We start from the raw sequence: 57671 nt of genomic DNA on the forward strand, positions 1-57671 counted from the left end.
TGACATAATTCGGATGTTTGATCCACTTGTATGGACCTTTTCGAACCGCTTCTGCATTAGGCAACACAATAATTTTTGTATTCCAATAGCGCCCTAATGAAAAAAGCGCCCATATCCTTCCTGCCTGCAAAAGAATAAACATCGGCAATAAGATTTTCCAGAGAGATGAAACCGAGTTTTCCAAAAACACCGTTTCTCCAAGCAAGCTAATAAAAAAAGCGGTGTGCAGGAGAACAATGAACGGATAATGAGCTTGTCCAAATTCCAAAGCTCCTCTTTCTTTCATCCACTTTTCATTGTGTTTTGCAACGAAAAGCTCGCATAATCTTTGGAGCACAATTAAGCTAAAGACGATATAAAACACGTTCATTATGATCAACTCCATTCCAGCAACAGCAATTCGGAGCTAAAGCCTGGTCCCAATGCAGCTGCAAGCCCTATATCTCCTTTTTTTCCGCTATGCATGAACCTTCTCAGCACATAGAGAATTGTACTGGAGGACATATTTCCGTATTCTTTTAACACCTGAAGGGATGTTTGAGTCATCTCTGGATTGAAATCAAGTGCTTCCTGATAGGCTTCTATTACCTTTCGGCCGCCAGGGTGTGCAATAAAATGAGTAATTTGTTCCAGCTTTATATGATTATTCTCCAGGAATCCAAGAGCATTTGGTTTCAGCCATTTTTCAACAATCGAAGGGATATCTCTTGAGAAAATGACATATAATCCTTCATTTTTAACATCCCAGCCCATCACATCTGTTGAATGTTTCATGGTAGTAGATTGTGTTGCAATCACTCTGGGTGCTGATTTCTTCATTAAATTAGAAGGTTTTCCTTCATCCCCAGTCACAAGCACACAAGCAACACCATCGGCAAAAAGAGAAGTCCCTACCAGATTGCTTTTTGAAAAGTCATTCCGCTGAAATGTAAGACTGCATAACTCAATCGTCAGCACAAGCACCTTTGCTTTTGGGTATGCAAGACAATATTCATAAGCTCTCGCTAATCCCGATGCACCTCCTGCACAGCCAAGACCCCAAATTGGGATTCGTTTCGTATGTTCGGAAAAGGGCAGGATGTTCATGATTCTTGCTTCAATGCTTGGTGTAGCAATGCCTGTACTTGAAATGGTAAAAATCGCATCTATTTCTTCAAAAGGAATATCCTCAACCAAAAATTCCTTGCTGGTGAGGCAGGCTTTCATCGCTTCTGCCCCCAATTCAACTGCACATTCTATATAAGCATCATTTTTTTCCTGAAATGTATGGTCTTTTTTAAACCAATTCAAGTCTTTTGCAAAATGCCTTTTTTCAATCTGGCCATTTTGAAACACTTTTAATAATCTTTCAATATCTTTATAGGATTCAGAGAACAAATCTCTCGCAAAATTCATCACTTCATTCTGATGGACGACCTGCTTTGGACTTGCCTCAGCAACTGAAATAATTGATGGCATATAACCGCTCCTTTTCCTCCAATGCGGTTAATTTTTCCAAACCACTTAAAATTATTCATTTGCGATAATAAGTTAAGTTAAGCAGGTATTTCGTGTATAAAAAAACTCCGCCCAATATGGACGGAGCGAATGTTTTGAAGGAGTTGTTGTGCTCTTTTATTATAAATCCTTCTTACTTTCTATTCATTGTATAATCTTTTCCAGTTATCTGATGATTGATTCTGTACATCAATTTTGATTTTTTTACTGACAGGTGTGCTGCATTTCTCACACAAGATTGGTTCATTGTACAATTGCCTGCAATAATCACAATAATATTTTTCCATAGGATCCCCACATTCTAGAAGATTGTGAGATATTATATTCGTATATTGACGAAATGATGCTTACTATGGATAAAATTTTTAAATTGTGATAGAAAAAAAGTTTTCGGATATAACGAAATAAGTAGGTTAAGATAATCGCGTTTCATTTTGCTGCATTCCATCCTATTTGATGCGTTTATGAAGCCTGCTGCACTTCGATTTCTGTCTCTTTAACTTTTGACTTTTTCACGCCAAATTCGTTAAAGATCAGATTTAATAGAATAGCTGTTAAGCTGCCTGCTACGATTCCGTTTTCTGTTAGAACGCTGATGGCAGCTGGCATTTCAGCAAATACTTCAGGCACAACCGTTACACCAAGACCCATCCCGATTGAGCAAGCAATGATGAAAAGATTTTCTTGAGAAGCAAAATTCACTTGGCTCAGCATTTTAATTCCGTAAGCAATAACCATTCCAAACATCGCTACCATTGCACCGCCGAGAACGGATGACGGAATGACCGTTGTCAGAGCACCAATTTTCGGTACAAGCCCAAGCAATACAAGCAATCCGCCAGCGACGTAAATGACATTGCGAGTTTTGACGCCAGACAATTGCATAAGACCGACGTTTTGCGAATAAGTTGTATATGGAAATGAATTGAACAATCCGCCAAGCACGATCGCCAAACCTTCAGCACGATATCCTCTTGCCAAATCCTTTTCATCCAGTTTTTCTTCACAAATATCGCCAAGTGCGAAGTAAACCCCAGTTGATTCAACCAAGCTGACCATTGCGACTAAAATCATGGTTAAGATAGCAGATAGTTCAAATGTTGGCATTCCAAAATAAAATGGTGCCGGAATATGAAGCAAGGAAGCTTCTCCTACCTCCGTAAAATCAACCATACCCATGAAAAATGCAGCCAGAGTACCTGCTCCAAGTCCTAATAAAATAGAAATTGAACGGATAAAGCCTTTTGAAAATTTATATAAAATAATGATAAAGAGCAATGTCCCAAAAGCTAAACCAATATTTTCAAGTGATCCAAAATCAGCGCTGCCTTCACCGCCAGCAATGTTATTCATAGCTACTGGAATTAAAGTAATACCAATAATGGTTACGACAGAACCAGTTACAACGGGCGGAAAGAATCGTACGAGCTTTCCGAAAACAGTAGAAATAAGTAAAACAAATAATCCAGAAACAATAATGGCTCCATAAATAGCGGAAATTCCATATTCGCCGCCAATGGTAATCATTGGGGCAACTGCTGTAAACGTACAGCCTAATACAACAGGCAGACCTACACCAAAAAATTTATTCTTCCATACTTGTAAAATCGTTGCGACTCCGCACATTAAGATATCAATTGATACAAGGTAGGTTAGCTGCTCCCCTGTTAAACCAAGCGCACCGCCCACTATTAGCGGTACTACGACTGCACCAGCATACATGGCAAGAACGTGCTGAATTCCTAATGATGCGATCTTAAATGAATTCTGTTTCATCGTGTCACTTCCTCCAATTCTTTATTTCTAAATGTGACTTCCCCATTTTCAAGAGATTCAATGATTGCGAGAGATTCGATTCTAATTCCTGCTTCACGCAATAATTTTCCTCCATCCTGGAAACCTTTTTCAATGACAATTCCCAGGCCGGCAACAGCTGCATTTGCCTTTTTAACAATCTCAACAAGTCCCTCTGCAGCCTGACCATTGGCAAGAAAATCATCGATTATTAGCACTGTATCGTTATTTTGCAAAAACTTCTTTGAAACTGAAATTTCGTTTGTTTCCTGTTTTGTAAAAGAGTAAACGGACGAAGTAATCAAATCCTCAGTTAATGTCAGTGACTTCTTTTTTCTTGCAAAGACGACCGGCACATTTAAATGCAATCCTGTCATAACAGATGGAGCAATACCAGAAGATTCAATCGTTAAAATTTTTGTTATGCCTGCATCCTTAAAACGGGATGCAAACTCTTTTCCAATATCCATCATCAAATGCGGATCTACTTGATGATTTAAAAAGCTGTCAACTTTCAGTACCGAACTTGATAATACCTTTCCTTCTGCTTCGATTTTCGCTTTAAGTCTCTCCATCGTTCTCCCCCTGTTGTCTATGTATTTAAAATGAAATCTGCCTAATAAAAAAAACCTAAAAGCAATTGCATTCACGTGTTGAGTGAAGCAATGCCTTTAGGTTTTCATCGGAAAAGACAATAAAATAAGAGAGTTATCTCTTATTTTCTGCTCACTCATAGTCGAATCCTTTACGGTGATTCGGTAGAAACTCGCAGGCCATATCCCTGCTATTATATGAATGATTCATTTTTTAATTGTATTAACATTATAACACCGCAAATGAAGATTTCAATAGTAAATCGATTATTTTACGAACTTTATAGTTTAAAATAATCCGAATATTCGTGTTTGTCATTTTTTCAACTGTGATAATTATCATTGCGCTCTAATTATCCGCGCTGCGTGCTTCCTTTTTATCATATCTCGTTTCTGTTTTTCTTCTTCACATTTTATTCACAATTTAACGATCTGTATTGTGACATATATCACTGATATATCAATTTTACAACATAAACATAGTGAAAATATTACCAATGAACAGTTTGTGAACTAGTGAAATCTATCTAGATTCTAACATTTAGTCTTGTATGATGGAGTTGTAATCATTCATTTTTCAAAGCTTTGAAAGGAGTGGACGAAGGTGGCGAAAACGGAACTCAGGAAGAATGTAAAAACAGAAGTGGAAGATAGCTCTTCTCTTAAAGGGACGTTAGCTTCCGTATTCTTATTAGGTTTCTTTCTAATTGTTTCATGGGTAGGTGTGTTCTTTTTATTTTTAGATCGTTTTTAAGAAGTTGAAAGGGGAAAATAGCCATGCATATGCATAAGTTTGAAAAAGTTTGGCTAATCTTTGGGGTCGGGACATTGCTTGTTTTTCTAACAGTTTTAGGTGTAAGCGCATTCTACCTTGGAAACCAGCCTCCAAGCTGTTTAGCGACAATTGATCCAGAAAAGGTTGAAACACAAGCACCATTTAATGAACCGGGCTTAAAAAAAGTTGAAGGAAAAGCATGGGATTATGAGCTTGTCTTTGTTGCACAGGCATTTAACTATAATCCAGGTGATGTAGAAATTCCATTTGGAGCAACAGTAAAAATTATTGCAACCACTAAGGATGTCATACACGGTTTTGAAGTTGCAGGCACAAACATCAATATGATGCTCGAGCCAGGCTATATCAGTGAACATATCACAACATTTGATAAGACCGGTGAATACTTAATACTTTGTAATGAATATTGTGGTGCGGGACACCATTTAATGACTTCCAAAATCGAGGTGGTTGAATCATGATCAACTCAGCAGACAAACTGAAAGTTGACCGCCGTGACGGCAAATTGGTTATGGCACAGATCTATGTTGCCTTTATTGCTTTATTAATAGGAGGACTTGCAGGATTATTGCAGGTGCTTGTACGCTCAGGCAGGTTCGAATTGCCGGCAGGGATTGGCTATTATCAAATTTTAACTGTTCACGGTGTTGTTTTGGGTCTTGTCTTAACCACATTCTTCATCATTGGCTTTATGCAGGCATGTGTAAGTAAAACAGCCGGAACATTTACAACTAAACAGCGAACCATCGCGTGGATTGGTTTCTGGTTAATGACAATTGGAACAGTGATGGCTGCAGTTATGATTCTTCTAAATGAAGCTAGCGTGCTTTACACCTTCTACGCTCCGCTTCAGGCTCACTTCCTGTTTTATCTTGGATTAACATTAGTCGTTGTCGGCAGCTGGCTGGGAAGTGCTGCTATTATTATGAAATATGCCGAGTGGCGCCGTGCTAATCCAGGTACACCTAGTCCGCTGCTCACATTTATGGCTCTTGTGAATGTGTTAATGTGGATTGTTGCGACTCTTGGTGTAGCTGCAACCGTTTTGATTCAGCTTCTTCCATGGTCTCTTGGATTAGTTGAAACCGTTAATGTCGGTGTCAGCCGTACATTATTCTGGTATTTTGGACATCCGCTTGTTTATTTCTGGTTATTGCCGGCTTATATGGCCTGGTATGTTATCATTCCAAAAATCATTGGCGGCAAGATTTTCTCAGATTCTTTAGCACGTATGTCCTTTATCTTGTTTTTGCTTTTCTCCATACCTGTCGGGTTTCATCATCAGTTATTAGAACCGGGAATTGACGCCGCATGGAAATTTCTACAAGTTGTTTTAACATTCCTAGTCGTTATTCCGTCATTGATGACAGCCTTTTCACTCTTTGCAACCTTTGAGACATTTGGGCGCTCAAAAGGAGCAAAAGGCTTATTCGGCTGGTTTAAAATGCTGCCATGGGGAGATGCACGCTTCGCTGTTCCATTTATCGGAATGCTTTCCTTTATCCCTGCTGGTGCAGGAGGATTAATTAATGCTTCCAACCAGATGAACCAGGTTGTTCACAACACGATCTGGGTAACAGGACATTTTCATTTAACACTAGCAACCGCAGTTGTATTAACGTTCTTTGGAATCACTTTCTGGCTAGTACCGCATTTAACTGGACGTGTATTAACAAAAGCGATCAATAAATTAGCTCTTATACAAGGTGTGCTCTGGGCAATTGGAATGACGTTTATGTCCGGCGCCATGCATGCTGCCGGGTTGTTAGGTGCACCGCGCCGCTCTGCTTTTTCTGAATACGGTGGTGCCCCGCAAGCCGCTGAATGGATTCCTTATCAAGTCGCACAAGCAGTCGGCGGTTCCATTCTATTTTTAGCGATTATTCTAATGCTCTATATCTTTGTGAATCTTGCATTCTTTGCTCCAAAAGGAGAAGAGGAATTCCCTATTGGTGAAATGTCCACTCATGCTGAACCGGCTCCTATGGTTTTTGAAAACTGGAAAATTTGGATGGGCATTACCGTTTTATTAATTTTATTTGCTTATACCATACCATTTATTGACCTTATTCAAAATGCGCCGCCTGGTTCAAAAGGATATAACAATCTCTGGTAAAGCAAAAATAGACATTTTAAAAGCGTCTGCATATCAGCAGACGCTTTTTTTCTCACTAAGAGTGAACTCCTCTATCTTTTGGAACTCTCAACTTTTTGCTGTTTATATTGACGGCAATCACTGACCCAAGAATACAGACAGCACCTAATACTTGGGCATTACCGAAGAATTCACCAAAAACAGCTACTCCAATGACACAGGCAACAACTGGTTCGATGGTTGCTATAATCGCAGCCTTACTACCTTCTGTCTGCTCCAAACCTTTCGTATATAAGATATAGGCAACAACAGTTGGTATTAATCCTAGACCAAGACTTAGAAGCAATACTTCAAATGTCATAAATAACTGTATTTTCTCCCATAGTCTTGTAAAAGGAACTAACGCTACAGAAGCTACTAGAAAGGTATAAAAAGTAACAGTGTAGGATGAGTACTTTCTTAAGGCAAATTTCCCAAAGATTGTGTACAATGCATAACCCAAGCCAGATCCTAACCCGATCAGAAAACTGATGGCTGTTAAATTTGAATTCCCTCCACTTAAGCCGGTGATCAGAGCACATCCTAAAATTGTTGCGAATACTGCTATTAATTTCTTCCTATCTATCTTTTCTTTTAAAAAGAAGAAAGATAGAACAGTGACAAAGGCAGGAGCGGTGTATAACAGGATGACCGCAACTGAAACACCTGCCTGATTCATCGTAGTAAAGTAACAAAAGTTAAAAAATACAATACTAAGTATCCCAGTACCGATAAAATAGCGGATATCATGCCATTGTGATAGCTGCATCTCTTTACGATAGGAAAAGACTCCTAAGAAAAAAAGAAAAAATGCAGCCGATATTACCCTGATAGCAACTATTTCCATCGCAGAAAACCCTAGATTTCCTAGCTCTCTTACAAATAAAGCTATACTTCCCCATAATGCAGCACCTGAGGCAATGAAAAGCGCAGGTTTGTATTTATTCATCATTCACATCCCTTTTTGATTGAGATGAGCCCATTAACCTGTCCGAGCAAGGGACCTTTTCTTAGTTTAATTGATATACTTTATTATATTTTTCATATAAATACTCTACTAAATGCTGTGCGTTTAACCCTTCCCCTGTTGCGTCCTGAAGGATTTCCAGCGGTTTTTTCATTTTGCCGAATTGATGTACATGCTTTGTAAACCACTCTTTAATTGGTGTAAGATTGCCTTCTTCTAACAGCTGATCAAAGTGAGGCAAGTCCTTCAGCATTGCATTTTTCAACTGGGCCGCATACATGTATCCAAGTGCATAGGAAGGGAAATAGCCAAAGCTGCCGCCAGACCAATGAACATCCTGGAGCACACCTTTTGCATTATTGTCAGGCACTACACCCAAGTATTCCTTATATTTTGCATTCCACACTTCAGGCAGATCCTTTACTTCAATTTCATCATTGAAAAGGCCCTTTTCAATTTCATAACGAATAATAATGTGGAGCGGATATGTTAGCTCGTCTGCTTCGATGCGAATCAAGGATGGCTTTGCTTCATTGATTGCTGTATAAAAATCTTCTACAGCTACATCATCAAACTGACCGCTGCTATATTGCTTTAATAGATCATAGTTCTTTTTCCAGAATGATAGATCTCTTCCAATAAAGTTTTCATAGAATAATGATTGTGATTCATGAATGCCCATTGATGTACCATCACAAAGCGGAGTTCCAATTAAATCTTTGCTTATATTTTGCTCATATAAGGCATGCCCGCCTTCATGGATTGTTCCAAACACTGCCGTCCGAAAATCATTTTCATCGTATTTTGTCGTGACCCTCACATCTCCAGGGCTCAGACCAATCGCAAACGGATGAACCGTCTCATCCAGCCTTCCCGCCTTAAAGTTATAACCCATTTGTTCAAGAATCTCTAAGCTGAAGTCTCGCTGAGCTTCTTTTGGAAACTGTTCATATAAACATTCCGTCTTAGGCTTTACTTTTGCCTCTGCAATTTGCTTGACGAGCGGTACAATCTTCTCGCGCAAGTTCCCAAACACCTCATCCAGTGTTTCAACAGTGATGCCTGGTTCGTACATATCCAGTAATGTATTATATTTATTTCCTTCGTAACCCCAATACTCAACAAAACGTTTATTCATTGAGACTAGCTTTTCAAGATAAGGTCTAAACATTTCAAAGTCGTCTTTCTCTTTTGCCTCTTCCCAAGTACTTTCCGCCTGTGATTGTAAAATAACATATTCCTTATACTCTTCAGCAGGAATTTTTTTATTGCGGTCATATTCTTTTTGGCATAGTTCAACTGTCTTCACTGTTCGTTCAGACAGTCCTTTTTTCACTTCATCCTGGGAAAGGGCTTGAAGAAACCCAGCCATTTCATCAGAAGTTGAAAGGTGAAATACCTCCGAAGAAAGCACACCAATCGTTTCAGATCGCTGCTCTACTCCTTGTTTTGGTGCTCCCGTGCGCAAATCCCAGAAAATAAGGGAAAGGGCTTCATTATATGCTTCCATTTTCTTTACATAATCAAGAAATTTTTGTTCTGTTTGTTGAATCGTCATCAGGCAGTCCTCCTATGTATTCATCTTCACTTTTACATCTTATCATATTTTTCTGAAATTTTTTCTCAAAATCGTTGAATTCCACATATGTCAAAGCCATTTTAGTACGTTATAATTAGGAAGTGCCTTAACTCTATGAATACATTAAAATATAGGATGAGGAAGTTTAATTCATGAGATTTTTCATTTTATTGATAGTGTTTATTTCCTTTTTTGACATGTTTTCGCAATTGCCCATCATGAGTACATATGCAAAAGGTTTAGGGGCAGGATCTGCCATTATCGGCATAATTGTCGGCATGTATTCTTTTTCTAATATGATCGGCAATATGCTTGCCGGCTATTATATCGACCGCAGCAGAGGAAAAACCATTCTGATGATTGGACTTGGTCTGTGCGGAGCAATTCTCTTTCTTTACCCCTTTGCCGTTACTCCTGCTCAATTATTAGGAATTCGCTTCCTTCATGGTTTTATCAGCGGATTTATTGTTCCTGCTGCCTTTACCATGATTGCGAACAGAAGCGAATCAGGTACTCAAGGCAAATCGATGGCCATTACTGGTGCAGCAGTAGGAATTGCCGCTATCGCCGGACCTGCTTTTGGCGGAATTGCCGGCTCTGGGAATGTTCAGACTGTCTTTATTGTAAACGGAATTTTAATGCTTCTAACAGCTGCCGCAGTCCCTTTTTTCATTCCAAAACAGGGAGTCAGCGGAGCCTCTTCTGAAAAGAAGGCTGCCAATCAGTCTGGCAGGTCCATCAGTTCATTAATGATATTCAGCTTTATCGGTGCCTTTAGCCTGATGTTTGCTCAAGGAGTATTAGCTTATATGCTGCCTCTTCAAGTGGAAATGCTGCAGTTTAGCTCATCAGCAAGCGGCACACTGTTAAGTACATTTGGCATTACGGCAATATGTATCTTTATACTGCCAACAAATAAGCTTTATGACAAGTATAAACCTTTTCGTTTAATGACTCTGGGAATGTCGGTCATTGGCTTTGCTTTATTGCTTCTAAGCAATAGCACAAGCCTGCTTATGCTATATGTTTCGATGGTTATTTACGGCCTTGGCTTTGCATGGCTGTTCCCATCTATTTCTGCCCTATTGATTCAGCAGACAGCACCAGAAGCAAGAGGAAGAGCATTTGGTTATTTTTATGCCTTTTTCTCACTCGGGTCTGTTGCTGGATCAGCCATTACCGGTGCTCTGACAGTTAGTTTTAAGAGCGGATTTCTGATTGCAGCCTGTCTGTTATTTGGTAATGTATTATGGATGTCCTTATATAACATATGGAAAAATCTCCCTAATAAGGTTTAGGGGGATTTTTTATGTTGAGTTTATTGCGGCTGAACGGGAACTACCTTTTCTATTGCTGAAAGAGCATCCTTGTTTTCATTTTCCTGTAATAAAATGTGAACTGTTCCTTGATCCTCGTGAGTTCGAATCAGTCTGCCAATCCCTTGGCGAAGTCTTAAAATCATGTAGGGCATGTCCACTTGTTTGAATGGATCCTCTGCTCCTTCTCTTTTAGCAGTAAACACTGGATCATTCGGCGGATACGGCAGAGAAAAGATGATAACATTTTCGAGTGAACGGCCTGGAATATCCAATCCTTCCCAAAGTGTCGTTGAACATAATACTGATTGTTCTTCGTTTTGGAATTTAGATACCAATGTACTAATTTCACTTTCACCCTCAAAGTAGACTGGCCATTGCAGCTTCCCTGCAGCTTGCGCTTTAAAGGCAGCCAATTCAGCCTGATTATTGAAAAGAACGAGTGCCCGTCCTTCTGATTCCTCTATTTGTGCCATTGTATACTCTATTTTTGCATGTAAATCGTCTGTTTTAAACACTGGCATTTTTATGGTCATACTCTCATCATAATCAAATGGAGATTCTACCGAAAAAGATAGATAGTCTGTCATTCCTAAGCTGTTTGCCATATATTCAAACGATTTGTTTTCCGATAATGTTGCAGAAGAAAACACAAACGGCTGTTTTTGGGAAAAGACTTCTTCTTTCATAATTTCCTCAACCATTTTTGGCATGATGACCAGCGTATGTTCTAAGTTATGGTCTTCAAACCATGTTATACCCTTTAACTCTTTTAAGAATAAGGAAAGGGAATAAGAGATTTGCTCCAAATATTCCTCGACAATTTTCAAATCATATTCATTAATGACATACATTTCACTTTCGAATACCAGCTCTTCTTCTAACGTGCTGATTAAATGAAGCAGTTTCTTTCCTTCTGCCAGAACAGCTGGTGTTTTTTGAATCGTACGCTTTTCAGATCCAAGTTCCTCAGTAGAAGCATTAACCAATTCTGAAAAGAACACTTCGTTCTGATAAATCGTATCTTCGATTGTATTTAATGTTGTTTCCCGTACATCATTTGCCATTAAACGTGTAAGAAGAGATTCTAAAATCTGCTCTGTGAAACGATATGTCAGTGCTTTTTGAGATGCATACTCTAATAAATGGCCTTCATCAAAAACAACACACGAGCTCTCTGGCAAGAGCGGAAGCTGCCCTTCTCGTTTGCGTGATTCTTTTGTCCAAATATGCTCCATATAAAAGTCATGTGAACAAATGATAAGATCACTTGCTTTGCGATAGTGCTCGCGATGCAAAGTCTGTCCGCAGCGGTGACGCTTCTCACATGTGAAGCAGTCTTGCAATGAATCCCAAGCCACATTTCCCCAATGCTCATCTGTTAGGTGCGGATAATCCTTGCGATCACCATACTTGTTAAACTTTTGCATAGAAGATCCACTATGAATAAAATCAGGCAGCATATCAAACACTTCATTGTATACTTCATTATCGTTTGCTGCTACAAGCTGATCAAGCTTGTTTAAACATAAATACTGATCTCGGGACTTTGCCAAACGGACATCAACATTTAAATTCAATGCCTTTTCAAGCTTTGCAATATCCCCTTCTTTTTTTACAAGCTGTTCAATTAAGTTTTCATCTGCACATGCAATAATCGCAGGTTTGTTTTTGTATCTGGCATAGGCAATCGCATATAAAAGATAGACAATCGTTTTACCCGTTCCTACGCCTGCCTCAGCAAAGATTATTTTGTTTTCTTTGAAAGCTTTCTCAAGCTGGAAGGCCATAAAGATCTGCTCATCCCGCATTTCAAAGCCAGCTTCAGGAAGAATATCGTAAAAGACATCTCCAATCCACTCACTGAGTTTTTCGTAAAAAGATTCTGTTTTTGCAATTGCAAATGGCATTCGGCTTTGCATGCTACCCCTCCGTATAATCTGCTCTAAATTTATTTAGATCTATCATTTCATTAAACAAATAAAAAACCTTGCACTGGGCATGGTTTTTCTTTATCGTCTTTTTTTGTTGATGGAGTTCATATCGTATGCGACAACGTTTTTATACTATCAGAAAGGGATAAATGAGCCTCTCAGAAGAAGGCTCGACATCGTGGCTCATTTTAGGACTTGCCAGCAGGCTATTTAACTGCTTTTTTTTGAAAACGAGAATGTCATGGCCTGCTGCAGTTCTAATTGTGCATGTTTGAGTTTATCAAGACCAGCATACGACTGTCCATTCTCCTCAATCATTTTCCCCATAGAGGCATTTAATGCATGAGCAATTTTATTAAAATCTATTCTGCTGTCTTTCATCGTCTTTCCTCCTGCCGAATATAATATAACTATTATATTCAGCAGAGGATCAGTCTATTCTTTCTGTTTCAGTGAGTTCCTTAAATAACTATTGCTGCTGACGCGGCGGCCTTTTTCCCCAGAATTGATAATAATCTGTCTTAATAAATCCATTAAACAGCTTTCTCTTTTTCGTTGCCTTTTTTCCAAATACAGTTTCAAACTCTTCGTCGGAAGTCAGCATATAAATAGACCATGTATCATATGGTGAAAGTGCTTGTCCCATTTCCCGGTACATTTTCTGAACATCAGGCTTGTCCCCAAGACGTTCACCATATGGGGGATTGCCAATGATGACTCCATACTCTTTTGTGGTTGTAAAATCTCTCACTTGCATTTGTTTGAATTGAACCAAATCACCCAAACCTGCTTCAAAAGCATTTTCTTCTGCCATTTTCACTAAGCGGTGATCAATATCAGAACCTGTAATATCAAGGGGCTGATCATATTTAGCCAGATCCTCTGACTCTTCTCGCACTTTGTCCCAAATATCCTGTGGTATCCAATCCCATTGCTCTGAAATAAACTCCCGGTTAAAGCCTGGAGCAATATTCTGTCCAATTAATGCCGCTTCAATAGGAATTGTGCCTGAACCGCAAAATGGATCAACAAATGGCTTATCTGCTGTCCAATTTGTAAGCATCACCAAAGCAGCTGCTAATGTTTCTTTAAGAGGGGCTTCACCTTGGTCAATTCTGTAGCCGCGTTTATGCAGTCCGCTTCCTGAGGCATCGATCGTCAAAAGAGCCACATCTTTGTGAAGAGCTACTTCAATTTTGAACATCGGCCCGTTTTCTTCCAGCCAGCCTGGAATTTTATAATGAGTTTTTAGGCGGTCCACAATTGCCTTCTTCACGATTGCCTGACAGTCAGATACACTAAAAAGCTTAGATTTAACAGACTTTCCTGAAACCGGGAAATTTGCGTTTGCCGGCAAATACCTTTCCCAAGGAATGCTTTTTGTTTTCTCAAACAGCTCATCAAAGCTTGTTGCTCTAAATTCTCCGATCTTGATTTTAATTCGGTCAGCTGTTCGAAGCCACATATTGCTTCTCGCAATTGCAGTTTCGTCACCTTTATAAGTTATTCTCCCATTCTCAACCTCGCACTCATAGCCAAGATCTCGCACTTCTTTTGCTACAATGGCTTCTAGACCCATTGCAGATGTAGCAATTAAATCATATTTCGTCATATTCTCACCCTAACATCATTTTCTCTGCAATTACATTCTATGTAAAATTCTTGAGATCGAATTTTATCTGCCAATTTTTAGTTACATACTGCAAGAAAGGCTCTCCTGTGTGGAGAGCCTTTATAATTATTCCCAAAAAAAATCGCAATAATAACGTTCTGTAAGCCATGTTTTGTACCATTGTACTGCAAACGACTTCAGTCTCGTACATAGGTGGTAATCATCTATCTACAAACATATATATGTTTGTCCTTCTCTTCGTTCATTTTCTCAGAGAAAGTGCCCCTACCATAATTTGGGTTTCTCACTCGTGGGGTTTACCTCGTTCCACCCTTTTCATTTCTGAAAAGGCTACGTCACTGTGGCACTTTCAAGGTATTCACACCATATCAACGATTGACTTAGGTGTTTTCCCTGCCGTCAGCTTTGACACTGCCCTAGCTTATGACTTCGCTAGGCACGAACACTACCGGCATCTCAGCCAGTGCGAGCATGGACTTTCCTCTACAATAAAAATTGCAGCGATTACCCGAACGTTATTAATGACACAAATAGTATTATATGAAATATGTTATGCAATAGCAATGGTTTTTACAAGAAATCTAGAGAAATCCTGTCAATCGTACAGTTTGTTGCCAAAAACATGCTTTTCAAGATTCGAGAGACGTTTTAAAATATCAAAATTTGTTGTACCTGCAGTCTGCGGTGCAGCAGCACGTCTTGGTGTTTCCTCTGCCTGCTTTTTCAATCTCATATTTTCCTGCTGCAGTTCATCAATCATGGAGAAAAATGTTTCGTAATCCTTAATTATGACATCAAGGAATTTATCAACATCTTCTGGTTTATAACCTCTCATTGATGTTTTAAATTCTTTTTCCAATATATCCTTAGCACTTAAATTTAACTTTTGCTCCAACATCATCTTCACCTCAGTATATCGCCAATCATTCTTTATATTTTTTCAAATCTATAGTCTTTTGTCAATTTTAATCATAGCTGTCATGTGAATTCAGTTGTTCTTCTTCAACAAGCACTTGCAGATCATAGAAAGTGATTTGCCTGATCTCATAGTTCTCTGCATCGTCCTTTTGTTTTGCAGCCTCATATAAGAACTTCGGACTGCCTTCTTTTTCTGGATCATAAAATAAAACTAATGTATCGCTTTTTTCAACAACAAATTGATTTTTTAGCCTGAGCTGCTGCGGACCCTCATATGGTTTGTGAGATACCGATTCAATAAAATCAGCACCGGCAAGCACCGATTCATACCATTCTTTATTTTTATCACTCCAGTTTTGTTCTTGCTCGTAAAATGGCGTGATGACTGCGAGCTGCAGTTCATGATATCCTTCAAGCTGCAATTCAAAAACGACTTCAGCCGCCCATAGCTCTGTGCCAAGCTGTCCGCTGATTAAAACCCACTCTAAACCCTCATCTGCTAATTGCAATATATGCTTTTTAAGTGCCAACTTAATAAATTTAACGGAAGGGTGATCCATTTGAAAAATGCCAAGTTCAAACGGCTTGTACCCTGATACCATTGCAACCTTAGCCAAATAAAAAAGCTCCCTATTTAATCACCTGCCTGCAGCAGGGATTATGTATTGACTTTATTTTACCATAACATCACTTCTTTTTGATAAGAAAATTAATCGAAGTGTTTATCAGTCATGTACTTGTCTTTTAATTTTAAAACTTTATTTACTAACAGCAAGAGGAAGACCTGTTTTCATGAAATACAAAAAAGCTCTGGAATGATCTCCATCATTCCAAAGCTTTCAGCATAAACCTTATTTACGGAAACCGAAACCAGGAGCGCCGAAACCTGGTCCTGGAGTGCCAAAACCTGGTCCTGGACCGCCAAATCCTGGTCCTGGAGTACCGAAGCCTGGCCCTGGACCGCCAAATCCTGGAGCAGCTCCGAATCCTGGAACTGGACCTGGTCCTGCTACAAATTGCTGGTTCGTTACCTCGTTTACAGTAGATTGAGTTTGCGGGAAGTAATGAACGTGATCATAGTTAATATGGTTGACTGTAGTTGTATGAGTTGGATGAATATGTGGCACCACGTTGTTTTGGAATGTGTTGTTCACACAGCACTTCGTCGGATGCACAACTGCAGGTAAAACATTCGTTTTCTTTGGTCCGCAATGCATAAGTGAAGATCCCCTTTCATCATTTATATTTTATTTACATTAATAATCTATGATGAAGCCGGGTATCTTGTACTAATGAAAGAACCTAATTTAAACCCATTTTGCTATTATAACAAGCTATAAAAACTATCCTTCATGCCTGATAAAAGCAGAGCAGTAAAAATGATCACAGCAAAAAACAAGAATAAAATCGCTTTATACATACTGGCAGTTCACTCACTTTTCCAAGTTTACTCATTATACATATCATTTTACAGCCATTAAGATGTACAGACAACTAGGAAAATGTGGATAATAGAAGAAGTTTGTCATTTTTTGTCCATAGAAATCAAAATCAATTGCTCTTTCGATAATTTTGCTTCCAGCCGGTCTAGGCGCTTCTGGATATTTTCATTATTAGGAATAGGGAATTGCTGCTTTGCACTAAGGAGCCTATTGGCTTTATATGCATATTTGCTTGCTTCAGTATAGTCTTTCTCTTTATGTTCGTAGAACTTAGCGATTTCTATACAGGCTGCAAACATTTGCTTTGGCTCACCGTATTCAGCAACCTCTTTCCAAAGGGACAGAGCTTTGTTCACATTCCCATTCTTTTTATACTGCTTTGCTAATTCATATTTCGCTTTAAACTTTTCTGGCTCATTGCCCTTCAGCAGCTTTTTAAATGCTAATTCTGCGGCAGCTGTTTCCCCAAGTGCCGCATACCACCTTCCAGTCTCATATGCAGCCTTCGCTGTTTGCTCCCTTTCAAATTGAAGCAGCTGAAACGATATGTGGGTATACAAACTGATTAGAGATAAGATATCGATTTCATTATGGCGAATAATTCCCAGCATGCCTTCAGGATTTTTACTTTCCAGAAAATCATAATAAATCATTGGAGCCAAGTATCCAGGGATATCATCTTGCCGCTGTACTCCAAGTATTTCTTTTTCTACAATAGATAGCTTCATGCGTTCAAGCTGATGCTTCCATATTCTTCTTGCACCATGATACAAATCAAAATGACCAAAAGGAGGCAGCTTAGGCACCTGGTCACGAATTAAAGTGTGCCGTGTTTTCACTTGAGGCCAGTCAAATGCCTTTCCGTTATATGTCACCATGGTTGTATAATCAACACTTGTTAAAAAGCTTTGGTATAGAGCGACCTCTGCACCCGGATGCGGGAGAACATGCTGTTTTACGATTACTTCATCTCCAGCTATGCTTGCATGCCCCAGCAAAAAGATTGTGTTGCCCGCTCCCCCTCCTAATCCTGTTGTCTCTGTATCAAAGAAAAAAAGATCACTTGGTTTATGACCAGCTGAGGAAAGAGGATGGTTTATATCTGTTTGATTCCAAGCTTCCACAGCATCAATAAACTCATTTAAGGCATACGTGCCATGCTTAGCATGAAGAGGATAACGCTTCTCTCTTACCAAACAATACGTTTGATCAAAATAAAAAGGATAGAAACCTGCTTTTTCCCATTCCGATTGAAATGGAATCTCAGTTTCATTATGCAGACTTGACGACTTTATCGTTTCTTTTTTAGGCTGCTCTGTTCCAAGAAAAGGCTTAAGCCTATTAAGTTTATTTTTAAGACTCATATTTCTCACCGGTATGAATGGAATTGATCAAAGTAAACACATCTTTTTTAGCAGAGGAAGATGTAATATCCATCCCGATACAGGAAGGACACCCGCTTTCACACTGGCATCTTGTGATTAGCCCTTTTGTCTCGTTCATGATTTGTTCAATGTTATCAAAGATTTTTTCACTCAATCCGACACCTCCAGGATAACGATCATAAAAGAAGATGACAGGAAGCTGATTATGTGTTGCCTTTACCTGCGGCACTACATGAACATCCTGCGGGTCACACATCACAAATAGCGGAACAATATGCTTAATGGCATGTGAGAGTCCGATTAAGCTCTGTTCAAGGCGATTTTGATCACTTTGAAATAAGTTCTCCTGCAGTGAAATCCAAGTTGCATTTGTGTGAAGCTCTTCCTCTGGAAGCGTGATTGGACCTGAGCCTATGTTTTCATGTGTTTCGAACTTAATCTTTTTAAATATAGTAGCCATCGCTCTGACACTTACATCGCCATAACCGATTTCGCCATATCCTCCACTTCTGGATTTGTCCTGTTCTAGCACCTTTAGCTCTACCGCTAGATTGGCATCCGTAAAATAATCAGCGTTTACTTCTCTGACAAACGCCTTTTTTTCCTCCCAATCGAGAAGCTCTACTTGGAATTGTCTGCCTTGATGCAAGTATATGGCCTCATCATGAAGCAAGGTCATCGCTGAAAAACGGTCCATCTCACCAATAACCCTGACATTGGCAATATCGCTTTGATCAATAATCACGACATTTTCCTGTGATGCAGAACGGAGACTGACATTATGAGCAGGAAAAGCATCATTCATCCAATAATATTTGTCGCCATTTTGATGCAGCACTCGTTCTTCCGCTAAATAATCAAGCACTTCATCTGCTTCAAAGCTGCCAAAAGTATCTCCAAGCTTAAATGGAAGTTCAAATGCAGCACATTTCATGTGATCAATCAGAATCACGAGGTTGTTAGCATGAATACGAGCTGTTTCAGGACTTTTACTAAAAAAATAATCTGGATTACTGATTACAAACTGATCAAGCGGGCTAGAGCTTGCCACCATGATGACTAGCGACTCCTCATGTCTTCTGCCTGCTCGTCCAGCCTGCTGCCATGAGCTCGCAATCGATCCGGGATATCCTGTCATAATGCAAACCTGCAGCTGACCAATATCAACACCTAGTTCAAGGGCATTCGTACTGACAACACCGTAAATATCTCCAGAACGCAAACCTTTTTCTATTTCTCTTCTTTCAGTTGGCAAATAACCGCCGCGATATCCTCTAATCGCTTTAGGTCCAAGCTTATGCTTTACAAGTTCCTGCAGATACGTTAACAAAATTTCAACTCTTACCCTGCTTCTCGCAAAAACGATGGTTTGAATTTTATTTTTCAGCAGTGTCCCAGCCAGCTTCCGAACCTCCAGAGTTGCACTGCGTCTAATATTAAGCGGTATATTCACAACAGGCGGATTGTAAAAAACAAAGTGCTTCTTGCCGCTTGGCGCTCCATTATTATCTATAAGTTTTACTTTATTTTCAGTCAGCTCTTCGGCAAGCTCCTGCGGATTAGCAATAGTTGCAGATGTACATATAAAAATAGGGTCGCTTCCATAAAAACGGCAAATCCTTTTCAGCCGTCTAATCACATTAGCTACATGACTTCCAAAAACACCGCGATAAATATGCAGTTCGTCAATAACAACATATTTAAGGTTTTCAAATAGAGATACCCATTTTGTATGGTGAGGCAAAATGGCACTATGGAGCATATCGGGATTGGTAATAACCACATGACCTGCTTTTCGCACTTTTTGCCGTATCCCCGGAGACGTATCTCCGTCATATGTATAGCTGTTTATATTTAAGCCAGTTCCGGCAATCAATTCATTTATTTCTGTTTTCTGATCTTGTGCAAGTGCCTTCGTCGGAAACATATACAACGCTCTTGCATTTGTGTCATTTATAATGGTCTGAAGCACAGGCAGGTTATAGCATAGTGTTTTACCAGATGCTGTCGGGGTAACTTCAACAATGCTTCTTCCTTGCATCACTGCATCATATGCTGATTTTTGATGTGTATATAAATTAGAAATGCCTCTTTCCTGCAATGCCTTTTGAAGTGATGGATGCAAATCATCTGGAAGGTGGGTGGTCTTTGCTTCCTTCTCCTCAATTGTTTTCCAATGAACAATATTTTCATTGAATTGGCTCGAAGAATTTAAATCTTTTAGTATATCCTGCAAACTTTTTTTAAGTTTCATAGCACTCACCCCTCTCTCATCTATTTTAGCGAATAAACGTTCGTTGCAAAAGAGCTTAACCTAAAAAAATTATTTCCAGCAGGAAAAAAGGAAATTGCTTTCTTAAATAGTGAGACCATTAAGACGTATTGAAGAATTTGAAATGGTAATGGACGGGAAAGCGGCAGCTGGTTTTTTCCTTTTTGCTCACCATTTATTGATCATAAATTCTATTGAAAAGTTCATTTAATAGACAAAAGAGCTGTCTTCTCACCTCTGACATTTTTGTTATGCTAATTATAGGGAAAACCAACAAAATCAAAAAGGTTTCTCTATAAGGAAGTGAAAAGAGATGGGAGAGTTCCTTACTCAATTTTCGGTTTTTAAACAGCTTAACGCGACGGAATTGAAAAAAATTAAAGAGATTTCGATCATAAGGGAAATGAATAAAGGCAGCCATGTTTTTATGCAAGGCGAACAACTGGAGAATGTTTATTTTATAAAAAGAGGACGCATTAAAATATATAAATGTGATAGCAGCGGGAAGGAACAAATTGTTAATATGCTGAAAGCAGGAGATATGTTTCCGCATGTTGGCTTTTTTAGAGGGGGACAGTATCCAGCCTTTGCAGAAGTCATAGAACAAGCTCAGCTTGTTGTCGTACCCAATACAAAATTTGAAAAAATTCTCATGACAAACCCTGAGCTTGCGGTCAAAATGTTAAAAGTGCTGGGTGAAAAAATAGTTGATCTACAGGAGAGACTGGAAGCGCAAGTTTTGGACAATTCTAATATGCAGCTTGTAAAACTGCTGATTATGCTCGCTAAAAAAGAAGGAAAATTGATCGATAAAGAGACTTACCTGCTTAAATTAAAAATGACAAATAAGGAAATCGCCCAAATGATTGGCACATCAAGAGAAACCATCAGCAGGACGTTAACCAAAATGAAAAAAGAAAAGATCATCTTAGAGCATAGTACCGGAGGCATCATTATTGAACCAGATCGGCTCCTTGCAGCCATGGATAAATTTTAATGATTTGTGTAATGAGGGGAAGTTTTGTGGATAAAAGAGGGAGCTCTGCTGGATCGACCAATTTCGGCGGAGATAACCCTCTCTTTTTAACTACTCATCTCGGCTAGATTCTCTGACTTCGGTGTTTAACCCACGCCCCCTGCCCTTTTATGAAAACCTATCAAACTACCGTTTCCAATGCTCTGGCATTTCAAGTCTTTTCGGAAGCAGGGTTTGTTTATTTCCTATAGCAGCATTCACCTGAGCCTGTGTCAGAAAGAAGCTATCTGTAAGATTTGCTCCACTTAGATCTGCATCACGCAAATCAGCACCTATCATATCTGTCACACGGAGATCAGCATTTCTTAGGTCAGCAGCGATTAGCAGGGCTCCGCGGAAACTCTGGCCTCTAAATTTTTTGCCCGACAGCTTGGCTCCTATAAATTCCATCCCTCTGACCTTCTGCTCTTGTCCATCTTTCGGAAGAAATTTAGAGCGTACCATCTTGCTTGTTTTCAGCAGCAGTTCGTTTACTGCAGCACGATGTTCATCTATATTTATCTTCACCAATTCATCTGGACCTAAAAAAGTGATTCTTTCAGTTTCAGACTGGACTTCTTTCAATGAGGAATGCAATGAACGGTTTTCTACAAATGATAAGGCCTCTGTCACATACATTAGCATCTCATGCAGCTGCTGCATGATTGGAAACACATGAAACATTTCTTCTGCTAGGTCGCTATTTTCCCTCCAGTCTCTTCCTTTAAAGGTCACTTGTGAAACTTTTTGACCTGCTCCAAAACATTCGTATACAGCACAGCCCCGGAAATTGCTTCCCCGCAGATTTTCGTGAATGCTGCACAAAAAGTTACTCTGTAAATTGCGGCAGGGTGTGCCTGCATTTTTGTTGTATGCAAAGTCAGCAGATTTCGCGTAAGGCAATGCTACACAGCAAAGCCCAAAACAATTCAGACAATCTGCTTTAAAATTAATTTCAGCTGCATTATTTAATACTGCTCTATCAGTCAATCCTGCCACTTCCCTTTTATCATTCCAAACAGCTTTTCTATCATCATATTAACATATTTTCACAGCTGTTAAAGACTGAATCCCTTATCATACAAAATCTAAAATAAAAGAGGGTGAGACAAAACTAAAATAACCACCTTAAAACACGAACAATCAGATTTCCTTAAAAAAGTTAAAACAAGACCGTTCCATTGCGCTGCGGACCCTCGCTTTCCGCGGGAGCAAGCTGAGCCTCCTCGTCACTCCGTCCTGCGGGGTCTCACCCTTTGCTCTTCAGCCCGCAGGAGTCGAGGGTCCTCCGCTCCATTTCACTCAAGCAAATAAAATATATTTTATAATTATAAAAAAACCGAATGATTAGAAAGATCTCCTTCCTAACCATTCGGTTCAATAAGAGTGTTAAATACTTATTTCCCAGCCTTCTTTCTTTTTATGATAAATTCAGCATTTCTTCCATATCCTCTTGGGCGGTTCCAATTAACTTTAAGCCAAATGTTTCCTGTAGAACATTCATTACTCCGTCAGAGATAAATTCCGGCGGTTTAGGACCTATGCGGATATCTTGAATGCCTAAGCTGAAAAGTCCTAAAAGAATTGCAACTGCTTTTTGTTCAAACCAGGACAGCACAATGCTTACCGGCAGCTCATTCACTTCACATTCAAAAGCGTCTGCTAAAGCAAGGGCAATCTTCACTGTAGAACCAGAATTATTGCATTGCCCTAAATCAATGTATCTAGGAATATCTGTACCAGGCACAGTTCCATAATCGACATCATTAAATCGGAATTTCCCGCAGGAAGTTGTCAGAATAACTGTCTCAGGCGGAAGTGATGTTGCTAACTCACGATAATATTCTCCGCCCTTTCCTGGAGCATCACAGCCAGCTATGACAAAAAATCTTTTTATTTTGCCATCCTTCACTGCTGCAATGACTTCTGGTGCCAAACCTAAAACCGTTTCATGGTGGAAACCGGTTAAGAGTGTTTCATCAGAATCAATAGCCGCTTCTGGCAGCTCCAACGCTCTTTTGATCAGTGCGCTGAAGTCATCACCTTCTATTTTTTGAACATTTTCAAGACCCGTCACCTCATATGTGAACATCCGATCAGCATATGAGCCTTTAATCGGCATGACGCAGTTCGTAGTTGCTAATATAGCACCAGGGAATTTCTCAAATAGTCTTCGCTGATCATACCACGCCTTGCCAATATTCCCTTTAAGATGTGCAAACTTCTTTAAGGCAGGATAGCCATGAGCGGGAAGCATTTCAGAATGCGTATAAATATTAATGCCTAACCCTTCTGTTTGTTTAAGCAGTTCTTCTAATGCATACAAGTTATGCCCTGTGACTACGATGCATTTTCCTTCTATTTTATTTTGTGATACTCTAATAGGCTCTGGTATTCCCAGTTTTTTTGTATGTGCGACATCAAGCATTTCCATTACACGTACAGCTGATTGACCTACCTTCATCGCCATATCTATATGCTCTTGCACATTAAAATTTGAATTCGTTAAAGTCATATAGAGTGCCTCGTGTGTGACTGTGTCTACATAAGGATCTGTACAGCCAAGCTGATTTGCGTGTGTTCGGTAAGCTGCAATCCCTTTTAGAGCAAATATAATGGTATCCTGCAAACTTGCAATATTTTCATCTTTTCCGCAAACCCCAACAATTTTGCAGCCTCCTGCTGGTGTTTGTTCACATTGATGACAGAACATAATCCTTCATCCCCCTTTAATGTAAAAATACCTTTACCGCGTTCACACCTATTCTTTGAGAAAAATAGGCATTGACGCTTCTGTCTTATTACCTTAGCTTAACGGGAATTTCATCTGTATATAGTGACGTAAATCACTTGATAGGCAATTGTCAAAAACTATTCATTTTTAAACTAAGCTTACTGAACCATTCCCAAGCTTTAGGCATACGATACAATAAGCAGAATTAAGTGCAAGGGAGGATGTCCGACTATGAGCGATCACAAGAAGAAAGTTCGCAATGAGCCTTTTGGTGACATAATGAAATCTATGAATCAATTTTTTCATGAGAAGCCGGTTAGAGGATTTATGCAAACGATGGATGACTTCTTTAAAAATCCATTCCCAGCTGCCCATTTTCATGTTGAGGTATCAGAAACGGATGATGCCCATATTATTTCAGCAGAACTGCCAGGCATAAATAAAGAACAAATTCAGCTTGATGTTCTCGATAATTATATTACTATTACAATCAACCAATTAAAGAGCCTCACCGAAGAAGATGAAAACCGGCAAATCACTAGAAGACATCAATCTTTCCAGCGTTCCAGCAGAACGATTCCGCTGCCGCAGCCTATTAACGAGAAAAAAGTAAAAGCAAACTATAAAAATGGGCTGCTGCAAATCAAAGTTCCTAAGCAAAAAGGGAAAACCATATTTTTAGAGGATTAAATGTAAAAAAAGCAAACAGCGTTTTAGCTGCTTGCTTTCGTTGTCTCCGGGCAATGATTAAAGTATATGATGAAGTTTTGAAGGTGTTCATACCATTCTATAAATAAATTACTAGCTGACCCATTCATCCCCCACTAGATTTTTTTCACCAATATGCACAGTATATGATAGCTCTTCCTTTTCAAACCTTTCAGCCATTGCCTCGCCGTTTAATTGTTTTCCTTGTTCAACTCCAGAATCTGCATCCTTTTTCATATATACATACGCACCGGCAGCTGCAAACAGCAGGATTAATATGCCAAATACAATTTTATTTAACGTAACATTCTTCCAGCTCTGTGAACCATACCGCTTTCTTGTCGGCATAATCCGCGGGTCATGTCCAGTTTTTATCCAAGGTGTTCGCTGATAATCTGACTGAAATTTATTTTTCAAGCCGTTTGCTAGCAGACTAAAAGAAATGGTTGTCAAAAGCAGAACGGCGAGAGGGACATATAAAATATGTACATTGCCATAAATATTGCCTTGTGCCTGTCCTACAAGTCCCGCCAGTTCTTTTGTAACCGATAAATATATCGTAGGATCAAAACGCATAATGGTTCCTCCGACAAAAATATTCATCAATGCAAGCTGCCCCATAATCGTAATTACATAGACGACCTCTAAGATGAACATCACGAGCAAAGATTCCTTCAGCTGCGGAAAAATATGCTTCCAGATTAATCTGTTTCTCTTTGCACCAAGTGTTTTGGCGGCTTCAATATAGATCGATTTATTTACTTCTATTGTCTTCAATCTGACAGAAGAAGCAACACTCGGAATACTGATGATCGATGCAATGATTATAAAATATGCTACAAGTGTATCAGACCCTAACACGCTATTCACGCTGATAGGCATTAGAAAAAAATAAAGAATTAAGAATAATGGTATATAACTCCACGCTTTCTCGAAGGCAGTGATCATTGACGGCGTTTTTTTCATTGTTCCGGCATACAAGCCGATTAATGTGCCTCCCGCCATTTTAATTACAGTAACAGCCAGTGCAATAAAGACCGTGTAGCGAATTCCAAATAAGATCATAGAAAGAAGATCATATCCCCAGCGATCGGTTCCTAACAGGTAATCTTTATTCTCAAATGGTTCAAGCGGCGGTGCCAGAACCTTTCCATCCTGATACTGTGTTTCCAAGGTGACATATAAAGAATGCGGTGCCATTATTGGACCGAAAATACATAAAAACAGGATGAATGTTACCAAAAAGATCCCTAAATAATAAGAGTAATTGATGCTCTTTAACTTATTCATATATAAAACCTCTTTTAAACAAAAAGAATACGAGTTTTACAGACAAAAACACGAGTAAAGAAATAATCAGCATGCATATTAATCCAACGGCAATTGGCTGGATTTCTGCGCTTTGAAAAATAAACTTCGTGATGCCCGGTACATTTAATATGTATTCAATAATAAATAAATTGCCGATCCCGAGTGAAATCACTTTTATAAGCTCAGCAGCAATGAATGGTTCAATATTTTTAAACACATGCTGAAAATTGATGTAATTTAACTTCATCCCTTTCGCAACTGCTGTACGAATGTAATCTTCTCCGCCGGTCTGATAATATTTCACTGCTATTAATTTAAATAAATAAACGGTTGGAGCAAAGCCTGCCAATATGATTGGAAACCATAGATTAAGTGCCCCTGCTTCAGGTCTCATCGAAATAATCCGAATTCCTGTCATTTTATAAAAATTTACAGCCAAGATCATTGACAACAATATGATGATAAAGTCAGGTATGGTCGCTAATATATTTAAAATGACACCAAAAACTCTAGTAATTTTAAACCTGCTGATAAAAATACCAAACACAATACTAGTGACAATGGCAGCATTGATTCCTATCAGCATTATGGAAAGGCTGGTAAAAAAATTATCACTGATATCCTGAGCTATTGATCTTTCCTGATAACCTAGCTGGTATGTACCTAAGCTGCCTTCCATTAAATTCGTAAAAAACTGCCCATAAACCTCTGGCAGCTGCTGAACATCCAGCTTGATCGATTGACTGTCTGGATCTACCATGATCATCATTGGCAAAGAAGCCAAAAAGATAATGAGCAGCAGGATGATGATGATCTGCTGGACAACTCGCCACATACGATTTCCTCCCTATCACTTCCTTTATGTATTTTTTCACTATTCTAAAATAATTGTCAATAAAAATTTTTCCATATCCTTTTTCCTGATGAGGAAAATTACAATTAACAGGCTCTGTTAATTGTAATTTTAGCTAAGCTGAAATCATCTTTAGTATGGTTGGGGGTCTAATTAGGCAAACTCCCTTTGGAACTTTCTCGTTCAGTAAATCTTTTCACGATATACTAATTTAACAACAAAAAAGTCCCAAAACGGGACTTTTTTCTTCATTATTTACACTTTAAACATTCCGCCCACACCTTTAACCATAGTGGATACCTGGTTTACAGCATTCATCATTTGCCCTGCTGTATCCATCATTTTATTAAAATCAAGCGAACCGTCTTGTCCTTTAAAGGAATTCATAATCGATTGAACACCCGAAGGTTTCTTTTGAATAAAAGACTGTTTTGGATAAGGATTTTGATAGGGATTTTGCTGCATATTGTAATTCTGGTTCTGATAGCTGTTTTCTTGCGGGAGATCGAGCGGATTTTGAAACACATTTGCATTTTGATTCATAAACCCTTGATGATTTTGATAATACCCTTGCCCACCTGGCGGAAAGCCCATCCCGCCATTCGATTGCATGTCATATCCATTATATTGAAATGAAGGCGGCGGCTGAAATGACGTTAAGTATGGATTCATTCCTCCATAGTATGCTTGCTGAGGATAGGACTGATGATTTGATTGTCTGCTTTGAGACATATCAAAAGCTGATGATGCATAAGGATTAACATAATTCAATCTTGTACGATTATGGGGGTATTGGACTATTTGCCTTTTTCGTCCAAACATAAGCAGACTTCCTCCTTTTTTAGATCTATACTACAAAATATGATGAACCCGCCTAGCTGGTGATAAACTGTTGAAAATCTTTGCTAATGAAAGGGACAGCACATGTCAAAAGATGAAGGTTTTTGTCGGAAGTTTAAATTTTGGAAAAACGAAGATATTTTTTATTCCGTGTTACCATATAGAAAACCTGCACCGTTATAAAACGGACAGATGCAGGAGTGTATCATATGCATGTAGACTTTTGAGGAGGGCACCAAATGATGATGAATATTCACGAGCTAAAACAGAAATTTCAGCAGCTTCGCGATTGTGATCCAGAGCATGTCAATGAATTATTAGATTTCTCAAAAAGAGCGTATATTCAAAATGAAATTTCCATTGAGGTGTATCGTGACCTCGTGCGAGAGCTAGAAGCCCTAGGAGCACAACTTCCTGATCATTTAGAGGACAACTCCCTCATTGGTTCTAATTAAATGACACTCATAAAGCTTACGTATTGTTTTTACAAAGCAAAGAGAGATCCATTTTGCCTGGATCTCTCTTTGCTTTTGCTGAATACTCTTCATCCAAGCTTGTCATTGTCTATTGCAAGAACAATCGTTTGAAGAACATATATTGATGAGCTGACTAAATTTTTGAATCTTGTTCTGCTTGTCTCAGGGAAAAAAGATTGAATGGATATTATTTCAATATGTTCATGGCATGAGTCAATTTGCTGTTCATGGATGTTTTTAGGTCTTTCTGTATGAATCCATTGAATGGCTGCATTTTTCCATTGATCATTTATTTCTTTGACTTCATCTGCGAAGGGTTTCACTTCATTATAAAAGTCGCCTTTTTCTCCACTGATTTTAATTTCTTTGTATTTTTCATCTGCTCTTTTGACATACTCAATCAGTTTTTCTGTTTGCTGCAAAAGATTTTGTTTTTCCACTATATATCACTCCACAAGAACGTGGCTTTTTCACAAACATTGTGGGTTTTAAAAAAGGGATAGCGTCATTTTCACTGCATGGTACTCGCTTTCCGCGGGGCGGGTGCTAAGCCTCCTCGTCGCATACGCTCCTGCGGGGTCTCAGCTCCCCACTCCTCCCGCAGGAGTCTCGCACCATTCCGTTCCAATAACTAAATTATTTCATTAATAACCTCTATTAAAATAGTTCATAACAACAATCTTTTAAAAAAAAGCCACTTACAGTATATGCCTTATTCTATGCAAATCAGTAGCCAAGTTCAAGTTTGAGGCTGCGGGTGTTAGTATAAGTTCCTTGGGCAGATGTATCTTTTATTAGCTTTTCTTCTAAATCATTCATTTTTCCGTAACATGAGATCATTTTCTCAGCCTGTTTGTTCATTAATTTTTTACGTGTACGAGCTGCATTTTTTTCCAGAAGTCCTTCCAGTTCATCCAGCTGTCCACAAATCTCAGAAAGCATTGTGAGGAGCTCTTCTTTTACCTTATCATTACTGTTCATTGTTTACCCTCCAATAACTTTAGCCTTTGACTATTACTTTTCGCTGATCTTCTTTTAAATCCTTGTACCATGACAAAACTAGAACTGATTCGGCAAAGAAAGAACTATTCCACCAAGATTAGCCTTTCATTTTCGACACATATTCTGTGTATGAAAGTAAGGGACTTGCACAAAATAATAGCGATGACAATTGTAAAAGCATAATAATGCTTCAGCAAAGCAGTTTGTCATAGCAATGTAATTAACGATAAAGCGAATAAACGGAGGTGTCAGGCATGGCAAAGCAGGAAAAGAAAAACAATATACAGCCCAAAAAACAAAATGAACAAAAAGCAGGATATGGCGACAAAAAACTAGAAGGTCCAGACCGTCCCTCTACATAATCGCCCTAACACTTGTAAGCAAGGAGATAAGACTCCTTGCTTATTTTTAATTACAAAAAATAAATCAGCGATTTTTATTCGTACTAAAAAAGCGAAGAAATACATTCTTACATGCGTGTGCTAATTGGAGCTGCTCTTGTTTAGAAAAATACCATTCTGTTAGAGAATGTTGCATTGTAATTCCTTTATCTCGTTTGTACCATTGTGATTTTATTGCTGTGCTATTGCTCCAATCCTCAAATTGATGCCGATGATGCCTCACCAAAGGAAAAGTAAGCCGCAGCATTGGTGTTTTCCGATTATGTTTAAAGGGAATATATCTTTCGTAATCATGCCGGGAACCTGTATGTTCTGTTTTCAGGGCAAATTCAAGAAAATCAGCATAGTGTTCATTGCTGAACAAGACAGTGGCTAATGCTTTTCCCAATTCAATACGGTTACTGATATTTTTAAATCCATGCACACTTGCACCATAAAGTTCTCCGTAGATTGTAGGAAATAAGACAACACTGAAATGAAACCAATCCTGCAAGGAAAAGAGTAAGGATCCAAAAACTTTTTCCCGGTATACACCATATTCAATAACAGGTCTTTGAATGACATTTTGTTCATTAATAATTAATGAAGTCATTAACCTCTGCAGATCTTGATGATGCCAATACAGCATCCATTCTTTTTCCATAAAGGAGGAAACATGAAAATTTCTCAATAAATGAAACAAAGGCTCCCCTATTTTCGTCGAATAATGATAGAGGAGAAGTTGCGGGTAGGCATCTTGAAATATTAGCCAATTTGCTCTTTCATACGTTAAAAACAATCTGCTCCGAAAATTTGCACTGAGGAGATCAGCAAAAAGGGCACCTTCTAAATCGCACATGTTCCAGCCGGCATTGCGAGAAACCATGCTTGCTAAAAACGCCCATTGAATGTCCTGGTGCTGCAAATAATAGTTCAAATAAGCATTTGTACGTGAAAGATTGTCTCTATTGTAAAAAGCAGTTTGATTGTTAATGGCTAAAATTATTTCTTGATGCTCTTTTCCGGAAGCTGGTCTTCTTTTTATCAGCATTACTTTTCCCCCAGCATAATGATTTATGAGGTTAGCGTTTGCTTAATAGGGCTATTTATTCACCAAAACCTTAAGTACATTTGGTATGATAGGTAGTAGTTTGTGAGGTGAATTACAATGAACTTCCATTATCCAAATGGAAAACGTTATGTGCCTGCTGTGAAAAAAACGGCAAGCCAGCCAGCTCAGAAAGAAAAAAAATGGTCTTACAGCAATAGAGGAATGACATTGGAGGAAGATATCAATCAATCAAATGAATACTATTTAACACATGGTATAGCCTGCATTCATAAAAAACCAACACCGCTGCAAATTGTACAGGTCGATTATCCAAGCAGAAGTGCAGCCGTTATTAAAGAAGCCTATTTCAAACAGGCATCAACTACTGATTATAATGGCGTATATAAGGGAAAATATATTGATTTTGAAGCAAAGGAAACGCAAAATACAACTTCGTTTCCGCTTAAAAACTTTCACGAGCACCAAATTAACCATATGAAAAAGGTGTTAAATCAAAGGGGCATCTGCTTTGTTTTGCTTCGCTTCTCTCAAACCAACGAAGTATTCCTGCTGGATGCACTCTATTTGCTTGAATTTTGGGACAGAATGGTAAATGGTGGGAGAAAATCCATAAGAAAAGATGAGATTGCAGAAAAAGGCCATTCCATTCCGCTTGGCTTTCAACCAACAATTGACTATATTAAAATAATAGATTATATTTATAACCTTTAATAGGAAGAAAAGCTGAGACGTATCGTTTTGCTCTGACATCCATATGACTTGAGCAGGACCATAATAAGACGAATACATGAATGTTCTTATAAAGTACATTTGGCTTTTGTAAGAAAGGATGAACATATATGGCAGAGAAATTCCAATCAAGGGAGGAGCGCCGAAAAGAGCTTGCCTCCAAGCCAAAAAACAATGGCAAAAAGAAATCCAAAAACATCTTTAAAAGGATTTTTCTTACTTTAATTGTTCTTGGCATTGTCGGCATGATTGCTGGTGCTGCTACTTTTGCATTTATGGTAAAGGATACACCGCCACTTGATGAATCCGCCTTAAAGGATCCAATTCCTTCTGAAATCTTTGATAGTGAAGGAAATACAATCGCTAAAGTTGGTTCAGGAAAATTGGATTATGTGAATTACGAGGATATTCCTGATTTAGTAGAAAACGCATTTCTTGCGACTGAAGATGTCCGATTTTATAAACACAATGGTATGGACTTAATCCGCTTAGGCGGAGCTGTGATTGCCAACGTTACTGATGGCTTTGGATCAGAAGGTGCAAGTACCATTACACAGCAGGTTGTTAAAAATTCATTCTTAAATAATGAAAAGACAATCAGCAGGAAAGCACAGGAAGCATGGCTTGCCTTCCAGCTGGAGCGTAAATATACAAAACAGGAAATTTTTGAAATGTATGTGAATAAAATTTGGATGTCACAAGGAAGCCATGGTGTTTTGACTGCATCCAAGATTTATTTTGGAAAAGAATTAAATGAACTTGAACTCCATGAAGCGGCAATGCTGGCCGGAATGCCGCAGAGTCCTGAGAATTACAATCCTTTTAAACATCCAGACAGAGCTGAACAGCGCCGCAATATCGTTCTATCGCTGATGAATCAGCATGGATTTATAACGGAAGAAGAAATGAAAGCGGCACAGGAGATTCCGGTAGAAAGCTCCCTTGTACCGGAGGACCAAAGAGAAACAGATGACATGCCTTACGATTCATTTGTTGATGTTGTGATTGATGAAGTGGAAGACAAATATCCTGATTTAGATATTTTCTCTGACGGCTTAAAAATTTACACGACACTGGATGTAAATGCACAGAAGCATGTTGAAGGATTGCTGAATGGAAATGATGTTATTCAATATCCAGATGACGAATTTCAGGCAGGAATTACCTTGCTTGATACGAAAACTGGGCAAATTAAAGCGATTGGCGGAGGAAGAAATCTGGAAGTCAAACGCGGATTTAACTATGCTGTCGATTTAAGAAGGCATGCAGGTTCTACTTTTAAACCAATCGTTGACTATGGCCCTGTCATTGAAAACGAACAATGGGGCACATATCAAACGATTGTGGATGAACCATACACATATTCAGGCGGCACAGCTATAAATAACTGGGATAATCGCCATATGGGACCAATGTCCATGCGTGAAGCTCTCGCCCGCTCCCGTAATATCCCTGCTTTAAAGGCATTACAGGGAGTAGGACTTGATCAATCGAAGGAATTTGCAAATAAGCTGGGCATTCCTATTGAAACGATGCTTGAATCGTATTCGATTGGTGCTTTTGAAGTTTCACCGCTGCAGATGGCAGGAGCTTATAGTGCTTTTGGCAACAATGGATTCTATACAGAACCATATTCTGTTAAGGAAATTGAAATGCGTGATGGAACAAAGATTGACGCAAAACCTGAAGCTGAAGTCGTTATGAAAGACTATACGGCATTCATGATCAGCGATATGCTGAAAAGTGTTGTCAATTCTTCTTACGGCACAGGCCGTGAAGCAAACGTTCCCGGATTGCCTGTCGCAGGTAAAACTGGGACAACAAACTATACTGCTGAAGAAATTCGTGAGTATGGAGTAACCAATGGCGGTGTACCTGATGCCTGGTTCGCGGGCTACACAACCAATTACACAGCAGCTATTTGGACAGGATATACTGAAAGAAAGAACTTTATTAAAGCTGGCAATGACCAAAGAATTGCGCAGCAGCTGTTCCGCAATGTAATGAGTTATGTCTCTGAAGGCATAGAAACACCTGATTTTGAACAGCCAAGCAGCGTTGAACAAGTACAAATTGAAAAAGGAAGTAATCCTGCGAAGCTTGCGAGTGACTATACACCGGAAAGTCAAATCATAAATGAATATGCAGTCAAAGGTTTTGCTCCAGATGCTGTATCTGATCGATTTGAAAAGCTAAACGCACCAAGTGAACTACAGGCGCAGTATGATCCTGAAACCAATCAAGTTAATGTTGCATGGTCATATCCTGATGATCTTGACGGAGTACAGTTCGATATATCAGTCTCTTTAAATGAAGGAGCTGAGCAGCAGCTCGGGACGATGAGTGACACGTCGTTAACCCTTCAAGACATTGAACCAGGCTCCATTTATCGCTTTACCGTAAGAGCTATACGAGGTTCCCTGCAAAGTGATCCTGCCACAGCCAGCGTTGAAATTCCACAGGCCGATGATAATGAAGAAGATCAGGGATCAGAGAATGATGGTGAAAACCCTGGAAACGGTAATGGCAATGGGAATGGAAATGGTAACGGGAATGGCAATAACAATGGAAACGGGAACGGCAACGGGAATGGAAATGGTAACGGGAATGATTCTGGCAATGAAGATGGCAGTGATGAAGGATCCGGAAACGGTGAAGACGAAGATCAAAACGGATCTGATAATGAAGATGGAGACGGAGAAAATTCTGGCGACTCTGATGGCGGCGGAGATGAAGGCTCCAATAATCAGCAAGGAAGCAATAGCGGCGGTGGACAATAACTCTCCTCTATTCAAAAAGAAAAGCGCTCAATTTGAGCGCTTTTTCTTTTTATATTTCGGCTAACACGGTTATGAAGATGCTATTTGCTCTTCCCTTTTACTGCCAGCATTTTAAAGTATTGTTTCTCCAATTCTCCTATTAACTCACAAAGCTGAACAAATGAATGATAGAGCACTGGCCTTATGAGGATAAATTGAATTCTTTCTGTACTGTTAACCGGATGTATTTTCCATTCATCAAAATGACCTATATTACCTAAATCCACTGTCTTTCCATTCATCCAGTGTATCCATTGGATCGCAAATGCTATTCCGTATTTCATTTGCTCCTCTGCTCCCTCAAACTGGCGCTTTTCAAACTTAACAGCCAATAATTCTTTGATGGATCTCCATTGCTTTAGCATCATTGGAATATAGATGTCCACTTGCTCTGGCGGATAAAGTTTAGAGTAGTTTTTTAAGTACAGAATGTCCGCCAAAAAAGGCACCGTGAGATCTGCAGGTGAAGTGTCTTGTCTAATTGCAATCATTGTGCCTTTTTTATAAAAAGAACCGTGGCAAAAATGCTGAGGAACCTCAATCATGAGATCAGCCACTTGCTTGAGCTGCTTTCATTCTTTTTTTGCCTTCACGGCACATCTCTAATAATGGGCATTCTGGACATTGGGGGTTTTGTGCCTTGCAATGATAGCGCCCAAAGAAAATGAGCCGGTGATGTGTAACAGACCATTCTTCTTCAGGAACTTTCCTCATTAATGTTTTTTCAACCTCAAGTACAGAGTCTTTCCATCTGCAAAAAGCTAATCTTTTGCTGACTCTTTCAACATGTGTATCCACAGCAATCGCTGGAACTCCGAAAGCAACAGACATAACTACATTTGCTGTTTTTCTGCCGACACCAGGAAGCTCAACAAGCTCATCTCTTGTCTTTGGCACAGTTCCATTATATTCATCAATTAACATTCGGCATAGCTTCTGAATATTTTTCGCCTTATTGCGGTACAAACCAATGGAACGAATATCCTGCTGCAACTCTTCCAAAGATACCTGCAGATAATCCTCAGGAGTTTTGTATTTTTTAAATAAGTTTTTCGTTACTTTATTTACAAGCACATCCGTACATTGTGCAGAAAGAGCCACGGCTATGACAAGTTCAAATGGGTTTTCATGAACAAGTTCACAATGTGCTTCTGGAAACATTTCACCTATTGTGTCTAAACAGTATCTAATATCTGTTTTATTTAACATAAACCTCACCACTTAGTTTCTTTGTACGTTATTGCTCAAGCCAGTTATAAAAAGGCACTGACTTTGCCTGTGAAGATGAATCTTTGTCAGGGCGGCTTGCCTGCTGCTGGTTTTGCCTGAATTTTTTCCCATAGCTTTTCGCCTGCTCGATGGTTTTAATGCCATTGCGCTTCCATTCAAACAATATGCGATCAATATATCTAAAATTAAGCTTTCCAGACATCACCGCTTCTCTTAAAGCCGCTTTAATAATATGGGGATCATGATGATCATCGTCCAGCCATAATGTTAAAGACTCAATTTCAAATGGAGACAAAGGACGGCCAAATTCTCTTTCAAAACATGTATATAAGTCTGTTTCATCCTGCTGATGTTTTAACTGACTCTCTCTTTTTTCCTTATGCAGAAAGAGATCAATCAGTTTGCCCCAAAGCGGTTCAATATCATATTTTTCAAAGCGGATTCCATCTCTTGTTATTTCCTCTTTTATTTCAATACAGCCCTTTTGAATGAGTCTTCTCAATTGATCTGTACATTCTGAAACGGAAATTGTCATTCTTGAAGATAACTCAACAGGGGTAGGAAAATCATTGCCTTTTTCAATAAATGAAATGACTTGGAGAATTAACACTAATTCACATTCGTTTAAGTTTAAGTCTTTATAATTGGAAAGCAGGACACCAGGAACACTTATGTTACCTTCCTGAAGCCATTTTAATAAATGTTCTTTCGCCATGAATTGGACACCTCCCTTTTAGTATATCATGAAGAATTACATACTGGGTGTTAGAAATAAAGGTAAGTTTTTTCAGCAAGGTCTGTAAAAAATGAAAAATCCGCATTGGCGGATTTTCATTTTTACTATTTGTATTATGGATATAGACGGTTCAGCAAACGCGGGAATGGGATAGATTCACGAACATGCTCCACGCCGCTGATCCAAGCTACTGTACGCTCTAAACCAAGACCAAAGCCGGAATGAGGAACTGAGCCATATTGACGCAGCTCTAAGTACCACTTATATGCATCCATTTCAAGGTTATGCTCTTCTAAACGCTGTTTCAGCAGTTCAAAGTCATGAATTCTTTCAGATCCGCCGATAATCTCTCCATATCCTTCTGGAGCAATTAAATCTGCACATAATACAACATCATCTCTGTTTGGATCTGGCTGCATGTAAAAAGGTTTTAACGAAGTCGGGTAATGTGTGATAAAAACAGGTTTATCATAGCTTTCAGCGATAGCTGTTTCATGTGGTGCGCCGAAATCATCTCCCCACTTAATGTCATCAAAGCCTTTTTCGTGCAAGAATACAATGGCATCATCATATGTTATACGCGGGAATGGTGCTGTAATCTTTTCAAGCTTTTCTGTGTCGCGTCCTAATGTTTTTAACTCAAGCTTACAGTTCTTCAGAACAGCTTGTACAATGTATGCTACATATTGTTCTTGAACCTCAAGGTTTTCGTCAAATTCAGTGAATGCCATCTCTGGCTCAATCATCCAGAACTCAATTAAATGACGGCGCGTTTTTGATTTTTCCGCACGGAAGGTTGGTCCAAAAGAAAAAACCTTTCCTAATGCCATTGCTGCAGCTTCCATATATAACTGGCCGCTTTGAGACAGATAAGCATCTTCATCGAAATATTTTGTTGCGAATAATTCAGATGTTCCTTCCGGAGCACTGCCTGTTAGAATTGGCGGATCAACTTTCGAAAAGCCATTTTCATTGAAAAATTCGTACGTTGCACGAATAATTTCATTACGTATCTTCATCACAGCGTGCTGTCTGCGTGAACGCAGCCATAAGTGACGGTTATCCATTAAGAATTCTGTTCCGTGCTCTTTAGGTGTAATTGGGTAATCAACTGCATGATGAAGCACCTCAACACCTGTTACAAGCAATTCATATCCTAATGGAGATCGCTCATCCTTTTGAACAACTCCTGTTACATACACAGATGATTCTTGTGTAACAGTTTTCGCTGTTTGGAATACATCCTCAGATACATCAGCTTTTACGACAACTCCTTGAATAAATCCGGATCCATCGCGAAGCTGAAGAAATGCTATTTTACCGCTGGATCGTTTGTTTGCGATCCACGCGCCAATTTTAACCTCTTTTTCTGCGTGCTTGTACACTTCTGAAATTGTTGTTTTTATCACTAATGTTCCCTCCAAAACGAAACGCTCTTATGTATCGTAATATATTATACCTTTCACATTGCACTCAAGCAATGCTTTGCTGAGATCAGCCTGTGATTACCTGTCTTTAGCCTTGCTATTTAAATAAAAGATACCCGCCAAAAACCATTCGTAGCTTATGGCGGGGTTCATAAGTGTTAGTTTTCCATTAAATTTTTCCGCCTGACAAGAAAGCAGGTTTCAGTTAGTTTGTTCTATTTTGCTAAGAACAAAGTTTTTTATTCTTGATACTGCCTGCTCAAGGGAGTCTAATGAGGTTGCATAAGAAATCCGGATATTATTTGGCGATCCAAAACCTGAACCTGGAATAACCGCAACCATCGCTTCCTCCAGCAGTGCTGCTACAAATTCATCAACATTCTGATAGCCTGCTGATGCTGCTGCCTCAGCAACATTTGGGAAGAGGTAAAAGGCTCCTTGCGGCTTAATGCATGTAAACCCCGGTATGGATACAAGCTGCTCATAGATAATATTTAAACGCTGTTCAAAAGCGGCATTCATTTCTGCAAGCTGATCCTGCGGACCTGCATATGCTGCAATGGTTCCATATTGAGCTGGTGTTGTTGGATTGGATGTGCTGTGGCTTGCCAGGTTTGTCATTGCTTTAATGACCGATTGATTGCCGGCTGCATATCCAATTCTCCAGCCTGTCATAGAATGGGATTTTGAAACACCATTAATGATGATTGTCTGCTCTTTAAGCTCAGATGAAATCTGTGCAATGGAAATATGCTTATGGTCTCCATATACAAGCTTTTCGTAAATTTCATCTGAAACAATTAGAACTTTATGTTTTATACAGACTTCACCAAGCTTTTTCAATTCTTCTTCCGAATATAAAACCCCAGTTGGGTTGGATGGTGAATTAATAATAACTGCTTTTGTTTTTTCTGTGATGGAAGCTTCCAGCTGTTCTGGTGTTATTTTGAATTCATTCTCCTCTAATCCTTCTGTGTAAACAGGAACACCGCCGGCAAGCTTAACCTGCTCAGGATAGCTTACCCAATATGGAATAGGAATGATGACCTCGTCACCTTCATTTAACAAAACCTGAAACAATGTATATAAAGCATGCTTTGCTCCATTCGTCACAATAATTTCAGATGGGTCAAAATGCAGTCCTTGATCATTGTGCAATTTCTTAGCGATTTCCTTTTTTAATAAAGGAAGCCCAGCTGCAGGCGTATACTTTGTATGACCTTCATTCATTGAAGCAGCTGCCGCATCAATGATATGCTGCGGAGTATTAAAGTCAGGCTCTCCTGCCCCAAGGCCAATAACGTCGAATCCCTGTGCTTTTAGTTCCTTTGCTTTTGCTGTAATCGCTAAAGTGGTTGATGGTGTTAGTGCTTTCACTCTGTTTGCCAATTCAAAATCCATTAAACGCGCCCCCTAAAAAATTACAAGTTTTCAATAACTTTTAACTTTTTATTGCCTGTTTCAAAATCAATTAGAAAGTAATTCAGCAAATCTCCCTCAGTTTTATAAGCTATTTCCCATAGTGGGATATTCTTTTCCATCCCAAGCTTTCTAGAAATAATGTCCACTTGCCCTTTTTCTGATAGAAGAATATTCTGAGCCTCTTGTTCAGTAATTCCCTCAGACTGCTTTAACAGCTGGATTTCTCCATCATTCTCCGGAACCCAGACAAAAACATTGTCTCCATTTTCATCCTTGCCTTCAATAACAAAGATTGTTTCATTTCCATGATATATTTCAAAGTCTGATACTGACACAAGATTTGTGTCTTCTTTAGCCCTTTTAACAGCTTCATCTTCTGCTGCCTTTACTGGCTCAATTGAATTTAAGTAAATATTAATACCCAATGCGAGTAAAATGACTAAAATGACCGAACATATTAAGATAACCTTTTTCATTATGTACGATAGATCGTGAAAACAGCTTTTTTGTCATCTTGCTTATCTAAAGCTAACCCAAACATTAGGTTTTCACGTTTTAAGGTTCTGTTCAATGCGTCAACAATTTTATACAAATCTGGACTTTGCTGGATTTTAACTGTTGACAGCACTTCAATTTTACTTTCCATACTGGAATTCCTCCCTAGTGACTACAATATTTGTAACTTATATCAGCGTTCATTTCGGATAAAATAGTATTACAATCAGTTGTAAAACTTCTTATATCAGTATAACAGCTATACTTCAACACTGGAATAACCTAAACCAAAATATTTCTTCTAGTCCAAACACGAAATGGCAAGCTGCGCCTCTATGGCGCAGTGTTTTTTCTTTGTATAGCAGACACATGCAATCCGTTGCTTTAGGATCGTTATTTCAGTCGAAAATCCCTCATAGCCATTTTTCAATCAATTGGACAGTTTCATTAATATTTTTTTCTTGAACGTCTATTGCAGGGACAGACTCGAGAAACGCTCTTCCATATTTTGTGGTTACGATTCTCCGATCAAACACTAGTATGAATCCCCGATCCTGTTCTGTTCGGATTAATCTGCCAAAGCCTTGTTTAAAGCGCAGAACGGCCTCCGGAAGGGAATATTCATAAAAAGAATTTCCGCCTTGCTTGCGAATATGTTCTGACTTCGCAGCGTGAATCGGCTCATCAGGCGGCGTAAAAGGCAGGCGCACGATAATTAAGCAGGATAGGTCATCTCCTGGAATGTCGACACCTTCCCAAAAACTGCTTGTGCCAAAAAGAATTGATTTCTCAAAGCGCTGAAAATTTCTCGTTAACCGTGTTCTGCTTCCTCCAGAAATACCTTGTGCAAATAAGGCATATCCTTCAAGCAGCCCGGATTCTTTAATCAGTTCATATGTTTTTCTAAGCATTTCATATGAGGTAAACAGGATCAGCATTCTGCCTTTTGTTGCTTCGGAAATCGTGATTATATGTTCCGTTATTGAAGCGACATAATCTTCTAAAGGCACTGCATTTATTTCCGGTAAATCGGTCGGTACAACAAGCTTCATTTGCTTTTTATATTGGAATGGAGAGGGAATCTGGTTTAATAAACATGCTTCCTTAGTCAGCCCAATTTGATTAAGAATATATTGAAAAGAATGGTTCACCACTAAAGTTGCTGAGGTTAAAACAACACTTTCCTTTACAGCAAAGAACCTTTCTTTTAGATGTGCTGAAGTCTCAATTGGCTCTGCCAATACAGAAGTCGCATTTTGTGCTGCTCTTTGATCCATTTCAATCCAAATAACAGAATCCTCTTCGTCCCGCAAAAATAAGGAGCGTGTCATTGAAGCGATTTCTTCCAGTTTTAGGACAGACATAGCAGTTTCCTCAAGCAGAATTTTTTCTTCCGGTGCTAATAGCTCCTTTAAAAGAGCTGCTTTTTCTAAGGTCCCGTTTACTGCATGCAGAACATCTTTTAATGAAAATAAGAACCTTTCTGCATTGGCTTTTACGTATTGACTTTCTTTGTTATGGCCAGCATCTTCAAATAGTACCTTTATTCTGTTTTGATGACTTTTAACACTACTGTGTCTTTTCGCATAGATTCCAATCATCTTAAACAATTCATCCATACTTTCAGTCAGAGCAGTCATTAGACGGCTGAATTCAAAAGCAGGAATGGTCTTAACGGTATGATTGGACTGTTTAGATAATAGCTTTTCCAGTTTATTTAAAAGCTGATTCTGTTCCAGCAAGCCAATCTGGCTGAGCAGGATGCGAATCGTCAGATAATCAAACCGTTTTCCAAGGTGCTTTCCTGCAGCCTTAACAAAATGATGTGCTTCATCTACCACGACATGCTGATATTTAGGGAGCAATGCTTTTTCTGCTGTTAGATCCGACAGCAATAAGGAATGGTTGGTGATAATGACACTGGCACCATTTGCCCTTTTTTTCGCACTGCTGTAAAAGTCCCGTGATTTCCACTCTTTCGTTTCAATAAAAACATTAAGATCGTTTTTAATTCGATTCCAGAAAAGTGAACCGCCGCTCGATAAATTTAATTCATCGACATCTCCCGTTTTCGTTTCCGTCAGCCACACTAAGATTTGCATTTTTGTTAATGCTGTATCGTAATTATCTTCTCTTTCTTTAAGTGTGTGCTCAAATTTTTCCATTGAAATATAATGCCCCCGACCTTTTATTAAGGCTGCATTCACCTGAAAAGGAAGCATTTTATTCAATTTTGGAATATCATTTGTAAGCAGCTGATCTTGAAGCTGTGTTGTATATGTACTGATAATAATTGGATTTTTTGTTTCTCTCCCATAATAAACGGCTGGCAGCAGATAAGCGATTGATTTGCCGACACCTGTACCGGCTTCAATAAGGGCATGCTTTGATGAACGCAATGCATGATTAACACTGTTCATCATGGTTAATTGTCCTTCTCTTTTCTCGTATCTTTCAAACCCTTTATTTAACACAAACTCTTTATTCAATTGCTCAAAAGTTTCATCTAGTTCGCTCACATTATTACTAGTTACTTCACTATCTTCTTGCTTGCAAATCGCAATTCCCCTAAATATCTCAAGCATAGGAGGAGTTTCTTCAAGCTTTGTTTCTTTTTCCTGAAGAAGCTCTTCAAGTAAAGTATATAGGTCACTTTTCAAGCCGCCAGAAAGCCTAAATAGCTGCTTTACCGTTTCTTTTGGCAGCTTTTCCAGTTTATTTAATAACAGTAATAAAAGCTCTGCTGTAGCGTATGAATCACTATCCGCCTGATGCGGCCGGTCGTGAATAATTCCGTTGCTTTGTGATAGTTCGGAAAGCTTATAGCTGTCTGCTGAAGGAAGCAGAATTCTAGCCAGTTCTACGGTATCTAAGACCGGACCATAAAAGCCGATATAACCAGCATTGATCAGTTCTTCCTGTAAAAAAGATAAATCAAAGAGCACATTATGAGCGACGAAATAGGCATCTTCTAATAAATCATTTATCTCTTCGGCGATTTCCGAGAAAAATGGAGCTGTTTTCACCATTTGATCTGTTAAGCCAGTCAGCTCCTCAATAAACGGAGGAATAGGCTGATCTGGATTTACAAGTGAGGAATACTCTTTGGTTATTTTCCCGTCTTCTATGACAACTGCTGCAAATTGTATTATTTTATCCCCTTTTTTGGGGGCATTTCCTGTCGTTTCTAAATCAACGACAACATATTTATTACTCATCTCTTACACCTCGGACGTTCTGTCATTAGAACGGTAACATAAAAAAGAAAAAAGAAAAAGGTTTAGCTACTACCACCTAATTGACAATTTTGCTATTCAGCATTAAATCGTTTGTTATCTATCCATAGGTGTAGCAAAGGCTGAAGCGGAGAATTTCCCTTCAGCCTTGTTTGCAATTGATCCTTTTGATCACAAGCTTATTATATTGGGTTGCATGTGCCCATTTCAAGCATCATCCTTTACATTACAGTGCTCGCTGGCTCCGCATGCAGCAGCTGCTTGATCACATTATTTTCTCCCATGATTGCCACTTTAGGCTGGTGATCTGCCAGTTTTTCTTCTGCAACAAAAGCATAAGAAATGATGATTACAATGTCGCCTTCATGAACAAGTCTAGCGGCAGCTCCGTTTACACAGATTACGCCGCTTCCTCTTTCACCAGGAATAATATATGTTTCAAATCTTGCTCCGTTATTATTATTAACAATTTGTACTTTTTCATTAGGGAGCATGCCAACTGCATCTAAAATATCACTGTCGATTGTAATGCTTCCCACATAATTTAAGTTTGCCTCTGTTACGGTTGCGCGATGGATTTTTCCGTTCATCATAGTGCGAAACATGAGGATTCCCCCTTAGATGGATATGATTGTATTGTCAATTAAGCGTGCCTTTGTGAATTTCACGGCTAACGCAATAATAATCGTTCCTTTGATTTCTTTTACTGGCTTCAATTCCGGGTAGCTGTATAGTTCAATATAATCAATGGTGCCGCTGCTATTTTGCTCAATTCGTTCCTTCATGAATGATAACACCTTTTCAGGGTCTCTTTCACCGTTAATGATTCCCTCTCTTGCTTCATTTAGGGATTTGTTTAAAATGACAGCTTCTTCTCTCTCGTTTGGCTGTAAATAAACATTACGGGAGCTTTTTGCCAGACCATCCGTTTCTCTGACCGTTTCAACCGTCTTGAGAGTGACTGGAATATTGTAGTCCGTTATTAGCATATCAATTACCGCAACCTGCTGTGCATCCTTCATGCCAAAATAGGCAAAATCTGGAATAACTATATTAAATAATTTTAATAGAACGGCTGCAACTCCATCAAAATGTCCAGGGCGGGATCGACCGCATAATACGTCGGTTCTGTCCCCGACAGTTACTTTAACGGCCAATGGTCTTGGATACATTTCAGAAGCATCAGGATAAAATAAGTAGTCTGCTCCACTTTCTTCCGCCAGCTGGCTGTCACGCTCAAAATCACGGGGATAGGTGCTCAAATCTTCGTTAGCCCCAAATTGAAGCGGGTTAACAAAGATACTGACCGCAACTATATCGTTTTCCCTGCGTGCTTGTTTGATAAGCGTTAAGTGTCCATCATGCAGATATCCCATTGTCGGCACGAAACCAATAGACTTACCTGAGCGCTTCTGTTCCAGCATTGTATTTTGCATTTCTTTTACACTTCTGATGACTTTCATGCTTTTCCTCCATATAAACCTGATAGCTCCTGATCTTTCATCGTAAAGGAGTGCTCATCTTTCGGGAACAGCTTACCTTTTACTTCGTCTTTATACGCTCGAATAGCGTTCTCCATCATTTCACCGCTATTTGCATACTGCTTAACGAATTTCGGAACCCGGTCGACTCCATAGGTTAAAATATCGTGATAAACAAGCACTTGTCCATCTGCTCCGGCACCAGCACCGATTCCGATTGCGGGAATACCGATCTGTTTAACAATCTCTTCTGTTAGCTGTTTCGGAACACATTCAAGTACGACTGCAAAAGCGCCAGCCTCTTCACATTTTTTAGCATCATCGATCAACTTTCGAGCAGCCCCGGCGTTTTTGCCCTGAACTTTATAGCCACCCAGCACACCTACTGATTGTGGTGTTAAGCCAAGATGGGCCATAACAGGCACGCCTGCTTTTGTTAAAGCTTTTATATGGGTGATGACATCATCGCCGCCCTCTACTTTAACAGCTTGTGCTCCAGTTTCCTGGATAAGGCTTGCTGCATTTAACAGTGTGTCTCTTACGGATAAATGATAGCTCATGAAAGGCATATCAATCACAATAAACGTGTTTGGTGCACCTCGTTTAACAGCTTTTCCGTGATGAATCATATCTGCCATTGTGACTGGTACGGTTGAATCGTAACCTAAAACAACCATTCCTAATGAATCTCCTACAAGAATCATATCAACTTCAGCATGTTCAGCTTGTTTTGCGGAAGGGTAGTCGTAAGCTGTCAGCATTACAATCTTTTCTTCTGACTCCTTCATTTTCAGAAAATCTGTACTTGTTTTCATTCTGTATCCTCCTCGATTTGGGGAAGAGGCGATTGATTGACTGTAATGAGATAAAGTGACGAAAATAATAAAATCCTTCAGCATACGCAGAAGGATTGTACATGACGAACTCATTAATGTGTCTCATCCCTCTGTCCCGGTCCATATTGGATCTAGGCAGAACTATTTTCATATAGGATCTTGTTCATAGCTTTTCCATTAAACAATGAATTCATAGTATGAAACGAGCCTACTTTTGAACTTAAAAAGGGTGCAGTTCAGCATGGATACTGCCCATCAAAAGTATAGCAATATGTAAAAGCTTTGGCTAGAATTTTATTTTGCTGCTGCAGGACAATAAACAGGTCCGTTCCATTTCACTCATGTTGTTAAATAACAAATAAAAAAAGCGAATGATTTAAAAACCTAACCATTCGCTTCTATCATCGTGTTAAATACTTATCTCCCAGTGTCTCTTTATAATTCTATATCAGCCGAATAGATGTGATGCTGTTTTCCGGATTCGTCTTCGATTAAAAGGACTCCATCTTCGGTAATGCCTAACGCTTTACCATGGATGGTTTCACTAATGGATCGGGCGGTAATTTTTTTGCCTATTGTGATGGCATAGCTTTCCCATAGCAGCTTAATCGGTTGAAAACCCTTATCCAAATAGAGCAGATACAGCTTTTCAAGGTGGTATAGAACATGCTGAAGAATCTGGGCACGATCAAGTGGTTTGCCTGCTTCAATGCTCATTGATGTAGCAATAGACTGAAGCTCCTCTGGATAATCTTCATGTTTCTGATTCACATTTATGCCGATCCCAATGATCACAGCCTGAATTCGGTCTGCATCAGCCTGTAGCTCAGTTAAAATGCCTGTTGCTTTCTTTCCATTCAGCAGAATATCATTTGGCCATTTGATGGCTGGATGAAGGCCAGCCTCCTCCATTGCCTGTACAACGGCAACTGCAGTAATTAGCGTTAGCTGTGGAGCCTTTTGAGGGGGAATATTCGGGCGTAATATCACACTCATCCAAATCCCCGTATATTTTGGAGAATGCCAGCTCCGGTCCATTCTGCCTCTTCCAGCTACCTGTTCCTCAGCGATAACAATTGTGCCTTCCGGTGCGCCTTCTAAAACAAGGCGTGATGCGATTTTTTGGGTAGAGCCGACACTTTCCTCATAATGAATATTCTTCCCAAGCTTGTCTGTCTGAAGACCAAACCTGATCTCATCCACTCCAATATGTTCTGGAGCTTTTATAATGCGGTACCCTTTTCGTTTAACTGCCTCAAGAATAAAGCCTTCTTTTCTTAATTCTTCAATGTGCTTCCACACTGCTGTTCTTGAGCAATTAAGCACATCGGCCAAATGCTGGCCGGATACAAACTCATCTCCGCTTTTCGTAAAAGCATCAAGCATTTTCATTCGGAGCTCTGATTGCATTTTATAAGCCACTCCTTTATCGATTCCTTGTCATTAGGCAGTTTTTTTAGAATAATGGCTTCTTCAATGCTTTGCAAGTCCGTTTTAATCCATGCTCCTGCCTGCCTGTTTAGCCACTGCATCAAATCAGTTCCAGTTACCGGAATTTCATTTTTGCTTTTAATCGGCAAATCCTGATATTGAACAGCAACATCTTCTAAATGTGCGTTTGCTGGTCTGCGATTCATGATATTAACGATTTTTTCTACGCTAATCGCAGTATCATAGCCGCAATGATACAGATTTAACGGCTGCCATACTGATTGCAGACGTAAATCGAGCCCATTTTGTATCGCCATGATGGTTTTAATTCTTTTGCCCGGCAGCCGCCAGCTTTTTAAAAACGATTGTGCTTCCCGGACATCCTTTTTAAGAATGTGCACCAGCAATGCCCATCTTTCTTCTATATTTAAAGCCGCCTTCTCGATCTCTGCAAAATGAATTAACTGCTGATTATATGGCAGCAATCCCGGCAAATAATGATACAACCCGCTCTCAGCTAACACTCTAATGCCGCCATTGATATTCACTCCAGAGAGGAGCTTTTCAAATTCAGCAAGTTTTCTCTCTACAGCAATATGCTCCAGCAGATGAGCATTTCTTATTAGAGCATTCATCGTATCCTCGCTTATGCTAAAAGAAAGCTGGCTATGAAAACGGACAGCCCTCATCATGCGTAAGGCATCTTCTTTAAAACGGTCTTCCGCTTTGCCTACGGTTTGAATCACTTTCAGGCGGATATCGTCAACTCCATGAAAAGGATCAATTAATTTTCCATTCGCATTCATGGCAATGGCATTCATGGTAAAATCGCGCCTGCTTAAATCCTCATTAAGACTGCTGATAAAATAAACCTCTGACGGTCTTCTAAAGTCTTTATATTCAGCCTCTGCACGGAAAGTCGTTATTTCATAGGGTACACCTTCATGTAAAACAGCAACGGTTCCATGTTCAAGGCCAATATCAATGGTTTTGTGAAAAATAGCTTTGATCTCTTCCGGCATTGCTGATGTGGCAATGTCAACATCGGCTATTCTTTTGCCGAGAATATCATCTCTGACCGAGCCGCCAACAAAGTAGGCTTCAAAACCGGCTTCCTCTATTTTTAATAATAAAGGGATTGCCTTTTGAAACTCAGGATTCATTTTTCTCATCCCCAGTTAGCAAGGTTTCATAAATATGTTCATATTGTTCTACAATCATGTCTGCACTAAAATTTTTCTGCACATGTGTAATTGCATTATGAGCAAATTCAGCCTGTTTTTCTGAATTGCTTAAAAGCTCAATCGCTCTTCCTGCCACAGCAGCAATATCACCCAGTTCACAAATAAAACCAGTTTTTTCGTCAGCAATCACTTCCGGCAATCCGCCAATATTGGTCACAATACAAGGAACTCCGCAAGCCATAGCTTCTAGTGCTACTAATCCGAAGCTTTCTTTTTCTGATAATAGGAGCATTAAGTCGCTGATTGAATACAAATCTTCTACATTATCCTGTTTCCCTAAGAAGATGACCTTATCTGTCAGCTCAAGTTTCTTTACTAACTTACAAATAGTTGTCATTTCTGGTCCATCTCCAACAAGCAAAAGCTTCGCTGGAATCTTTTCAGTAATCTTGGAGAAAGCATGAATAACATCCGGCACTCTTTTGACTGCACGGAAATTAGAAACATGGATGACCGCTTTTTCGTTCACACCTATTCCTAGTTCTTTGCGAAGGTTTGAAGCTTCAACTTTTTTATACACCCGTTCATCAATAAAGTTATAGACTGCTTCGATCGGTTTATCTGGTTTAATTAAATCATATGTTTGTGCAATCAGCGCATTTGATACGGCTGTTACAGCATCAGATTTCTCAATGCCAAATTTTATTGCATCGGTCAGCGACGGGTCATAGCCAAGCACGGTAATGTCTGTTCCATGGAGGGTCGTGACAATTTTAACATCCCGTCCGCTCATTTGTTTTGCTAAAATGGCACAAACGGCATGAGGGATTGCATAGTGAACATGCAATAAATCAAGGTTTTCCCGTTTAATAACCTCAGCCATCTTGCTGGCGAGCGCAATATCGTATGGTGCATACTGAAATACAGAATATTGATTTACTTCTACTTGATGATAAAAAATATTATGATACATTTTCTTCAAACGAAATGGCAGGCTAGAGGAAATAAAATGGATTTCATGACCTCTTTCAGCCAGCATTTTTCCGAGCTCAGTCGCGACGACCCCCGATCCGCCAACTGTCGGATAGCAAGTAATGCCAATTTTTAATTTTTTCATGTTATTCTCCAAATAAATCTGAATTGATGACAAGCGGATTTTTGGACTTAAAGCCTTCTGCATATAACACTCCGGCATGTGTTCCATGTAACTTTTCGCGCGCCTGAATCATCTCTATATACCCGTTTACAAGCGGAGTATCTACCGTATGTTCATCTTTTATAAATTGACTTTTATAAGCATTTAAACTCTCAGTTTTCTGTTCCATATACTCTGATATATCAATGAGAAAATCAGGTTTTGCTGTGCTGTTAATCAGATAATAGTATGTATTTTTCACTTTATGGGCTTCACCGTTCGCAGAATATTTTTTGATGCCAGCAGAAAAAACGGCTTCTTCTACTAATCGTGCGCAATTGCCATGATCAGGATGACGATCCTCCCAATATGGAGCAAAAACGATCTGCGGTTTGTATTTGCGAATCATTTCTGCCGCTGCTTTGATATAAGAAGCTGATAAAAATAAGCCGCGGTCGGGAAGATCAAGTGTTTCCCGAACGCTAACGCCAAGGATCTCCGCTGCTTCCTTCGCTTCCCTATTTCTTATTTCAACAGTTCCATTAGAAGATAATTCAGCTTTAGTTAAATCACAAATAACAACTTTTTTGCCCTGCTTGGTGTATTTAGCGATTGTAGCACCCATCCCAATTTCAACATCATCTGCATGGGCGCCAAATGCTAATAAATCAATGTGGTGGTCTTCCATTTTATTCACCTTTTTCTCCGTTTGCAACCGAGCGCCAAGCTAAATCTCCTCTATCCAGACCTTTGATGAGCATCTCAGCAGTTCCCATATTCGTAGCAAGCGGCACAGCATAAACATCACATAAACGAAGCAATGCCGTTACGTCAGGTTCATGCGGCTGCGCTGTTAAAGGATCTCGGAAGAATAGCACCATATCCATTTTGTTATTAGCGATCATTGCCCCAATTTCCTGATCTCCGCCAAGCGGGCCTGATTGAAAACGATGAACCTGCAGTCCTGTCTCATCCATGATCCGCTGCCCAGTTGTACCGGTTGCGAACAAATTATGACCCGACAAGCTCCCCTTATATGCAGTCGCAAAACGCATCATATCATCTTTCTTTTTATCATGTGCGATTAATGCAATATTCATCTTAACCCCCACCTTATTCGATAATATTTTCTAATCCGTATACAAGCGTATCTATTTTCACAACCGTATCGACCGCAAGCTTTACACCTGACATAAAGGATGCCCTGTTATATGAATCATGTCTAATCGTCAATGTTTGCCCGTCTGCACCAAACATAACCTGCTGATGAGCAATTAACCCAGGAAGGCGGACAGAGTGAATATGCATGCCATCATAATTCGCTCCTCTGGCACCTTTAATAGTCTCTTTTTCTTCTGGATGGCCCTGCTGTTTTGTTTCCCTAACTTCTGCAATCATCTCAGCTGTTTTTACCGCTGTTCCAGATGGAGCATCAAGCTTCTGGTCATGGTGTAATTCGATGATCTCCACATCTTGAAAATATCTGCCTGCCATTTGCGAGAATTTCATCATTAGAACAGCACCTAAAGCGAAATTAGGAGCGATAATACAGCCAATGCCTTTATCATGACATAGTTCTTCCAGTTCCTGTAGCTGTTCTTTTGTAAAGCCAGTCGTACCTACTACAGGTCTGACTCCATGCTCGAGTGCTGTTTTTGTATGCAGCATCCCCACTTCAGGAGTTGTTAAATCAATCAAGACATCCGGATGCACCTCTTGCATCAGCAATTGCACATCTGAATACACTGGGACTTCCATCCCTGCAAAGCCATCAAAATCACTTAATAAACCTCCACCGTTTTTGTGATCTAAAACAGCTGCAAGTTCATATCCTTCTGTTTCTTGTACAAGCAGGACAGCTTCTCTTCCCATTCGGCCGCGCGGACCTGCAATAGCAATCTTTAAATTTGTCATCTTATTGTTCTCCTTCTTCAATTCTTGTCCAGCGGTCTTTATCCCGCGTATTAAATTTATGCATCACTCTGTCGTGAGCATCCTGCAAATCAATATGTAAGGAGTTTGCCATGCAAATGAGGACAAAAAGGACATCTCCCATTTCCTCTTCTATCGCTTTTTCATCTTCACTATTCTTTTTTGGCTTTTCTCCATAATGATGATTAATTTCTCTTGCCAGCTCTCCCAGCTCTTCTGTTAATCTTGCCGTCATGGCAAGCGGACTGAAATAGCCTTCTTTAAATTGACTTATGTACGTATCTACTTCTTTTTGAAGCTCATTCATTGTTTTATGTTTATTCATTTGTTTTCACCACCAAACTGATATGTGACTGCACCCTTTCATGTTAGCTAAATACTCCAAGTTTTACAAACATTTTTGACGTTTTTCTGCTGATCGGCACGATGTTGCTCTTCCAATTTCTATCCTATATAATAATGTGAGCTAAATAAGGAAGTGGAGGGGTTTTATGGTATTTGGTTTGAAACTTAAAAACATATTCTTTATTTTATTAGGTTCTGCAATCTTTTCCTTTGGGATTGTTCATTTTAATATGCAAAACAATTTAGCAGAAGGCGGTTTTACTGGAATCACGCTTCTCTTATATTTCCTGTGGGAATGGGATCCATCCTATACCAATTTAATCTTGAATATTCCGCTGTTTTTTATTGGCTGGAAGCTTCTTGGGCGAAGTGTATTTCTCTATACCATAATTGGAACTTTTAGTGTTTCCGTTTTTCTATGGATATTTCAGCGCTATCAGATTAATATGCCGCTTAAAGATGATCTTACCTTAGCTGCCCTCTTTGCAGGTGTTTTTATTGGGGTTGGCCTTGGAATCATTTTTCGCTATGGAGGGACAACGGGCGGAGTTGATATTATTGCAAGACTTGCCAATAAATATGCAGGCATCAGTATGGGAAAAGCGATGTTTATGTTTGACGCTGTTGTTATCGCACTGTCATTAATATTCTATTTAACATATCAAGAAGCCATGTATACACTTGTAGCAGTCTTTATAGGCGCACGAGTGATTGATTTTATGCAGGAAGGTGCATATGCCGCAAGAGGGGCGATGATCATTTCTGAAAACACCGGTCAAATCGCAGAGAAGATTATGAAAGAAATGGATCGTGGAGCGACCATATTACGAGGCTATGGACCTTATACAAAGAAGGATAAAGAAGTATTATACTGTGTTGTTGCCCGCAATGAAATCGTCAAACTGAAAAGCGTAATTACGTCAGTTGATCCGCACGCTTTTGTTTCGGTCACTGTTGTGCATGATGTGCTTGGCGAAGGATTTACATTGGATGAAAACAAGAAGCCGATTGAAAGATAAAATAGAATTACACACTACAAAAATACCAGGCCATCACCGACCTGGTATTTCTTTTTTTATTCAGACCTTTGCATACCTGTGTATATGAGCACTAGGCGCAATAGCTCCAAAACAGCCACTGCAGCTGCAGCAACATATGTTAACGCTGCGGCATTTAGTACCTTTTTTGTTTCACGTTCTTCATCATTGCGGATCACACCAAGGGAGACGACTTGATCCATGGCACGATTGGAGGCGTTAAACTCGACTGGCAGGGTAACAACTTGAAATAATACAGCTCCAGCCATAAAGAGAATCCCCAGCAGGACAAAACCGCTGGCTCCTGCAAAAAATCCAATCATAATTAAGATCCATGAAAAGTTCGAACCTATATTTGCTACCGGAACAAGCGTATGGCGCAATCTTAAAAACGAATAACTCTCTGCATCCTGTATAGCATGACCTACTTCGTGAGCAGCAATGGCTGCAGCAGCCACTGAGTGGCCATGGTAGTTGCCTGAAGAAAGTCTAACCGCTTTAGACCTTGGATCATAGTGGTCTGTAAGCTGACCGCGCACTTCCGATACACTCACATCGTAAAGTCCATTTGCATCTAATATTCTTCTTGCGACCTCTGCACCTGTCATATGGGAAGAGGATGCTACTTTTGAATATTTATTGTAAGCTCCTTTTACCTTAAACTGTGCCCAGATCGGAATGATGATAATTATGGCAAAGTATATCAAATATGCTCCCATAATAACCCCTCCTGTTATTTACCTTCTTGTTGTTATCTTCCCCTTATGGCCTCTCATGGAAACATAGAAATTATATTAACTCTCTTGCTTCTTTTGTTTTCTCTTGTCACCGTTATATTTTCTCCAGCCTACATAGGATAATGTAAGTATAATGATGCTGCCTGTCGAAATGATTACCCACCAAAGAGATGGATCCGCTTCATCCTCTGTCATATCCTCAAATATGGACTGCAGGTCGGCTTCCAATGCTTCCAGCTGCTCATTCGGTTGTCCTGATGATATAATATCCGGACGATATTGGTCAATATATTGAACCTGTGTATCAACATTTTGCATTCTCTCTGGAGAAATATTGAGCTTCATGCTTGGATATACAACATGATATAAGTTTAAAAAGGAATTATAGCTAACATGAAATTTTTCAGTGTCTCCACTTTCTGCTGCCTCTTTTGCATCATTAAAAACAGATAAGATCGGTGATTCCATTTCAGTCCACATTGGCTGATATGTAGATGTTACAGCATCCATAACAAGACGGAATTTTGTTAGACTATTTACTCTGTCGGTGTAGTTCATTTCAGAACTTACAGCAGCCTGAAGCGCTTCATGATGAGTGGACGTTACTGCTCTCAGTTCTTCGGATGTAAATGGCCGCTCATTTCCTGTCGCATATACATATTGTTCCGAGAAATAGTCCAGCAGCCTTTTAGCATCATCATACCGCTTCAATTTCATCATTTGAAGTGCTTCGTCCGATATCTCATTTAATTTATCAACAGGTGAACTGCTTTCTGCATACACCGAAAACGGCATAAGAATGAAAAATAATATGCTTATTAATAGTAAATATAGTTTCTTCATACCTTGTCCCTCCTCTTATCCCTATTAGAAAATGTATGAGAAAATGGACAAGGCTAGAACATGAAAAATGATGAAGTGAAAATTCCATTTAGAGAGAGTATATTCTTTTTCACGCCCTCTGGTGCTTGCTTTCTTGGTCAGATCCTGAACATCATCCGGCTATGGATATGCGGAGACTCATCCAGAAGGAATTTATAATTCTTTTTCAGTCAGCAAATTGATAATCTTCAATGACTCAAACGAACCATAAAAAAAACCAAAGAACCTATAGCAACGTTCTCTGGTTTCTTTCCTATATACTTCAATATTAACTCCCGCCTTGCGGAATAATGACAGGGTTAACATCTCCTTGCCCGCTGCTTCCACCATTAAAATATTGAGGAACCTTACCCGGATAAAATAAATCGCCAACTTTCACCGAGTTTTCCATAACGATATCCCGTTCAACAAGCGGTATGATGACCTTCATTTGCACTTGAACCTTCACATAAACTTCGAGATATGTATTGTTTATGCCTGTTTCAAGAATTTTCGTTTCCACATTTGACATAGAGTGACCTAAAAGCTCAAATTTAATTGGCACTTTTGGCCCCAGATTAGAGAATAATGTTTGCTTTGTAGCCATTCCAAGCGGGATTCGATAGATAATCCCTTTTTCCTTATGAGAAGCTTCATAATCAATATAGGAATCATTGCGAAAGGCTTCAAATTGCTCTAATTCACCCTGCTCAACTAAATCCAGATATTCCTGCACCATCCGGTTCGTATCTGACATCACTTTGTTTACAACCTGCTGATTAAAGCTGTAAGGCGCATTTTCACCATCACCATGGCGAACAATTAATTCGTTTACATCAATCGTTTCCGATAATTCCTTTGTAATGGCATCATTAATGGCTTGAGCTGAGAATTGCTTCGCCCGTGTTTCAGCAATATCCATTAATACTGGTTCAATTTGTTCATCAATCATAAGAAGACCAAAAAAAGTAAGAAGGACAAAAAGGATTAACGAAATGAAGAATACATGCTTAGCTGGTAAAGGTCCTTTAAACAGTCCCTTCCTCTTTCTTCTGAACACATGAAACCCTCCCTTTGTACAATATATGATTGTACAGGGAAAATAAAACAAGTATCGTCTCTTATCCCGACATTTTCATGCACCCATAGAGTCTGGCAATCCTTAATTATTTGTAATACTTAATTGAAAGGATTTTTTTCGCAAACATAAGTAATAGGTCAGTGCTATACAGAAAATACTGAGCCAAAATGTAAAGTATCCGATTTCAGGTATGTATAAATCCAAGGTTGGATATCTCGGCAGCATAAAAAAGACATAATCAATCACGTCATTATGCAATGTCCAGACTCCAGCAGCAACTAAGTGCCATGTTTTCAAACGATAAAAGGGTGCGTATAAAATCCCTTGAACTGCCATAGCACCGTGTGAAAAAATCAGCATAAGAGCTGCAGGCTGAATATCACTAGTGACTTGGAAGACAAGCAGATTCATAACAACCGCCCATACACCATATTTCACTAAGGTCACAATGGCAAGAGCTTCAAACAGCGGCCAATTTTTCCCCAGCAAAAAAGCAATAAGAACAAACACAAAAAATAAACTTGCAGTAGGACTATCCGGAACAAATGGAAGAAAATGCAGGGGTGTCTCGACAAGCTGCCCTTCATACCATATATAACCGTAAATAGTTCCTCCTATATTAATTAATAAGAGTAATAACAGTATGGTACGATTAGCAAAAAACGGAAATAGCCACTTCATAACTTACCTCATCTCTACCTAAATTTCTCTTTTATCATAAAGTATTCCATTTACAACAGCAACATAAAGGCCATAGCTTTTTTGCTTATGGTTTACTCAGCAGCAGGTTCAGAACCAAATAAAGAACCGGCAGTCAATTGACATACCGGTTCTTGATTACATTATTCACTTTCTACGCTATCAATAAATTCTACTAGCTTATCAAGTTCTTCCTCTGTGCCTGCAAATAGGCCACCTGGCATTGCGCCACGACCGTTTTGAATAACTTCTTTAATTTCTTCAGGAGTTAGTTCAACGTCGATTAATGCAGGACCAGCTGCACCTTGCAGTTCAGTGCCGTGACATGACAAGCATGTGTTAGCTTCTAGAAGTGCATATCCTTCTGCAGTTGTATCAATCTCAGCTTCCGCTACGATCTTTCCTTGCTGTGCCGCTGCTTCCCAATCATGGTGAGCAACAGATTCCCAAGTTAAGAATGTAATACCTGCAAGCGCCAATAACATAAAACCTGTTGCTAATGGACGCTTTGATGGACGGCGTTCAGGTCCGCGGTCAATGAATGGAGCCAGTAAAAGAGCTCCAAACGCCAAGCCTGGAATAATGAATGCTCCAATCGCATTGTACGGACCAGATGCATACGTATATTTCAGTAATTGATATAAGAATAAGAAATACCAGTCTGGCAATGGAATATAGGCTGTATCACTTGGATCAGCTATCTTCTCTAATGGAGGCTGGTGTGCAATAGTTAAGCATAAGAACCCAATTAGGAATACAGCTCCAACCATCCACTCTTTTAAAAGGAAGTTTGGCCAGAATGCCTCTGTTTTCCCCGGATATTCCGAATAATCTTTAGGAATATTCGGCTTACGCTCAGCAGGAACACGTGAATCTCCTACGAATTTCATACCTTTTCCGCGATGCATTGGGTAATTCCCCTCCTTCGTTCATTATTTTAATTTTACAACGGTCCAGAAATACCCTGCTTTCGAATCATGATAAAGTGGGCCGCCATTAAAGCAAATAATGCAGCAGGCAAGAAGAAAACATGGATAGCAAAGAATCTTGTAATAGTTTGCGCACCAACAATATCTGCATCTCCTGCGATTAGAATTTTCAGGTATTCCCCGATCAGCGGTGTCGATTCAACAATTTGAATTGTAACCTTTGTAGCAAATAACGCTTTCATATCCCACGGCAATAAATAACCAGTTAGACCAAGTGCCAGCATTACGAAGAAAATAAGTACACCAACAACCCAGTTCAATTCACGAGGCTTTTTATAAGCGCCTTGGAAAAATACTCGCAGCGTATGTAAGAACATCATGACAATAACTAAGCTTGCTCCCCAGTGGTGCATTCCACGGACAATTTGTCCAAATGCTACGTGGTTTTGCAAATAATAAACCGATTCCCAAGCATTTTGAATATCTGGAACATAGTACATAGATAAGAACATACCAGATAGTATTTGAATTACAGTTACGAAAAACGTCAGACCGCCAAAGCAATAGACAAACGCAGAAAAATGATGCGCCGGGTTAACATGCTCAGGCACTTCGTGGTCAGCGATATCCCGCCAGATTGGCGTAATATCTAAACGCTCATCTACCCAATCATAAATTTTGTTTAACAATGATTACGCCCCCTTTCGCGGTTCTGCTTTACCTAAATGCAAATAGCCGTCTACATCTTGAATTGGAAATACATCGAGTGGAGCAATTGGAGGAGTTCCAGGCACATTCGTACCATCCTTTGTATATAATCCACCATGACAAGGACAATAGAAGTGTTCAGGATTTGACTCGTCCGAATTCCAGTCAACTACACAGCCTAGATGTTTACAAACAGGTGATAAGGCCACAACTTCTCCATTTTCATCTCTGTAAACCCAAGCAGATCCAGTAACTTCAGAAGTGTACCATGCATCCACTTGTTCAAATGTGTAATCAACTCTTGTTGGTACTTCAGTGATTTCAGAAATCTTTTGTTTTGTTGGAATAAAATCGCTTTCACCCTTATGCTGCAAAACAGGATCCACTGCAAAGCGAACCATAGGCATTAACATCCCAGCTGCCATGAAACCGCCTACACCAGTAAGAGTATAGTTTAGGAATTGACGTCTTGAAACACGATTTTTGCTCATACTTTTCCCCCCTCTATTATGAAGTTGAGTCCAACGGAC

At 39.4% G+C, this 57671-nt stretch carries 57 protein-coding genes, 1 other RNA gene and 1 riboswitch (1 of these 59 cut by a window edge); of the genes, 10 read left to right on the forward strand and 48 right to left on the reverse strand.

The window, feature by feature from the left end:
- From J1899_RS13820 to J1899_RS13835, 4 genes are all read right to left on the reverse strand, one after another.
- On the reverse strand, positions 1–370 hold the 5' portion of the coding sequence (locus J1899_RS13820; RefSeq protein WP_066444361.1) for an isoprenylcysteine carboxyl methyltransferase family protein. It extends 164 nt beyond the left edge of the window; only the first 370 of its 534 coding nucleotides appear in the window; the start codon lies at positions 368–370; its stop codon lies beyond the left edge, outside the window.
- Between the two features lie 5 nt (positions 371–375).
- Positions 376–1458: a type III polyketide synthase gene (locus tag J1899_RS13825; RefSeq protein WP_214474592.1), complete on the reverse strand. Its 1083-nt coding sequence runs from the start codon at positions 1456–1458 to the stop codon at positions 376–378.
- 501 nt (positions 1459–1959) lie between these two features.
- Entirely contained in the window at positions 1960–3273 is a 1314-nt protein-coding gene (locus J1899_RS13830; RefSeq protein WP_066444356.1) for a nucleobase:cation symporter-2 family protein, read from the reverse strand.
- Positions 3270–3866, reverse strand: coding sequence for a xanthine phosphoribosyltransferase (locus J1899_RS13835; RefSeq protein ID WP_214474594.1), 597 nt, complete (start codon positions 3864–3866; stop codon positions 3270–3272). Before J1899_RS13835 ends, J1899_RS13830 begins: the two co-directional genes overlap by 4 nt.
- 138 nt (positions 3867–4004) lie before the next feature.
- A riboswitch (purine riboswitch) is annotated at positions 4005–4106 on the reverse strand.
- Positions 4107–4488: 382 nt separating this feature from the next.
- Here J1899_RS13835 and J1899_RS13840 point away from each other — a divergent pair.
- From J1899_RS13840 to J1899_RS13850, 3 genes are read left to right on the forward strand one after another with little or no spacing between them, the layout of a single operon-like run.
- Positions 4489–4638, forward strand: a complete 150-nt coding sequence (locus tag J1899_RS13840) for a cytochrome c oxidase subunit 2A (RefSeq protein ID WP_080845514.1) — start codon at positions 4489–4491, stop codon at positions 4636–4638.
- A 23-nt stretch (positions 4639–4661) separates the two neighbouring features.
- Positions 4662–5141 carry a cytochrome c oxidase subunit II gene (locus J1899_RS13845; RefSeq protein WP_066444348.1) on the forward strand — a complete coding sequence of 160 codons (480 nt, stop codon included), beginning with the start codon at positions 4662–4664 and terminating at the stop codon, positions 5139–5141.
- Complete coding sequence (locus J1899_RS13850) at positions 5138–6796, forward strand: b(o/a)3-type cytochrome-c oxidase subunit 1 (protein ID WP_214474597.1); 1659 nt, start codon at positions 5138–5140, stop codon at positions 6794–6796. Before J1899_RS13845 ends, J1899_RS13850 begins: the two co-directional genes overlap by 4 nt.
- 55 nt (positions 6797–6851) lie before the next feature.
- Here J1899_RS13850 and J1899_RS13855 read toward each other — a convergent pair whose 3' ends face one another.
- Together J1899_RS13855 and J1899_RS13860 are read right to left on the reverse strand one after the other, a co-directional pair.
- Entirely contained in the window at positions 6852–7766 is a 915-nt protein-coding gene (locus tag J1899_RS13855) for a DMT family transporter (RefSeq protein WP_343216720.1), read from the reverse strand.
- A 58-nt stretch (positions 7767–7824) separates the two neighbouring features.
- Positions 7825–9339 carry a carboxypeptidase M32 gene (locus J1899_RS13860; protein ID WP_214474599.1) on the reverse strand — a complete coding sequence of 505 codons (1515 nt, stop codon included), beginning with the start codon at positions 9337–9339 and terminating at the stop codon, positions 7825–7827.
- Positions 9340–9512: 173 nt separating this feature from the next.
- Between J1899_RS13860 and J1899_RS13865 the strand changes: the two genes are divergently transcribed.
- Positions 9513–10658 (forward strand): MFS transporter, encoded by a 1146-nt coding sequence (locus tag J1899_RS13865; RefSeq protein WP_214474601.1) that lies wholly within the window; start codon positions 9513–9515, stop codon positions 10656–10658.
- Between the two features lie 20 nt (positions 10659–10678).
- On the opposite strand, the gene J1899_RS13870 is transcribed toward J1899_RS13865, so the two are convergent.
- The 9 genes from J1899_RS13870 to J1899_RS13910 all read right to left on the reverse strand — a co-directional run bounded on the left by J1899_RS13870 (position 10679) and on the right by J1899_RS13910 (position 20242).
- Complete coding sequence (locus J1899_RS13870; RefSeq protein ID WP_214474603.1) at positions 10679–12598, reverse strand: ATP-dependent DNA helicase; 1920 nt, start codon at positions 12596–12598, stop codon at positions 10679–10681.
- Between the two features lie 222 nt (positions 12599–12820).
- The gene (locus J1899_RS13875; protein ID WP_161598839.1) at positions 12821–12991 is read right to left on the reverse strand and encodes a hypothetical protein; all 171 of its coding nucleotides are present in this window, start codon (positions 12989–12991) and stop codon (positions 12821–12823) included.
- Between the two features lie 88 nt (positions 12992–13079).
- Positions 13080–14222 carry a THUMP domain-containing class I SAM-dependent RNA methyltransferase gene (locus tag J1899_RS13880; RefSeq protein ID WP_066444326.1) on the reverse strand — a complete coding sequence of 381 codons (1143 nt, stop codon included), beginning with the start codon at positions 14220–14222 and terminating at the stop codon, positions 13080–13082.
- A 156-nt stretch (positions 14223–14378) separates the two neighbouring features.
- Positions 14379–14759: RNase P RNA component class B (gene rnpB, locus J1899_RS13885), an RNA gene on the reverse strand.
- Between the two features lie 79 nt (positions 14760–14838).
- Positions 14839–15141: a cell division regulator GpsB gene (gpsB, locus tag J1899_RS13890; protein WP_066444324.1), complete on the reverse strand. Its 303-nt coding sequence runs from the start codon at positions 15139–15141 to the stop codon at positions 14839–14841.
- A 67-nt stretch (positions 15142–15208) separates the two neighbouring features.
- Entirely contained in the window at positions 15209–15763 is a 555-nt protein-coding gene (locus tag J1899_RS13895) for an SLOG family protein (protein ID WP_066451536.1), read from the reverse strand.
- A gap of 249 nt (positions 15764–16012) precedes the next feature.
- A complete protein-coding gene (locus J1899_RS13900; protein WP_214474610.1) occupies positions 16013–16378 on the reverse strand; it encodes a CotD family spore coat protein in 366 nt (121 codons plus the stop codon).
- A 308-nt stretch (positions 16379–16686) separates the two neighbouring features.
- Positions 16687–17967 (reverse strand): ribonuclease H-like domain-containing protein, encoded by a 1281-nt coding sequence (locus tag J1899_RS13905; protein WP_214474612.1) that lies wholly within the window; start codon positions 17965–17967, stop codon positions 16687–16689.
- On the reverse strand, positions 17957–20242 hold the full coding sequence (locus J1899_RS13910) for a DEAD/DEAH box helicase (protein ID WP_214474614.1): 2286 nt from the start codon (positions 20240–20242) through the stop codon (positions 17957–17959). Before J1899_RS13910 ends, J1899_RS13905 begins: the two co-directional genes overlap by 11 nt.
- A gap of 331 nt (positions 20243–20573) precedes the next feature.
- On the opposite strand from J1899_RS13910, the gene J1899_RS13915 reads away from it, so the two are divergent.
- On the forward strand, positions 20574–21257 hold the full coding sequence (locus tag J1899_RS13915; protein WP_214474616.1) for a Crp/Fnr family transcriptional regulator: 684 nt from the start codon (positions 20574–20576) through the stop codon (positions 21255–21257).
- 165 nt (positions 21258–21422) lie between these two features.
- Here the strand turns inward: J1899_RS13915 and J1899_RS13920 are convergent, their stop codons facing one another.
- Together J1899_RS13920 and hcp are read right to left on the reverse strand one after the other, a co-directional pair.
- Complete coding sequence (locus J1899_RS13920; RefSeq protein ID WP_246586489.1) at positions 21423–22265, reverse strand: pentapeptide repeat-containing protein; 843 nt, start codon at positions 22263–22265, stop codon at positions 21423–21425.
- A gap of 430 nt (positions 22266–22695) precedes the next feature.
- Positions 22696–23988, reverse strand: coding sequence for a hydroxylamine reductase (gene hcp, locus J1899_RS13925; protein ID WP_214474620.1), 1293 nt, complete (start codon positions 23986–23988; stop codon positions 22696–22698).
- A gap of 252 nt (positions 23989–24240) precedes the next feature.
- Between hcp and J1899_RS13930 the strand changes: the two genes are divergently transcribed.
- Positions 24241–24699, forward strand: a complete 459-nt coding sequence (locus tag J1899_RS13930; protein WP_214474622.1) for an Hsp20/alpha crystallin family protein — start codon at positions 24241–24243, stop codon at positions 24697–24699.
- A gap of 111 nt (positions 24700–24810) precedes the next feature.
- Here J1899_RS13930 and J1899_RS13935 read toward each other — a convergent pair whose 3' ends face one another.
- The 3 genes from J1899_RS13935 to J1899_RS13945 form a co-directional block, all read right to left on the reverse strand.
- Complete coding sequence (locus J1899_RS13935) at positions 24811–26007, reverse strand: ABC transporter permease (RefSeq protein WP_214474623.1); 1197 nt, start codon at positions 26005–26007, stop codon at positions 24811–24813.
- Positions 26000–26863, reverse strand: a complete 864-nt coding sequence (locus J1899_RS13940; protein WP_214474625.1) for an ABC transporter permease subunit — start codon at positions 26861–26863, stop codon at positions 26000–26002. The genes J1899_RS13935 and J1899_RS13940 overlap by 8 nt, the downstream gene beginning before the upstream one ends.
- Before the next feature lie 273 nt (positions 26864–27136).
- Positions 27137–27703, reverse strand: a complete 567-nt coding sequence (locus J1899_RS13945) for a YppG family protein (protein WP_066444302.1) — start codon at positions 27701–27703, stop codon at positions 27137–27139.
- Between the two features lie 263 nt (positions 27704–27966).
- On the opposite strand from J1899_RS13945, the gene J1899_RS13950 reads away from it, so the two are divergent.
- Positions 27967–28176: a YppF family protein gene (locus J1899_RS13950; protein WP_066451534.1), complete on the forward strand. Its 210-nt coding sequence runs from the start codon at positions 27967–27969 to the stop codon at positions 28174–28176.
- An 89-nt stretch (positions 28177–28265) separates the two neighbouring features.
- Here J1899_RS13950 and J1899_RS13955 read toward each other — a convergent pair whose 3' ends face one another.
- The 3 genes from J1899_RS13955 to J1899_RS13965 form a co-directional block, all read right to left on the reverse strand.
- On the reverse strand, positions 28266–28637 hold the full coding sequence (locus J1899_RS13955; protein WP_246586490.1) for a YppE family protein: 372 nt from the start codon (positions 28635–28637) through the stop codon (positions 28266–28268).
- 286 nt (positions 28638–28923) lie between these two features.
- Positions 28924–29178 (reverse strand): hypothetical protein, encoded by a 255-nt coding sequence (locus J1899_RS13960; protein WP_066444290.1) that lies wholly within the window; start codon positions 29176–29178, stop codon positions 28924–28926.
- A gap of 447 nt (positions 29179–29625) precedes the next feature.
- Positions 29626–30630 (reverse strand): DUF2515 family protein, encoded by a 1005-nt coding sequence (locus J1899_RS13965; protein ID WP_214474627.1) that lies wholly within the window; start codon positions 30628–30630, stop codon positions 29626–29628.
- Between the two features lie 117 nt (positions 30631–30747).
- Here J1899_RS13965 and recU point away from each other — a divergent pair, with 117 nt between their 5' ends.
- Both recU and J1899_RS13975 read left to right on the forward strand, forming a co-directional pair.
- The gene (recU, locus tag J1899_RS13970) at positions 30748–31362 is read left to right on the forward strand and encodes a Holliday junction resolvase RecU (protein ID WP_066444284.1); all 615 of its coding nucleotides are present in this window, start codon (positions 30748–30750) and stop codon (positions 31360–31362) included.
- Between the two features lie 128 nt (positions 31363–31490).
- On the forward strand, positions 31491–34160 hold the full coding sequence (locus J1899_RS13975; protein ID WP_214474629.1) for a penicillin-binding protein 1A: 2670 nt from the start codon (positions 31491–31493) through the stop codon (positions 34158–34160).
- Between the two features lie 80 nt (positions 34161–34240).
- On the opposite strand, the gene J1899_RS13980 is transcribed toward J1899_RS13975, so the two are convergent.
- The 18 genes from J1899_RS13980 to J1899_RS14065 form a co-directional block, all read right to left on the reverse strand.
- On the reverse strand, positions 34241–34756 hold the full coding sequence (locus J1899_RS13980) for a YpoC family protein (protein WP_214474633.1): 516 nt from the start codon (positions 34754–34756) through the stop codon (positions 34241–34243).
- Positions 34749–35408, reverse strand: coding sequence for an endonuclease III (nth, locus tag J1899_RS13985; protein WP_066444271.1), 660 nt, complete (start codon positions 35406–35408; stop codon positions 34749–34751). The genes J1899_RS13980 and nth overlap by 8 nt, the downstream gene beginning before the upstream one ends.
- A gap of 28 nt (positions 35409–35436) precedes the next feature.
- Positions 35437–36144 carry a DnaD domain-containing protein gene (locus J1899_RS13990; RefSeq protein ID WP_214474635.1) on the reverse strand — a complete coding sequence of 236 codons (708 nt, stop codon included), beginning with the start codon at positions 36142–36144 and terminating at the stop codon, positions 35437–35439.
- Positions 36145–36278: 134 nt separating this feature from the next.
- Positions 36279–37571, reverse strand: a complete 1293-nt coding sequence (gene asnS / locus J1899_RS13995; RefSeq protein WP_156495855.1) for an asparagine--tRNA ligase — start codon at positions 37569–37571, stop codon at positions 36279–36281.
- 222 nt (positions 37572–37793) lie between these two features.
- Positions 37794–38993 carry a pyridoxal phosphate-dependent aminotransferase gene (locus J1899_RS14000; protein ID WP_214474637.1) on the reverse strand — a complete coding sequence of 400 codons (1200 nt, stop codon included), beginning with the start codon at positions 38991–38993 and terminating at the stop codon, positions 37794–37796.
- A 20-nt stretch (positions 38994–39013) separates the two neighbouring features.
- Complete coding sequence (locus J1899_RS14005; RefSeq protein ID WP_214474640.1) at positions 39014–39490, reverse strand: cell wall elongation regulator TseB-like domain-containing protein; 477 nt, start codon at positions 39488–39490, stop codon at positions 39014–39016.
- The gene (locus J1899_RS14010; protein ID WP_066444257.1) at positions 39490–39660 is read right to left on the reverse strand and encodes a YpmA family protein; all 171 of its coding nucleotides are present in this window, start codon (positions 39658–39660) and stop codon (positions 39490–39492) included. The genes J1899_RS14005 and J1899_RS14010 overlap by 1 nt, the downstream gene beginning before the upstream one ends.
- A 262-nt stretch (positions 39661–39922) precedes the next feature.
- Positions 39923–42727 (reverse strand): ATP-dependent DNA helicase DinG, encoded by a 2805-nt coding sequence (dinG, locus tag J1899_RS14015; protein ID WP_214474642.1) that lies wholly within the window; start codon positions 42725–42727, stop codon positions 39923–39925.
- Positions 42728–42966: 239 nt separating this feature from the next.
- Positions 42967–43350 (reverse strand): aspartate 1-decarboxylase, encoded by a 384-nt coding sequence (gene panD / locus J1899_RS14020; RefSeq protein ID WP_066444252.1) that lies wholly within the window; start codon positions 43348–43350, stop codon positions 42967–42969.
- Positions 43351–43362: 12 nt separating this feature from the next.
- Complete coding sequence (gene panC / locus J1899_RS14025) at positions 43363–44208, reverse strand: pantoate--beta-alanine ligase (protein WP_214474659.1); 846 nt, start codon at positions 44206–44208, stop codon at positions 43363–43365.
- Positions 44205–45041, reverse strand: a complete 837-nt coding sequence (gene panB, locus J1899_RS14030; RefSeq protein WP_214474661.1) for a 3-methyl-2-oxobutanoate hydroxymethyltransferase — start codon at positions 45039–45041, stop codon at positions 44205–44207. Before panB ends, panC begins: the two co-directional genes overlap by 4 nt.
- 456 nt (positions 45042–45497) lie before the next feature.
- Positions 45498–46472 carry a biotin--[acetyl-CoA-carboxylase] ligase gene (locus J1899_RS14035; RefSeq protein ID WP_066444245.1) on the reverse strand — a complete coding sequence of 325 codons (975 nt, stop codon included), beginning with the start codon at positions 46470–46472 and terminating at the stop codon, positions 45498–45500.
- Positions 46451–47656: a CCA tRNA nucleotidyltransferase gene (locus J1899_RS14040; protein WP_214474668.1), complete on the reverse strand. Its 1206-nt coding sequence runs from the start codon at positions 47654–47656 to the stop codon at positions 46451–46453. The genes J1899_RS14035 and J1899_RS14040 overlap by 22 nt, the downstream gene beginning before the upstream one ends.
- Positions 47646–48794 carry an N-acetyl-alpha-D-glucosaminyl L-malate synthase BshA gene (gene bshA / locus J1899_RS14045; RefSeq protein ID WP_214474681.1) on the reverse strand — a complete coding sequence of 383 codons (1149 nt, stop codon included), beginning with the start codon at positions 48792–48794 and terminating at the stop codon, positions 47646–47648. The genes J1899_RS14040 and bshA overlap by 11 nt, the downstream gene beginning before the upstream one ends.
- Position 48795: 1 nt before the next feature.
- Positions 48796–49500: a bacillithiol biosynthesis deacetylase BshB1 gene (bshB1, locus tag J1899_RS14050; protein WP_214478849.1), complete on the reverse strand. Its 705-nt coding sequence runs from the start codon at positions 49498–49500 to the stop codon at positions 48796–48798.
- 1 nt (position 49501) lies between these two features.
- Entirely contained in the window at positions 49502–49912 is a 411-nt protein-coding gene (locus tag J1899_RS14055) for a methylglyoxal synthase (protein ID WP_066444231.1), read from the reverse strand.
- A 13-nt stretch (positions 49913–49925) separates the two neighbouring features.
- The gene (dapB, locus tag J1899_RS14060; protein ID WP_214474691.1) at positions 49926–50726 is read right to left on the reverse strand and encodes a 4-hydroxy-tetrahydrodipicolinate reductase; all 801 of its coding nucleotides are present in this window, start codon (positions 50724–50726) and stop codon (positions 49926–49928) included.
- Position 50727: 1 nt separating this feature from the next.
- Positions 50728–51069 carry a nucleotide pyrophosphohydrolase gene (locus J1899_RS14065; protein ID WP_066444221.1) on the reverse strand — a complete coding sequence of 114 codons (342 nt, stop codon included), beginning with the start codon at positions 51067–51069 and terminating at the stop codon, positions 50728–50730.
- A 166-nt stretch (positions 51070–51235) separates the two neighbouring features.
- Between J1899_RS14065 and J1899_RS14070 the strand changes: the two genes are divergently transcribed.
- Positions 51236–52108 (forward strand): YitT family protein, encoded by an 873-nt coding sequence (locus J1899_RS14070; protein ID WP_066444219.1) that lies wholly within the window; start codon positions 51236–51238, stop codon positions 52106–52108.
- A gap of 56 nt (positions 52109–52164) precedes the next feature.
- Here J1899_RS14070 and J1899_RS14075 read toward each other — a convergent pair whose 3' ends face one another.
- From J1899_RS14075 to J1899_RS14105, 7 genes are all read right to left on the reverse strand, one after another.
- Positions 52165–52845 (reverse strand): zinc metallopeptidase, encoded by a 681-nt coding sequence (locus J1899_RS14075; protein ID WP_066444217.1) that lies wholly within the window; start codon positions 52843–52845, stop codon positions 52165–52167.
- 75 nt (positions 52846–52920) lie between these two features.
- Positions 52921–53706 (reverse strand): sporulation protein YpjB, encoded by a 786-nt coding sequence (gene ypjB / locus J1899_RS14080; RefSeq protein ID WP_214474698.1) that lies wholly within the window; start codon positions 53704–53706, stop codon positions 52921–52923.
- Between the two features lie 307 nt (positions 53707–54013).
- On the reverse strand, positions 54014–54784 hold the full coding sequence (gene yunB / locus J1899_RS14085; RefSeq protein WP_066444210.1) for a sporulation protein YunB: 771 nt from the start codon (positions 54782–54784) through the stop codon (positions 54014–54016).
- 102 nt (positions 54785–54886) lie between these two features.
- Entirely contained in the window at positions 54887–55486 is a 600-nt protein-coding gene (gene lhaT, locus J1899_RS14090; RefSeq protein ID WP_214474700.1) for a lipoprotein heptaprenylglyceryl N-acetyltransferase LhaT, read from the reverse strand.
- A gap of 161 nt (positions 55487–55647) precedes the next feature.
- On the reverse strand, positions 55648–56412 hold the full coding sequence (locus tag J1899_RS14095; protein ID WP_066444205.1) for a menaquinol-cytochrome c reductase cytochrome b/c subunit: 765 nt from the start codon (positions 56410–56412) through the stop codon (positions 55648–55650).
- 35 nt (positions 56413–56447) lie between these two features.
- Positions 56448–57122 (reverse strand): menaquinol-cytochrome c reductase cytochrome b subunit, encoded by a 675-nt coding sequence (qcrB, locus tag J1899_RS14100; protein WP_066444203.1) that lies wholly within the window; start codon positions 57120–57122, stop codon positions 56448–56450.
- Between the two features lie 3 nt (positions 57123–57125).
- Entirely contained in the window at positions 57126–57632 is a 507-nt protein-coding gene (locus J1899_RS14105; RefSeq protein ID WP_066444201.1) for a QcrA and Rieske domain-containing protein, read from the reverse strand.
- Positions 57633–57671: the final 39 nt, after the last annotated feature.

The organism is Cytobacillus gottheilii (assembly GCF_018582665.1).
Taxonomy (GTDB): Bacteria; Bacillota; Bacilli; order Bacillales; family Cytobacillaceae; genus Cytobacillus; species Cytobacillus gottheilii.

Coding starts and splice junctions, on each gene's coding strand:
- J1899_RS13825 (WP_214474592.1), bottom strand. CDS start 1,458: ATGCCATCAATTATTTCAGTTGCTGAGGCAAGTCCAAAGCAGGTCGTC.
- J1899_RS13830 (WP_066444356.1), bottom strand. CDS start 3,273: ATGAAACAGAATTCATTTAAGATCGCATCATTAGGAATTCAGCACGTT.
- J1899_RS13835 (WP_214474594.1), bottom strand. CDS start 3,866: ATGGAGAGACTTAAAGCGAAAATCGAAGCAGAAGGAAAGGTATTATCA.
- J1899_RS13845 (WP_066444348.1), top strand. CDS start 4,662: ATGCATATGCATAAGTTTGAAAAAGTTTGGCTAATCTTTGGGGTCGGG.
- J1899_RS13850 (WP_214474597.1), top strand. CDS start 5,138: ATGATCAACTCAGCAGACAAACTGAAAGTTGACCGCCGTGACGGCAAA.
- J1899_RS13855 (WP_343216720.1), bottom strand. CDS start 7,766: ATGATGAATAAATACAAACCTGCGCTTTTCATTGCCTCAGGTGCTGCA.
- J1899_RS13860 (WP_214474599.1), bottom strand. CDS start 9,339: ATGACGATTCAACAAACAGAACAAAAATTTCTTGATTATGTAAAGAAA.
- J1899_RS13865 (WP_214474601.1), top strand. CDS start 9,513: ATGAGATTTTTCATTTTATTGATAGTGTTTATTTCCTTTTTTGACATG.
- J1899_RS13870 (WP_214474603.1), bottom strand. CDS start 12,598: ATGCAAAGCCGAATGCCATTTGCAATTGCAAAAACAGAATCTTTTTAC.
- J1899_RS13875 (WP_161598839.1), bottom strand. CDS start 12,991: ATGAAAGACAGCAGAATAGATTTTAATAAAATTGCTCATGCATTAAAT.
- J1899_RS13880 (WP_066444326.1), bottom strand. CDS start 14,222: ATGACGAAATATGATTTAATTGCTACATCTGCAATGGGTCTAGAAGCC.
- gpsB (WP_066444324.1), bottom strand. CDS start 15,141: ATGTTGGAGCAAAAGTTAAATTTAAGTGCTAAGGATATATTGGAAAAA.
- J1899_RS13895 (WP_066451536.1), bottom strand. CDS start 15,763: ATGGTATCAGGGTACAAGCCGTTTGAACTTGGCATTTTTCAAATGGAT.
- J1899_RS13900 (WP_214474610.1), bottom strand. CDS start 16,378: ATGCATTGCGGACCAAAGAAAACGAATGTTTTACCTGCAGTTGTGCAT.
- J1899_RS13905 (WP_214474612.1), bottom strand. CDS start 17,967: ATGAGTCTTAAAAATAAACTTAATAGGCTTAAGCCTTTTCTTGGAACA.
- J1899_RS13910 (WP_214474614.1), bottom strand. CDS start 20,242: ATGAAACTTAAAAAAAGTTTGCAGGATATACTAAAAGATTTAAATTCT.
- J1899_RS13915 (WP_214474616.1), top strand. CDS start 20,574: ATGGGAGAGTTCCTTACTCAATTTTCGGTTTTTAAACAGCTTAACGCG.
- hcp (WP_214474620.1), bottom strand. CDS start 23,988: ATGTTCTGTCATCAATGTGAACAAACACCAGCAGGAGGCTGCAAAATT.
- J1899_RS13930 (WP_214474622.1), top strand. CDS start 24,241: ATGAGCGATCACAAGAAGAAAGTTCGCAATGAGCCTTTTGGTGACATA.
- J1899_RS13935 (WP_214474623.1), bottom strand. CDS start 26,007: ATGAATAAGTTAAAGAGCATCAATTACTCTTATTATTTAGGGATCTTT.
- J1899_RS13940 (WP_214474625.1), bottom strand. CDS start 26,863: ATGTGGCGAGTTGTCCAGCAGATCATCATCATCCTGCTGCTCATTATC.
- J1899_RS13945 (WP_066444302.1), bottom strand. CDS start 27,703: ATGTTTGGACGAAAAAGGCAAATAGTCCAATACCCCCATAATCGTACA.
- J1899_RS13950 (WP_066451534.1), top strand. CDS start 27,967: ATGAATATTCACGAGCTAAAACAGAAATTTCAGCAGCTTCGCGATTGT.
- J1899_RS13960 (WP_066444290.1), bottom strand. CDS start 29,178: ATGAACAGTAATGATAAGGTAAAAGAAGAGCTCCTCACAATGCTTTCT.
- J1899_RS13965 (WP_214474627.1), bottom strand. CDS start 30,630: ATGCTGATAAAAAGAAGACCAGCTTCCGGAAAAGAGCATCAAGAAATA.
- recU (WP_066444284.1), top strand. CDS start 30,748: ATGAACTTCCATTATCCAAATGGAAAACGTTATGTGCCTGCTGTGAAA.
- J1899_RS13975 (WP_214474629.1), top strand. CDS start 31,491: ATGGCAGAGAAATTCCAATCAAGGGAGGAGCGCCGAAAAGAGCTTGCC.
- nth (WP_066444271.1), bottom strand. CDS start 35,408: ATGTTAAATAAAACAGATATTAGATACTGTTTAGACACAATAGGTGAA.
- J1899_RS13990 (WP_214474635.1), bottom strand. CDS start 36,144: ATGGCGAAAGAACATTTATTAAAATGGCTTCAGGAAGGTAACATAAGT.
- J1899_RS14000 (WP_214474637.1), bottom strand. CDS start 38,993: ATGGATTTTGAATTGGCAAACAGAGTGAAAGCACTAACACCATCAACC.
- J1899_RS14005 (WP_214474640.1), bottom strand. CDS start 39,490: ATGAAAAAGGTTATCTTAATATGTTCGGTCATTTTAGTCATTTTACTC.
- J1899_RS14010 (WP_066444257.1), bottom strand. CDS start 39,660: ATGGAAAGTAAAATTGAAGTGCTGTCAACAGTTAAAATCCAGCAAAGT.
- dinG (WP_214474642.1), bottom strand. CDS start 42,727: ATGAGTAATAAATATGTTGTCGTTGATTTAGAAACGACAGGAAATGCC.
- panD (WP_066444252.1), bottom strand. CDS start 43,350: ATGTTTCGCACTATGATGAACGGAAAAATCCATCGCGCAACCGTAACA.
- panC (WP_214474659.1), bottom strand. CDS start 44,208: ATGAAAGTCATCAGAAGTGTAAAAGAAATGCAAAATACAATGCTGGAA.
- panB (WP_214474661.1), bottom strand. CDS start 45,041: ATGAAAACAAGTACAGATTTTCTGAAAATGAAGGAGTCAGAAGAAAAG.
- J1899_RS14035 (WP_066444245.1), bottom strand. CDS start 46,472: ATGCAATCAGAGCTCCGAATGAAAATGCTTGATGCTTTTACGAAAAGC.
- J1899_RS14040 (WP_214474668.1), bottom strand. CDS start 47,656: ATGAATCCTGAGTTTCAAAAGGCAATCCCTTTATTATTAAAAATAGAG.
- bshA (WP_214474681.1), bottom strand. CDS start 48,794: ATGAAAAAATTAAAAATTGGCATTACTTGCTATCCGACAGTTGGCGGA.
- bshB1 (WP_214478849.1), bottom strand. CDS start 49,500: ATGGAAGACCACCACATTGATTTATTAGCATTTGGCGCCCATGCAGAT.
- J1899_RS14055 (WP_066444231.1), bottom strand. CDS start 49,912: ATGAATATTGCATTAATCGCACATGATAAAAAGAAAGATGATATGATG.
- dapB (WP_214474691.1), bottom strand. CDS start 50,726: ATGACAAATTTAAAGATTGCTATTGCAGGTCCGCGCGGCCGAATGGGA.
- J1899_RS14065 (WP_066444221.1), bottom strand. CDS start 51,069: ATGAATAAACATAAAACAATGAATGAGCTTCAAAAAGAAGTAGATACG.
- J1899_RS14070 (WP_066444219.1), top strand. CDS start 51,236: ATGGTATTTGGTTTGAAACTTAAAAACATATTCTTTATTTTATTAGGT.
- J1899_RS14075 (WP_066444217.1), bottom strand. CDS start 52,845: ATGGGAGCATATTTGATATACTTTGCCATAATTATCATCATTCCGATC.
- ypjB (WP_214474698.1), bottom strand. CDS start 53,706: ATGAAGAAACTATATTTACTATTAATAAGCATATTATTTTTCATTCTT.
- lhaT (WP_214474700.1), bottom strand. CDS start 55,486: ATGAAGTGGCTATTTCCGTTTTTTGCTAATCGTACCATACTGTTATTA.
- J1899_RS14095 (WP_066444205.1), bottom strand. CDS start 56,412: ATGCATCGCGGAAAAGGTATGAAATTCGTAGGAGATTCACGTGTTCCT.
- J1899_RS14105 (WP_066444201.1), bottom strand. CDS start 57,632: ATGAGCAAAAATCGTGTTTCAAGACGTCAATTCCTAAACTATACTCTT.